Annotated in this window: 39 protein-coding genes and 2 pseudogenes (2 of these 41 running past the window's edge); 29 read left to right on the top strand and 12 right to left on the bottom strand. The window is 70.0% G+C overall.

Features of this window, described 5'->3' with window-relative positions:
- Positions 1–671: the 3' end of a M1 family metallopeptidase gene (locus tag NMN56_RS02825; protein ID WP_274043493.1), read on the top strand. Its footprint begins 784 nt before the window's first position; the window shows 671 of its 1,455 coding nt (coding positions 785–1,455); its start codon lies off the left edge, out of view; it ends in the stop codon at positions 669–671.
- A 212-nt stretch (positions 672–883) separates the two neighbouring features.
- The gene (gene hflX / locus NMN56_RS02820; protein ID WP_274043494.1) at positions 884–2,386 is read left to right on the top strand and encodes a GTPase HflX; all 1,503 of its coding nucleotides are present in this window, start codon (positions 884–886) and stop codon (positions 2,384–2,386) included.
- A gap of 114 nt (positions 2,387–2,500) precedes the next feature.
- Here hflX and NMN56_RS02815 read toward each other — a convergent pair whose 3' ends face one another.
- Positions 2,501–3,736: a trypsin-like serine peptidase gene (locus tag NMN56_RS02815; RefSeq protein ID WP_274043495.1), complete on the bottom strand. Its 1,236-nt coding sequence runs from the start codon at positions 3,734–3,736 to the stop codon at positions 2,501–2,503.
- Positions 3,737–3,850: 114 nt separating this feature from the next.
- On the bottom strand, positions 3,851–5,077 hold the full coding sequence (locus NMN56_RS02810; protein ID WP_274043496.1) for a trypsin-like serine peptidase: 1,227 nt from the start codon (positions 5,075–5,077) through the stop codon (positions 3,851–3,853).
- Between the two features lie 737 nt (positions 5,078–5,814).
- Between NMN56_RS02810 and NMN56_RS02805 the strand changes: the two genes are divergently transcribed.
- The 4 genes from NMN56_RS02805 (at position 5,815) to NMN56_RS02790 (ending at position 12,697) form a co-directional block, all read left to right on the top strand.
- Positions 5,815–7,803 (top strand): IucA/IucC family protein, encoded by a 1,989-nt coding sequence (locus NMN56_RS02805; protein ID WP_430542451.1) that lies wholly within the window; start codon positions 5,815–5,817, stop codon positions 7,801–7,803.
- A gap of 60 nt (positions 7,804–7,863) precedes the next feature.
- Positions 7,864–8,622, top strand: a complete 759-nt coding sequence (locus NMN56_RS02800; RefSeq protein WP_274043497.1) for a GNAT family N-acetyltransferase — start codon at positions 7,864–7,866, stop codon at positions 8,620–8,622.
- Between the two features lie 195 nt (positions 8,623–8,817).
- Entirely contained in the window at positions 8,818–10,617 is a 1,800-nt protein-coding gene (locus tag NMN56_RS02795; protein ID WP_430542448.1) for an IucA/IucC family protein, read from the top strand.
- Between the two features lie 103 nt (positions 10,618–10,720).
- Positions 10,721–12,697, top strand: a complete 1,977-nt coding sequence (locus NMN56_RS02790) for an ATP-dependent DNA helicase (protein ID WP_274043498.1) — start codon at positions 10,721–10,723, stop codon at positions 12,695–12,697.
- Between the two features lie 191 nt (positions 12,698–12,888).
- On the opposite strand, the gene lexA is transcribed toward NMN56_RS02790, so the two are convergent.
- Positions 12,889–13,686, bottom strand: a complete 798-nt coding sequence (gene lexA, locus NMN56_RS02785) for a transcriptional repressor LexA (RefSeq protein WP_274043499.1) — start codon at positions 13,684–13,686, stop codon at positions 12,889–12,891.
- Between the two features lie 462 nt (positions 13,687–14,148).
- Here lexA and nrdR point away from each other — a divergent pair, with 462 nt between their 5' ends.
- Both nrdR and NMN56_RS02775 read left to right on the top strand, forming a co-directional pair.
- Positions 14,149–14,733 (top strand): transcriptional regulator NrdR, encoded by a 585-nt coding sequence (nrdR, locus tag NMN56_RS02780; protein ID WP_274043500.1) that lies wholly within the window; start codon positions 14,149–14,151, stop codon positions 14,731–14,733.
- Positions 14,734–14,900: 167 nt separating this feature from the next.
- On the top strand, positions 14,901–17,795 hold the full coding sequence (locus NMN56_RS02775; RefSeq protein ID WP_274043501.1) for a vitamin B12-dependent ribonucleotide reductase: 2,895 nt from the start codon (positions 14,901–14,903) through the stop codon (positions 17,793–17,795).
- 190 nt (positions 17,796–17,985) lie between these two features.
- Here the strand turns inward: NMN56_RS02775 and NMN56_RS02770 are convergent, their stop codons facing one another.
- From NMN56_RS02770 to NMN56_RS02760, 3 genes are all read right to left on the bottom strand, one after another.
- Complete coding sequence (locus NMN56_RS02770; RefSeq protein WP_274043502.1) at positions 17,986–19,908, bottom strand: DUF2264 domain-containing protein; 1,923 nt, start codon at positions 19,906–19,908, stop codon at positions 17,986–17,988.
- A gap of 9 nt (positions 19,909–19,917) precedes the next feature.
- Entirely contained in the window at positions 19,918–21,027 is a 1,110-nt protein-coding gene (locus NMN56_RS02765; RefSeq protein WP_274043503.1) for a LacI family DNA-binding transcriptional regulator, read from the bottom strand.
- Positions 21,028–21,226: 199 nt separating this feature from the next.
- Positions 21,227–22,207: a hydroxyacid dehydrogenase gene (locus NMN56_RS02760; RefSeq protein ID WP_274043699.1), complete on the bottom strand. Its 981-nt coding sequence runs from the start codon at positions 22,205–22,207 to the stop codon at positions 21,227–21,229.
- 314 nt (positions 22,208–22,521) lie between these two features.
- Between NMN56_RS02760 and NMN56_RS02755 the strand changes: the two genes are divergently transcribed.
- From NMN56_RS02755 to NMN56_RS02710, 10 genes are all read left to right on the top strand, one after another.
- Entirely contained in the window at positions 22,522–23,601 is a 1,080-nt protein-coding gene (locus tag NMN56_RS02755) for an ABC transporter permease (RefSeq protein WP_274043504.1), read from the top strand.
- An 88-nt stretch (positions 23,602–23,689) separates the two neighbouring features.
- Positions 23,690–24,550, top strand: coding sequence for a carbohydrate ABC transporter permease (locus NMN56_RS02750; protein WP_274043700.1), 861 nt, complete (start codon positions 23,690–23,692; stop codon positions 24,548–24,550).
- A gap of 99 nt (positions 24,551–24,649) precedes the next feature.
- Complete coding sequence (locus NMN56_RS02745; protein ID WP_274043505.1) at positions 24,650–26,332, top strand: extracellular solute-binding protein; 1,683 nt, start codon at positions 24,650–24,652, stop codon at positions 26,330–26,332.
- Positions 26,329–27,837 (top strand): M1 family metallopeptidase, encoded by a 1,509-nt coding sequence (locus tag NMN56_RS02740; RefSeq protein WP_274043506.1) that lies wholly within the window; start codon positions 26,329–26,331, stop codon positions 27,835–27,837. The genes NMN56_RS02745 and NMN56_RS02740 overlap by 4 nt, the downstream gene beginning before the upstream one ends.
- A gap of 5 nt (positions 27,838–27,842) precedes the next feature.
- Complete coding sequence (locus tag NMN56_RS02735) at positions 27,843–30,110, top strand: right-handed parallel beta-helix repeat-containing protein (RefSeq protein WP_274043507.1); 2,268 nt, start codon at positions 27,843–27,845, stop codon at positions 30,108–30,110.
- Between the two features lie 278 nt (positions 30,111–30,388).
- On the top strand, positions 30,389–30,997 hold the full coding sequence (locus NMN56_RS02730; protein WP_274043508.1) for a YdbC family protein: 609 nt from the start codon (positions 30,389–30,391) through the stop codon (positions 30,995–30,997).
- Positions 30,998–31,012: 15 nt separating this feature from the next.
- Entirely contained in the window at positions 31,013–31,672 is a 660-nt protein-coding gene (locus NMN56_RS02725) for a histidine phosphatase family protein (RefSeq protein ID WP_274043509.1), read from the top strand.
- A gap of 11 nt (positions 31,673–31,683) precedes the next feature.
- Positions 31,684–32,832, top strand: a complete 1,149-nt coding sequence (locus NMN56_RS02720) for an ADP-ribosylglycohydrolase family protein (protein ID WP_274043510.1) — start codon at positions 31,684–31,686, stop codon at positions 32,830–32,832.
- 276 nt (positions 32,833–33,108) lie between these two features.
- Positions 33,109–33,786: a ribonuclease HII gene (gene rnhB / locus NMN56_RS02715; RefSeq protein ID WP_274043511.1), complete on the top strand. Its 678-nt coding sequence runs from the start codon at positions 33,109–33,111 to the stop codon at positions 33,784–33,786.
- Positions 33,787–33,900: 114 nt separating this feature from the next.
- Entirely contained in the window at positions 33,901–34,518 is a 618-nt protein-coding gene (locus NMN56_RS02710) for a hypothetical protein (protein ID WP_274043512.1), read from the top strand.
- A 492-nt stretch (positions 34,519–35,010) separates the two neighbouring features.
- Here the strand turns inward: NMN56_RS02710 and NMN56_RS02705 are convergent.
- Positions 35,011–35,607, bottom strand: a pseudogene (locus tag NMN56_RS02705) (hypothetical protein); the annotation flags it as partial.
- A gap of 173 nt (positions 35,608–35,780) precedes the next feature.
- Positions 35,781–37,970 carry a RecQ family ATP-dependent DNA helicase gene (locus tag NMN56_RS02700; RefSeq protein ID WP_274043513.1) on the bottom strand — a complete coding sequence of 730 codons (2,190 nt, stop codon included), beginning with the start codon at positions 37,968–37,970 and terminating at the stop codon, positions 35,781–35,783.
- Positions 37,971–38,103: 133 nt separating this feature from the next.
- On the opposite strand from NMN56_RS02700, the gene NMN56_RS02695 reads away from it, so the two are divergent.
- The 4 genes and pseudogenes from NMN56_RS02695 to NMN56_RS02685 form a co-directional block, all read left to right on the top strand.
- Positions 38,104–39,381 carry a DUF4192 domain-containing protein gene (locus tag NMN56_RS02695; RefSeq protein ID WP_274043514.1) on the top strand — a complete coding sequence of 426 codons (1,278 nt, stop codon included), beginning with the start codon at positions 38,104–38,106 and terminating at the stop codon, positions 39,379–39,381.
- 108 nt (positions 39,382–39,489) lie between these two features.
- Positions 39,490–40,002, top strand: coding sequence for a glycogen debranching N-terminal domain-containing protein (locus tag NMN56_RS43190; RefSeq protein WP_430542447.1), 513 nt, complete (start codon positions 39,490–39,492; stop codon positions 40,000–40,002).
- Between the two features lie 1,014 nt (positions 40,003–41,016).
- The gene (locus NMN56_RS02690) at positions 41,017–41,772 is read left to right on the top strand and encodes an NUDIX hydrolase (RefSeq protein ID WP_274043515.1); all 756 of its coding nucleotides are present in this window, start codon (positions 41,017–41,019) and stop codon (positions 41,770–41,772) included.
- A gap of 284 nt (positions 41,773–42,056) precedes the next feature.
- A pseudogene (locus tag NMN56_RS02685) lies at positions 42,057–42,957 on the top strand (ATP-binding cassette domain-containing protein); the annotation flags it as partial.
- A gap of 544 nt (positions 42,958–43,501) precedes the next feature.
- Here NMN56_RS02685 and NMN56_RS02680 read toward each other — a convergent pair.
- The gene (locus NMN56_RS02680; protein WP_280842778.1) at positions 43,502–43,819 is read right to left on the bottom strand and encodes a hypothetical protein; all 318 of its coding nucleotides are present in this window, start codon (positions 43,817–43,819) and stop codon (positions 43,502–43,504) included.
- Positions 43,820–44,192: 373 nt separating this feature from the next.
- On the opposite strand from NMN56_RS02680, the gene NMN56_RS02675 reads away from it, so the two are divergent.
- The 4 genes from NMN56_RS02675 to NMN56_RS02660 all read left to right on the top strand — a co-directional run bounded on the left by NMN56_RS02675 (position 44,193) and on the right by NMN56_RS02660 (position 49,897).
- Positions 44,193–45,080 carry a hypothetical protein gene (locus NMN56_RS02675; protein ID WP_280842779.1) on the top strand — a complete coding sequence of 296 codons (888 nt, stop codon included), beginning with the start codon at positions 44,193–44,195 and terminating at the stop codon, positions 45,078–45,080.
- Positions 45,081–45,640: 560 nt separating this feature from the next.
- Positions 45,641–46,675, top strand: a complete 1,035-nt coding sequence (locus NMN56_RS02670) for a FadR/GntR family transcriptional regulator (RefSeq protein WP_274043701.1) — start codon at positions 45,641–45,643, stop codon at positions 46,673–46,675.
- Positions 46,676–47,184: 509 nt separating this feature from the next.
- Entirely contained in the window at positions 47,185–48,792 is a 1,608-nt protein-coding gene (locus tag NMN56_RS02665; protein ID WP_274043516.1) for an RNA polymerase sigma factor, read from the top strand.
- Between the two features lie 274 nt (positions 48,793–49,066).
- Positions 49,067–49,897 carry a serine protease gene (locus NMN56_RS02660; RefSeq protein ID WP_274043703.1) on the top strand — a complete coding sequence of 277 codons (831 nt, stop codon included), beginning with the start codon at positions 49,067–49,069 and terminating at the stop codon, positions 49,895–49,897.
- Positions 49,898–50,090: 193 nt separating this feature from the next.
- Here NMN56_RS02660 and NMN56_RS02655 read toward each other — a convergent pair whose 3' ends face one another.
- Positions 50,091–50,318, bottom strand: a complete 228-nt coding sequence (locus NMN56_RS02655) for a DUF7455 domain-containing protein (RefSeq protein WP_274043517.1) — start codon at positions 50,316–50,318, stop codon at positions 50,091–50,093.
- Positions 50,319–50,819: 501 nt separating this feature from the next.
- Between NMN56_RS02655 and NMN56_RS02650 the strand changes: the two genes are divergently transcribed.
- The 3 genes from NMN56_RS02650 to NMN56_RS02640 all read left to right on the top strand — a co-directional run bounded on the left by NMN56_RS02650 (position 50,820) and on the right by NMN56_RS02640 (position 55,252).
- Positions 50,820–52,943: a DNA gyrase/topoisomerase IV subunit B gene (locus tag NMN56_RS02650; protein WP_274043518.1), complete on the top strand. Its 2,124-nt coding sequence runs from the start codon at positions 50,820–50,822 to the stop codon at positions 52,941–52,943.
- 117 nt (positions 52,944–53,060) lie between these two features.
- Positions 53,061–53,633 (top strand): DUF485 domain-containing protein, encoded by a 573-nt coding sequence (locus tag NMN56_RS02645; protein ID WP_430542446.1) that lies wholly within the window; start codon positions 53,061–53,063, stop codon positions 53,631–53,633.
- Positions 53,630–55,252 (top strand): solute symporter family protein, encoded by a 1,623-nt coding sequence (locus tag NMN56_RS02640; RefSeq protein ID WP_274043519.1) that lies wholly within the window; start codon positions 53,630–53,632, stop codon positions 55,250–55,252. The genes NMN56_RS02645 and NMN56_RS02640 overlap by 4 nt, the downstream gene beginning before the upstream one ends.
- Here NMN56_RS02640 and NMN56_RS02635 read toward each other — a convergent pair.
- Together NMN56_RS02635 and NMN56_RS02630 are read right to left on the bottom strand one after the other, a co-directional pair.
- A complete protein-coding gene (locus NMN56_RS02635) occupies positions 55,230–56,810 on the bottom strand; it encodes an ATP-binding protein (RefSeq protein WP_274043704.1) in 1,581 nt (526 codons plus the stop codon). The two genes, NMN56_RS02640 and NMN56_RS02635, sit on opposite strands and share 23 nt — an antisense overlap.
- A 166-nt stretch (positions 56,811–56,976) precedes the next feature.
- A protein-coding gene (locus tag NMN56_RS02630; RefSeq protein WP_274043520.1) for a ferredoxin family protein crosses the window boundary here: on the bottom strand, positions 56,977–57,671 show its 3' portion. The gene runs 268 nt beyond the window's last position; only the last 695 of its 963 coding nucleotides appear in the window; the start codon falls outside the window, past its right edge; the stop codon is at positions 56,977–56,979.

The raw sequence follows: 57,671 nt of genomic DNA, 5'->3' as shown, positions 1-57,671 counted from the left end.
GGACGAAGGAACAGATCGCATGGATGGAACGGCACGCGGGGCGCTATCCGTTCGAGAACTACGGGATCCTCGCGGCCGACGCGCAGACCGGTTTCGAGCTGGAGACCCAGACGCTGTCGCTCTTCGAACGGGAGCTGCTGACGTCGCGCTCGTACCCGTCCTGGTACAAGCAGTCACTGATGGTGCACGAACTGGCACACCAGTGGTTCGGCAACAGCGTCACTCCGCGCAGGTGGGGCGACCTGTGGCTGAACGAGGGCCATGCCACGTGGTACGAGTGGAGCTACGGCGCCGAACGGGGCGGCCCGGCCGTGGAGCGCAGGGCCCGAGAGGCGTACCGCCAGTCGGACACGCTGCGCAAGCGGTTCGGCCCACCCGCCGCGCTCAAGCCCTCGAAGGAGGGCGGCAAGACGGAGCTGTTCACCAGCATGGTCTACGACGGTTCCGCGATCGTGCTCTACGCGCTGCGCGAGAGGATCGGGGCCGAGGCGTTCGCCCGCCTCCAGCGCGAGTGGATCGCCCGGCACCGCGACGGCAACGCCTCGGCCTCGGACTTCATGGCTCTGGCCGGCGAGGTGTCCGGACAGGACCAGACCGCTTTCCTGAAGAAGTGGCTCTACGGAGAGCGCACTCCGCCCATGCCGGGCCACCCCGACTGGCGCACGCGCTGAACAGCTTCGCCGCCCCGCCTCGTGCCGGTGCTCACACCCGCCCGCTCCCGTGCAAATACGGGTGACGGCGGGGCGCCCCCGTGCGACCATCACTGTGGTCGCGGGGCCTCCACAGGGCCGCGGGGCCGTGGAAGAACGCCGGTGGGGGGAATCTTCCCCGCCGCATGGGCGTTCTCTGAGTACGCAAGCATTCCTCGACCTTAAGGATCCACTTGACCCTCTCCTCTTCCCTTCCACAGAACGGCCAGCGCATCGCCCAGACGAACCGCCGAGCCGACGCCCTGATGGAAGAGGACGTCGCTCTGAGTCACGTCCTCGACGAGGATCGTGATGGTGATCAGCTCGACCGCTCGGAGCGGGCGGCGCTGCGGCGAGTGGCCGGTCTCTCCACCGAGCTGGAGGACGTCACAGAGGTCGAGTACCGGCAGCTGCGCCTGGAGCGCGTGGTGCTGGTCGGCGTCTGGACCTCAGGTACAGCGGTCGACGCCGACAACTCGCTCGCCGAACTCGCCGCACTCGCGGAGACGGCCGGTGCCCAGGTGCTCGACGGTGTCATCCAGCGCCGCGACAAGCCGGACGCCGCGACGTACATCGGTTCGGGCAAGGCCGCCGAGCTGCGGGATCTCGTCATGGAGACCGGCGCTGACACGGTGGTGTGTGACGGCGAGCTGACCCCGGGCCAGCTCATCCACCTCGAAGATGTCGTCAAGGTCAAGGTCGTTGACCGTACGGCGCTGATCCTGGACATCTTCGCGCAGCACGCCAAGTCCCGTGAGGGCAAGGCGCAGGTGGCGCTGGCACAGATGAACTACATGCTGCCCAGGCTGCGTGGCTGGGGTCAGTCGCTCTCCCGTCAGATGGGTGGCGGCGGCTCCGGCGGTGGCTCCGGTTCCGCCGGTGGCGGCATGGCCACGCGTGGCCCCGGTGAGACCAAGATCGAGACCGACCGCCGGCGCATTCGCGAGAAGATGGCGAAGATGCGCCGCGAGATCGCGGAGATGAAGACCGGGCGTGATGTCCAGCGCCAGGACCGCAAGCGTCACAAGGTGCCTTCGGTCGCCATCGCCGGATACACCAACGCGGGCAAGTCCTCGCTCCTCAACCGGCTCACGGGCGCGGGCGTCCTGGTGGAGAACTCGCTGTTCGCCACCCTCGACCCGACCGTGCGCAAGGCGGAGACGCCGAGCGGCAGGGCGTACACGCTGGCGGACACCGTCGGCTTCGTACGCCACCTTCCGCACCACCTCGTGGAGGCGTTCCGCTCCACCATGGAGGAGGTCGGTGACGCCGATCTCATCCTGCACGTGGTGGACGGCGCGCATCCCGCTCCCGAGGAGCAGCTCGCCTCCGTACGCGAGGTGATCAGGGACGTGGGCGCGACCCACGTGCCGGAGATCGTGGTGGTCAACAAGGCGGACGCCGCCGACCCCCTCGTGCTCCAGAGGCTCCTGCGCACCGAGAAGCACGCGCTGCTCGTCTCGGCCCGTACCGGCCAGGGCGTCGACGACCTGCGCGAGCTGATCGACGTCGAACTGCCGCACCCCTCCGTCGAGCTGGAGGTCCTGCTGCCCTACACCGAGGGCAAGCTGGTCTCTCTCGTGTACAACAACGGCGAGGTGGTCTCCGAGGAGCACACCGACCAGGGCACCCTGCTCAAGGTGCGGGTGCACGAGGAACTGGCCTCGGAGCTGCGGAAGTTCCAGCCGGTGGCCTGAGCCCGGCGAGGCCGCGGCCTCGCATGCCGGGCAAGCGAACGCCACGGAGGCCCGCTCCCCTTCCGAGGGGAGCGGGCCTCCGTCTGTGCGCGCCCGCGTGCGGACGGGACCGGTTCAGTCCCTGCCGGCGAACTTCTTGCTGATGGCGTCATAGACACCCTTGGCCGTCGGGCCCAGCCTGGGCCCCGCGAGCCAGGTCGCGGGCTGCGGGCCGATCGAGTTGACCGACACCAGCTCCGCCTTGCCGGACGTGCCGTTGACCAACCAGCCACCACCGGACGACCCGCCGGTCATCGTGCAGCCGATGCGGTACAGCGCGGGTTGTGACGGGTCGATCGTGAGATTCCCCGGCCTGTCGGAGCACCGGAACATCTTCGCGCCGTCGAAAGGCGGAGCCGCGGGGTAACCGAAGGAGCTGACGCCCCGGATACGGGAGGCCGCAGGCGTCTTGAAGTTGACCTTCAGCGCGTTGCCGACCGTCTCCTCCAGCGACTTGGCGTTCTTGTTCACGGACTCGACCCGGAGCACCGCGAAGTCCTGCTGGGAGCCGCCGCCACCGGACTTGGCCCCCTTCTTGATCCAGTAGTCGGTGGTCTGGGCCCACTTGACCCACCACTGTCCGTACGGTGCGAGGTCCTGCGCGCTCGCGTTCTCCAGCGCGGACCGCGAGAGGCCCTTGTCGTTGTAGGACGGGATGAACGAGATGTTCCGGAGCCAGCCGCCGCTCTTGCCCGAGTGCACGCAGTGTCCGGCCGTGGCCACGAGGTTGGACTTGCCTGGATTGCGCGGGTCCTGCACGACGGTGCCGGAGCAGACCATCGGGCCCTCGGGAGTGTCCATGAGGACCTTCCCGACGGGCGCCGCGTTCGTGGAGTAGGGCGTCGGCACGTCCTGGGCCTTGACCGGACGCGGCTCGGACTCGCCGGCCCCGGAGCCGGAGGCGCTCTTGATGTCGGCGGGGACCTGCTTCTCGTTGTCCTCGGCCTTCTTCAGGCGTTCGGGATTCCAGTGGCCCTTGATGTACGGATTGACGAAGTCTGCGGCATCACGCAGCCATTGGTCCTGCTTCCAGTTCTTCCAGGCGCCGCCGCGCCACTTGTCGAGGTCCTCCAGTGAGGTGGGCAGATCCTCCGGAAGCTTGTCCGGAATGCCCAACCGCTCCTTGTCCCGCTCGCCACTCTTCTCGCCGTCGTCCTTCGCCGCTTCCGAGGTCGCGGGCTTGGCGGCGTCACGCTTGCCGTCGTCGTCGCCGTCCGAGCCGCAGGCCGTCGCGGAGACCGTCAGGGCCGCCACGGCGGCGGCCAGCGCGAGAACCGGACGTCTGTGCCCGCGTCCGCGTATGAGAGACATGGATCGAACTCCCCCAGATAATCGGCGCACCCGCGCACGTCCAGCTCGTGCGCGGGTGCTGTTGTGTCATGTGCTGTTCGGTTGCCGCGTGCCGTGTGACGGCCCGCGCGGGGCTCAGCTCTGCTTGCTGACCGCGTCGAAGACGCCCTTGGCTTCCTTGCCGAGGCGTGCCCCGGCCAGCCAGTCGGCCGTGACCGGACCGATGGACGTCACCGAAAGGAGCCGCTTGCCCGAGGAGTCGAGCCAGGGGCCGCCGGACGCGCCGGCCGTCATGGTGCAGCCGATCCGGTACATCGTGGGCTGCTGCGGGTCGAGGGTGAGCCGGCCGGGCTTGTCGGCGCACTGGTACATCTTGGAGCCGTCGAAGGGCGGGGCCGCCGGGTAGCCGTTGGCCGTGAGGCTCGACAGGGACTTGACGCGCGGCGTGTTGAAGCTGACCTGGACGGCGCCGCCGACCTTCTGCTCCAGCGAGGCGCTGCTGCTCTTGTCCTCCGGCTGCACCTGGATCACGGCGAAGTCCTGCTGCGCGCCCTTGCCGCCCTTGTCGGCACCGGTGTTGATCCAGTGGTCGGTGGTACGCGCGTGCTTGGCCCACCAGATGCCGTCCGGGGCCACGTCGGCCTTCGGGGCGCTCTCCAGCTGAGCGTTGGGCAGGCCCTTGGGGTTGTAGTCCGGCACGAAGACCACGTTGCGGAACCAGCCCTTGCCCTTGCCGCCGTGCACGCAGTGTCCTGCGGTGGCCACGAGGTTGGACCTGCCCGGGTTGTTCGGGTCCTTGACGACGGCGCCGGAGCAGACCATCGCGCCCTTCGGGGTGTCCATGAACACCTTGCCGACGGGCAGGTCGTCCTGGTTGTACGGCGTCTTCACCGGGGTCGCCTTGACGGGGTCGGGCTGCGCGTCCGTGACGCCCTCGTCCTCGCCTGTGCCGTTGTCGCCGCCGCTCTCGCTGTCGTCGATGTCGGAGTCGTCGACCTCGCGGTCGTTGCCGTCCGCGTCCTTCATGCGGTCCGGGTCCCACAGGTCCTTGATGATCGGGTTGAAGAACTCCTTGGCCTCACTCAGCCACTTCTCCCGGTCCCAGTTCTTCCACTCGCCGCTCTTCCACTTGTCGAGGTCTTCAAGGGAGGTCGGCAGATCAGAGGGAAGGTCCTTGGGCAGACCCAGGTCCTCCTTGACGTCCTTGCCCGCTTCCTGTCCTTCCGAGACCGAAGTGCTGGGCTTGTCGTCCGCCTCGTCGTCCCCGGGACCGCAGGCGGTCGCGGTCACCGTCAACGCGGCGACGACCGCTGCCGCGGCCAGCACCGAACGGCGCCGCGCGGACCTGGCTATCGATGGCATGGCTGAACTCCCCCTGAAGTGGATCGCCTGTGGATTTGTCATGCACCTCGCCGGGAGGGGCGGCCCCCACTATGCCCGGTGGGGTGGGGGACGGGCACACCCGGGTCTCTGGTTCCCCCGCGCGCGGCGCCGGCGTCTCCCCGGCCCGAAAGTGATCCCCAACAAGCCCGTGATCCGTGGCCGTTCGCTTCGTTGGTACGTACGGGGGACAGTGGCTCGCTACTCAGCGCGCCGAGTCGACACCATCGGAGGAGACCTCAGTGAACGCGCGCTCCGGAGCCGAAGACGTCCCGAAGGGCCCGGTCCGTCAACGCCTCGCCCGGCTGATCGACCCAGCCGTGCCCCGGCAGTCCCGGCGCACGGGGCGCCACGAGGAACTGACCGCGGCGGCGGGGTTCGGACACGGCCCTGGACACCCGTGGGCCGAAGCGCCGTACGTACCTCCTGGGGGTGCCGACCTCGATGCCCCCGACCTCGATGCCCCCGATCCGGACGGCCCCGCCGCGCACCAAGGCACGCGGAATGCGACGTTCCCGCCCGGCGCGTACGGCGACACCGCTCCCGCCTCCCCGGACGCTCTGTCACGGCTTGCACCGCCACCGGCGAGCGGGGAGCCGTACGTACCACCACCGGCGAGCGGGGAGCCCTACGTACCACCACCGGCGAGCGCCGAGCCGTACGCCCCGCCCGCAGGTGGCGCGGAACGCGCCGGCACGGTCGGCACAGGCAGCGGCCACATCGGCACCGACCGTGCTGACCGCGACCCGGGCAGTGACCTCCCGAGCAGCGCTCACACGAGTAACGACCGCCCTGGTAGTGAGCGTTCGGGAAGTGGCGGCCCCAGTGGTGCGCACTCGGGCAGCGGCCACTCACCTGGTGACCGCGCGGAGAGCGCCCCCCGTAGTGAGCCTTCGGATACCGGCCTCGCGCCTACCGACCCCCTGGAGCACCCCGACCCCGTGGTCGCAGCCGACGCGGCGGCGCTGGAGAACCTGTTGCGCTGCTGGGTGCGCGAGACCGGGCTGGGCCGGCCCGTCGACGGTGTCCTGCGCGTGCCGCTCGCGGCGACGGGGGCCACCCTCCACGTTCCCGTGCGCCACTGGTCCGCCGTCGGCTGCCACCGCTTCGACCCGCCCACGCTCGACACCGCACCCGAGGAGGCACCGCCTCTGGAAGCCGTGGCGCTCGCGGCGCTCATCGGACGCGAGGCCGCGCACGGAGCGCGGTCCCCGCGCGCGGGCACGCGCGGAGCCCCGCCCGAGAGCGCCGCGCTCGTCGGCCGGGTCGCCGACTCCCTCCAGCGCACCGCGCACTTCCTCGCGGAGCGCCGTGCCCGGCCCCGGCCGGGCGCCGGAACAGGGCCGTTCCTGGACGGCGAGCAGGCCCTCTTGTTCGGGCACCCGCTGCACCCCACGCCCAAGAGCCGCGAGGGCCTTTCCGAGGCGGAGAACCGCGTCTACGCGCCGGAGCTGCGAGGCTCCTTCCCGGTGCACTGGATGGCGGCCGACGAGAGCGTCTTGGCGGGCGACTCGGCCTGGACCGACCGGGGCAAGCCCGTGGCGGCGGCCGACCTCTCCGCGCGCCTGGCCGGGCGGGACCTGGCAGGACGCGTGCCCCATGGGTGCGTTCCGCTGCCGCTCCACCCATGGCAGGCACGCGAGCTGCGGCACAGCGGCGCCGTACGCGCGCTGATGGAGGCGGGGCTCCTGCACGACCTCGGCCCCGCGGGGGAGCACTGGCACCCCACGTCCTCCGTGCGTACCGTCTACCGGCCCGACAGCGTCGCGATGCTCAAGCTGTCGCTCGGGCTGCGCATCACCAACTCCCGCCGCGAGAACCTCCGCAAGGAGCTGCTGCGCGGCGTCGAGGTGCACCGGCTGCTGCGCGGCGGACTGGGGACCGCCTGGCGCGCGGCGCACCCGAACTTCGACATCGTCCGCGATCCCGCGTGGCTGGGCGTCGACGAGCCCGGAGGCGGACGGCTGCCCGGCTTCGACACAGTGATCCGGCACAACCCCTTCAGGCCGCACGACGACGCGGTCTGTGTCGCGGGCCTCACCGCGCCCGTACCCGGCGCCGAAGCCCCTGCGGGGCCGCTGCGTTCGCGACTGGCCCGAGTGGTCACCGCGCTCGCCGAGCGTACGGGGCGGCCACGGGCAGCCGTGTCGGCCGAGTGGTTCCTGCGGTACCTCCACGCCGTCGTGCTCCCCATCCTCTGGCTCGACGCACGAGGAGGCATCGCCCTGGAGGCGCACCAGCAGAACACGCTCGTACTGCTCGACCGGGACGGCTGGCCACAGGGTGGCCGTTACCGCGACAACCAGGGCTACTACTTCCGCGCCTCCAGGAGGGACGAACTCGACCGTCGCCTGCCAGGCGTCTCCCTCGGTGTCGCCAGTGACAGCTACGTGGACGACGAAGTGACCGACGAGCGCTTCGCGTACTACTTGGGCATCAACAACGTGCTCGGCCTCATCGGAGCCTTCGGTTCCCAGGGGCTCGCCGATGAGCGCCTGTTGCTCGCCGCCTTCCGCCGCTTCCTGGAGCGCGCCGCGCGCGGCGGTGGCGGTGAGCCGGTGTCGCGGCTGCCCGCGCTGCTTCTGGAGTCACCGACGCTGCGCTGCAAGGCGAACCTGCTCACCCGGCTGCACGGGATGGACGAACTGGTCGGGCCCGTCGACACCCAGTCCGTCTACGTCACCCTCGACAACCCCCTGACCCATTAGCCCCCTGCCATGAGCCGGCGCTGCCATCGCGCCGGCCCTGTCACGAGAGGAGACGTCGTCATGTCGCACTCACAGCCCGGCTCCGCACCACCGGCGGACACTCCGGGCAGCTCCGGTACGGCCGCCGCAGCGGAAACCGGGACCAGTGGTGACGACACCCTCAACCTCGAACTTCCCCACGGGTGGACCGAACTGTTCGCCGAGCGCGACGGTTACGAGCCCGGCGGCACTGGAGCCCCGCCGCCGGGCGATCTGCTCGACGCACCCGCCTCCTGGCCCGCCATCGAAACGGACGTGGGCCGTTTCCAGCTCGTGCCGGTCCGTCTCGCGCGCGACCTGCCGCTGGTCTCCGCGTGGATGAACGACCCGGCGGTGGCCGCCTTCTGGGAGCTGGCGGGCCCCGAGAGCGTGACGGCTGCGCACCTCAGACCCCAGATCGAGGGGGACGGCCGCAGCGTTCCCTGCCTCGGGACGCTCGACGGCTCCCCGATGAGCTACTGGGAGATCTACCGCGCGGATCTCGACCCGCTCGCACGCCACTGCCGCACGTATCCGCACGACACCGGCATCCACGTGCTGGTCGGCTGCGTCGCGCACCGGGGGCGCGGTATCGGCACGAGGCTGCTGCGCGCCGTCGCCGACCTGGTGCTCGATCAGCGGCCCCTGTGCACCCGCGTGCTGGCCGAACCCGATGTGCGCAATGTGCCGTCCCTCGCCGCCTTCCTCGGTGCGGGCTTCCGCCTGAGCGCCGAGGTCCAACTCCCCGCCAAGCGCGCGGCCCTGATGGTCCGGGACCGCGCCCTGCGCGCGGTGCTCTGAGTCAGGTCGCGAAGCCGTGCTTCCCATGGTCCCGGCCGCCCCGGGGCCCGCGCCACTGAGCGAGAGCCGCAGCGCCGCCGTGTACCCCGGCGACCGCCCGTCCGTCCGCTTTCCCGCGTACGCGCCGCCGTCCGGTGCTCTGTGCGCGGCCGGACGGCGCTCCATACCCGTCCCCTCCCGCAAGGAGTCAGTCCTGTGCCCCGATCCGCAGCAGATTCCCCGAACGACCCCGCCTGGCTAGCCGTGCCCTCCGGCCTCGACAGGGACCACTGGAGCCAGGCCGGCCGGCGGATGCTCGCCAAGATGATCGCCGAGTTCGCCTACGAGGAGATCCTCAGGCCGCAGCCCGCACCGGCCACGGCATCCGACGCGTACCGACTGCCCGTCGACGAGGAGCTGACGGTCCGCTTCCGCGCCCGGCGCGGCGCCTACGGGCACTGGATCGTCGACCCCGACTCGCTCGGGGACGACCTGGATCCGCTGGCCTTCCTCTCCCGCGCGCACGGCCTGCTCGGTCTCAGTTCCCACACGGCGGGTCACTACATCCGCGAGCTGACCGCCACCCTCACGGCCGACGCACACCTCCTCGCCTCCGGGCTGCCCGCCGCCGAGCTCGCCGAACTCGGGTACGCCGAGTTGGAGGGTCACATGGAGGGGCACCCCTGGCTGGTCGCCAACAAAGGGCGCCTCGGCTTCTCCACGACGGACTCGGCACGGTGGTCGCCCGAGGCCCGCACGCCACGGCAACTCCCGTGGATCGCGGTACGGAAGGGGCTCGCCGCCTACAGCGGCGTCCCCGCGCTGGCCCAGCCCCACCGCCTCTACGCGCGCGAGCTTGCCCCTGCCACACTCCTCGGATTCCACCACGCCCTGCGCTCGCGCGGCCTGTCACCAGAGGGCTATCTCTATCTGCCCGTCCACCCCTGGCAGTGGGACGAAACGATCGCGCCGCTCTTCGCCTCCTCACTCGCGGGGGACGACATCGTTCCCCTGCCGTCCGACGGCGACCTGCGACTGCCCCAGCAGTCGATCCGGACGTTCCTCAACACCAGCCGCCCCGACCGCCATACGGTCAAGCTGCCGCTCGCCATCCTCAACACCCTGGTGTGGCGCGGCCTTCCGACCGAGCGCACCCATGCGGCGCCCGCCGTCACCGCATGGGTGCAGGGGCTGCGGGAGCGTGACCCCTTCCTGGCCGACGAGTGCCGGGTCGTGCTGCTGGGCGAGGTCGCCTCCGTCGCCGTGACACACCCCGTGTACGACGCGCTGTCCGAAGCCCCGTACCAGTACCGGGAGTTGCTCGGCTGCATCTGGCGCGAGCCGCTGGCCCCGTATCTCGGCCCGGACGAGCACGCCCGTACGCTCGCCGCACTGATCCACACCGACGCCGACGGCCGGGCCTTCACCGCCGAACTCGTCGCACGTTCGGGGCTGGAGCCCCGCGTGTGGCTCGGGCGCCTCTTCGCCGCGCTGCTGCCGCCGCTGCTGCACTTCCTCTACCGCTACGGCACCGTCTTCTCGCCGCACGGCGAGAACGCGATCGTCGTCTTCGACGAGCGGGACGTACCCGTGAGGCTGGCGGTCAAGGACTTCGTGGACGACGTCAACGTCAGCGAGCAGCGGCTCCCCGAACTGGACACGATGCCCGCGGACGTGCGCGGCGTGCTGCTGACGGAACCGCCCGCCTTCCTCACGCAGTTCATCCACTCGGCGCTCTTCGTCGGTGTCTTCCGCTATCTCGCTCCGCTGTGCGAGGACCAACTCGGCGTTCCCGAGGACACGTTCTGGTCACTCGTGCGGGCGGAGATCGACCGCTACCATCACCGCTTCCCCGAGCTGAAGGCACGCTTCGAGCTGTTCGACCTGCTCACTCCGCGTATCGAGCGGCTGTGCCTCAACCGCAACCGTCTGCATCTGGACGGCTACCGCGACCGCTCGGAGCGCCCCCATGCCGCCGTTCACGGAACGGTCAGCAACCCCCTGCACGGACCGTAGCCGTACGGGCCGAACGGTCATGGCCGGAAGGAGCCGGGCGGAGCCGGGGGGAGCCGGTCGCGGCGGGCGGAGTGTCAGTGCCGCCGCGTAGGGTGTCGGGTCTATGAGCAAGCCCGCCCTCACCGAACTTCTCCAGGCCGCTGTCACCGCCGTCGGAGGCACGGAGCGCCCTGGCCAGGCAGCCATGGCCGAAGCCGTCGCCGAGGCCGTCGAGGACGGCCGCCACCTCCTCGTGCAGGCGGGAACAGGCACAGGCAAGTCCCTGGGTTACCTGGTCCCCGCCCTCGCGCACGGCGAGCGCGTCGTGGTCGCCACGGCCACGCTCGCGCTCCAGCGCCAGCTCGTCGAGCGTGACCTTCCGCGTACGGTCGACGCGCTGCACCCGCTGCTGCGCCGCCGGCCCGAGTTCGCCATGCTCAAGGGGCGGTCGAACTACTTGTGCCTGCACCGGCTGCACGAGGGCGTGCCGCAGGAAGAGGAGGACGGGCTCTTCGACCCGTTCGAGAACGCGGCGCCGACCTCCCGGCTCGGCAAGGATCTGCTCAGGCTGCGTGACTGGTCGGACGAGACAGAGACGGGCGACCGCGACGACCTCACACCGGGAGTATCGGACCGCGCCTGGTCCCAGGTCTCCGTCTCCTCCCGCGAATGCCTCAGCGCGAGCAAGTGCGCCTACGGCGCCGAGTGCTTCGCCGAGGCGGCACGCGAGCGCGCCAAGCTCGCCGAGGTGATCGTCACCAACCACGCGCTGCTGGCCATCGACGCCATCCAGGGCGCCCCGGTGCTGCCGGGCCACGAGGTTCTGATCGTCGACGAGGCCCATGAACTGGTCTCCCGTGTGACCGGGGTCGCCACGGGCGAGCTGACCCCCGGCGGCGTCAACCGCGCGGTGCGCCGCGCGGCCAAGCTGGTCGACGAGAAGGCGGCCGACCAGCTCCAGACGGCGTCCGAAACCTTCGAACGGCTCATGGAGCTGGCGCTGCCCGGCCGCCTGGAGACGGTCCCCGAGGACCTCGGCTACGCACTGACAGCGCTCCGCGACGCGGCACGCACCTGCCTGAGCGCCCTCGGCAACACGCGGGACAAGTCCGTGCAGGACGAGGACGCGGTACGCAAGCAGGCGTACGCCGCGGTCGAGAACGTGCACGATGTGGCCGAACGCGTCGTGGAGGGCTCGGAGTTCGACGTCGTCTGGTACGAGCGGCACGAACGCTACGGCGCCTCTCTGCGGGTCGCCCCGCTCTCCGTCTCCGGCCTGCTGCGCGAGAAGCTGTTCGCCGACCGTTCGGTGGTCCTCACCTCGGCCACGCTCAAGCTGGGCGGCGACTTCAACGGCGTGGGCGCCTCACTGGGCCTCGCGCCCGAGGGCATGGGGGACGACGGCGAGGCGGCCGAGACCCCGCCATGGAAGGGCCTCGACGTCGGTTCCCCGTTCGACTACGGCAAGCAGGGCATCCTCTACGTCGCCAAGCACCTCTCGCCCCCGGGCCGGGACAGCTCGCGCGCCGACATGATGGACGAGCTGGCTGAGCTGGTGCAGGCAGCCGGTGGGCGGACGCTGGGCCTCTTCTCGTCGATGCGGGGCGCCAGGACGGCGGCTGAGGAGCTGCGCGGCAGGCTGGGCCTCCCCATCCTGCTCCAGGGCGAGGAGACGCTGGGCGAGCTGATCCACCGCTTCGCCGAGGACGCGGAGACCTGCCTGTTCGGCACGCTCTCGCTGTGGCAGGGCGTCGATGTGCCAGGCGCGAACTGTCAGCTGGTGGTCATGGACCGGGTGCCCTTCCCCCGGCCTGACGATCCGCTGATGAGCGCACGGCAGAAGGCGGTCGAGGAGCGCGGCGGCAACGGCTTCATGGCCGTCGCGGCCACGCACGCCGCGCTGCTGATGGCGCAGGGCGCCGGCAGACTGGTGCGTGCCACGGGGGACAGGGGAGTGGTCGCCGTGCTGGACCCGAGGCTGGAGCGCGCGCGGTACGGCAGCTTTCTGCGGGCCTCGATGCCCGACTTCTGGTACACCACGGACCGTAATCAGGTGCGCCGTTCCCTGGCGGCCATCGATGAGGCGGCCAAGCGCGCCTGAGCCCGTGTTCGCCTTCCTGTGCGGGCGCTGCGGTCACTCATGACCGCAGCGTGCGGACATACGGCGGACGGCATCGTACGCACAAGGGCGGGCCGCCGGTTCCGGTGCGGAGGAAACCGACGGCCCGTGTGCCTTGGCCTCTGGGGCTTTCGGCGGTGCCAGGGATATCCGGGATATCGGAGAGGCGCTGCTCATACCCGGCGGAGTACGGCGACGACCTTTCCGAGAATCGTCGCGTCATCACCGGGAATCGGCTGGTACGACGCATTGTGCGGCAGCAGCCACACATGTCCGTCCTCGCGCTTGAAACGCTTGACGGTGGCTTCTCCGTCGAGCATCGCGGCGACGATGTCGCCATTCTCGGCCACGGGCTGGCGCCTGACGGTGACCCAGTCCCCGTCGCAGATCGCTGCCTCGATCATCGAATCGCCGATGACCTTCAGAACGAAGAGTTCGCCGTCGCCGACGAGTTGGCGCGGCAGCGGAAAGACGTCCTCCACGGACTCCTCGGCCAGAATGGGCCCGCCGGCGGCGATACGGCCGACGAGCGGGACATAGGAGGCCGACGGCTTCCCGGCCGTGTCAGCGGCGGTCTGGGCGCTGCTGGGGGTGTCGGAACCGCGCACCTCATAGGCACGGGGCCGGTGCGGGTCACGGCGCAGGAACCCCTTCCGTTCGAGCGCCATGAGCTGGTGCGCGACGGACGAGGTGCTGGAGAGTCCTACGGCTTGGCCGATCTCGCGCATGGACGGCGGATATCCACGCCGCTGTACGGAGTCCCTGATCACCTCGATAACCCGGCGTTGCCGGTCCGTGAGACCGGAACTGTCGGCCCTGATACCAGGAGGTCGGCCGGGCAAGGAGCGCTTCTCCGGTTGCCCCTCCTGGGCTTCTGTGTTCATGGCGTCATTCACCGGCTGGATTTCGTCAATTGACTGCCCCGGGCGGGTCTGGGAGGTGATGGTGGCGCTGTCTGCGGTCGTGGTCACGTCGGCCCCTCTCGAACGGTTCTCCCTAGTTGGACAACGGTAGTTGGTTTCGAAAGGTTGCGCCAAACACACGTTCGAGTGAAAATTCGGAGTTCCACTGACTTCGCCAGCTCGGTGGGTGTATGGATCGCGCCCCGGCCGTTTCGGCCGCCAGGGGAGACCGCTCCCGTCGCCGTCGCGCACAGTCTTGCAGGCGTGCCCCACGAGCCTTCCGCCGCCCCGCTTCGCGTACGCTCTGGAACCGCGCCGTGCGCGACACGCTTACGGACCCTCCTGGCATCTCGGTACCAGATCTAGTGGTTTGATGAGCGCACGCCACCACAAGTTGTGGTCCCCGGTGCTCATCCCCGGAGGACTTCACCTATGCTGGGGGTTGCTTCAGGGGCTCCTGGGACGGGGTTCACGAGGCGTTATCTGTCATGCACGGTGAGGGCTCAGCGGGCCCTGGGAGGGTGGAAAACGATGCACTGCCCCTTCTGCCGGCACCCCGACAGTCGCGTGGTCGACAGCCGTACGGCAGACGACGGCGCCGCGATCAGACGCCGACGCCAGTGCCCGCACTGCTCCCGCCGGTTCACGACCGTGGAGAACGCGTCACTGACAGTCATCAAGCGGAGCGGTGTCACCGAGCCCTTCAGCAGGGACAAGGTGATCGCCGGAGTCCGTAAGGCGTGCCAGGGCCGCCCGGTGACCGAGGACGCGCTGGCCCAGCTCGGGCAGCGGGTGGAAGAGGCGGTCCGGGCCACCGGAAGCGCCGAGCTGTCCACCCATGACGTCGGCCTCGCGATACTCGGTCCGCTCCAGGACCTCGACCTCGTCGCCTACCTGCGCTTCGCCTCGGTCTACAAGGCGTTCGAATCGCTGGACGACTTCGAGACGGCCATAGCGGAGCTGCGTCAGGCCCATCCCCCCGCGGGAGCGGGCCAGGGGGACGGAACGGGGGCCGCGGAGAGCGGCGACAGCGGGGAGAGCGCCGCCGGTGGCGGCGAGGGCGGCAAACGGGGAGGCCCGGCCGCCGGGGCCCCCGCACCCCTCGCGGCCGACTGAGCGGTCCCGGCGCCCGCCGTGTGCGGGGCCGGAGCGCCGGGCGGACAGGCCCGGCAACACAAGAGAGACCTGGCCTGGGCACGTGTGTGCCCGGGTCATCAGACAGGCACAGTTCTCCGGGAAGAACCGGGGCACGTTGGGGCGTTATGCCCCCACAGGGAGGCGGAATGACAGAGACGACGAGCGGCCCGGCACGCGGCTCCCGCGCGAAGGGCAGCAGCAAGGCGAACAAGGGGCTGCGCATCGAGCGCATCCACACCACACCCGGTGTTCACCCGTACGACGAGGTGAACTGGGAGCGCCGAGACGTCGTCATGACCAATTGGCGCGACGGCTCGATCAACTTTGAGCAGCGTGGTGTCGAGTTCCCCGACTTCTGGTCGGTGAACGCGGTCAATATCGTCACGAGCAAGTATTTCCGTGGGGCGGTCGGCACTCCGCAGCGCGAGAGCAGCCTCAAGGACCTCATCGACCGTGTGGTGAAGACGTACCGTGCCTCGGGGGAGGAGCACGGCTACTTCGACTCGCCCGCCGACGCCGAGATCTTCGAGCACGAACTGGCCTACGCGGTTCTCCACCAGATCTTCGCCTTCAACTCCCCGGTGTGGTTCAACGTCGGCACGAAGCAGCCGCAGCAGGTCAGCGCCTGTTTCATTCTGTCGGTCGATGACTCCATGGAGTCGATCCTCGACTGGTACAAGGAAGAGGGGATGATCTTCAAGGGCGGCTCGGGCGCCGGCCTGAACCTCTCCCGTATCCGCTCCTCCAAGGAACTTCTCTCCTCCGGCGGCAACGCCTCGGGTCCCGTCTCCTTCATGCGCGGTGCCGACGCCTCCGCTGGAACGATCAAGTCGGGTGGCGCCACACGTCGCGCGGCGAAGATGGTCGTTCTCGATGTCGACCACCCGGACGTCGAGGCGTTCATCGAGACGAAGGTCAAGGAGGAGGAGAAGATCCGCGCCCTGCGCGACGCGGGCTTCGACATGGACCTGGGCGGCGACGACATCGCGTCCGTCCAGTACCAGAACGCGAACAACTCGGTCCGTGTGAACGACGAGTTCATGAAGGCCGTCGAGGCGGGCTCGAAGTTCGGGCTGCGTTCGCGGATGACAGGTGAGGTGCTGGAGGAGGTCGACGCCAAGGCGCTCTTCCGCAAGATGGCTGTGGCCGCGCACGTCTGCGCCGACCCCGGCATCCAGTACGACGACATCATCAACCACTGGCACACCTCGCCGGAGACGGGCCGGATCACCGCCTCGAACCCGTGCAGCGAGTACATGCACCTGGACAACTCCTCGTGCAACCTCGCCTCGCTGAACCTCATGAAGTTCCTCCGCGACGACGACAACGGCAACCAGTCGTTCGACGCCGAGCGCTTCGCGAAGGTCACCGAGCTGGTCATCACGGCGATGGACATCTCCATCTGCTTCGCCGACTTCCCGACCGAGAAGATCGGCGACACCACCCGCGCCTTCCGTCAGCTGGGCATCGGCTACGCCAACCTCGGCGCCCTGCTGATGGCGACCGGCCACGCGTACGACAGCGACGGCGGCCGTGCGCTCGCCGGGTCCATCACCTCGCTGATGACGGGCACCTCCTACCGGCGCTCCGCCGAACTGGCCGCCGTCGTGGGCCCGTACGAGGGCTACGCCCGCAACGCAGAGGCGCACAAGCGCGTCATGAAGCAGCACGCCGACGCCAACGGCACAGCGCCGCGCGCCGACGACCTGGACACCCCGGTCTGGGCAGCGGCCACCGAGGCATGGCAGGACGTGCTGCGGCTCGGCAAGAAGAACGGTTTCCGTAACGCGCAGGCGTCCGTGCTGGCGCCGACCGGAACCATCGGCCTGATGATGGACTGCGACACCACCGGCGTCGAGCCCGACCTGGCCCTGGTGAAGTTCAAGAAGCTCGTCGGCGGCGGCTCGATGCAGATCGTCAACAACACGGTGCCCAAGGCCCTGAAGCGGATGGGTTACCAGCCGGAGCAGGTCGAGGCGATCGTCGAGCACATCGCCGAGCACGGCAACGTCGTGGACGCGCCTGGCCTGAAGCCCGAGCACTACTCGGTCTTCGACTGCGCCATGGGCGAGCGCTCCATCTCCCCGATGGGGCACGTGCGGATGATGGCGGCGGCCCAGCCGTTCCTGTCGGGCGCCATCTCCAAGACCGTGAACATGCCCGCGAGCAGCACGGTCGAGGACGTCGAGGAGATCTACCTCCAGGGCTGGAAGCTCGGTACCAAGGCGCTCGCCGTCTACGTCGAGAACAGCAAGGTCGGCCAGCCGCTGTCGGCGAAGGCCAAGGAGAAGAAGGAGGAGACCGCGCCCGAGCCGGAGAAGGTCGTCGAGTACCGTCCGGTCCGCCGCCGTCTTCCCAAGGGCCGTCCCGGCATCACCACCTCCTTCACGGTGGGCGGCGCCGAGGGCTACATCACGGCCAACTCCTACCCGGACGACGGGCTGGGTGAGGTCTTCCTGAAGATGTCCAAGCAGGGCTCGACCCTGGCGGGCATGATGGACGCCTTCTCGATCGCGGTCTCCGTCGGCCTCCAGTACGGCGTTCCGCTGGAGACCTACGTCTCGAAGTTCACCAATATGCGCTTCGAGCCCGCGGGGATGACGGACGACTCGGACGTGCGGATGGCACAGTCGATCGTCGACTACATCTTCCGCCGCCTGGCGCTGGACTTCCTGCCGTTCGAGACCCGTTCGGCACTCGGTATCCACTCGGCCGCCGAACGCCAGCGGCACCTGGAGACGGGTTCCTACGAGCCGTCCGAGGAGGAGACGGACATCCAGGGTCTGGCACAGTCCGCTCCCATGCCGGGGCAGACGGCACCCGTCGCGAAGGACGCCGCCGACGCGCCGCGCAGTGCGACGACGGAGCCCGAGGCGGCTCATCCGGCGCCCAAGGAAGCGCACAACTCCACGGAGCTGATGGAGATGCAGCTCGGCCTCAACGCCGACGCACCTCTGTGCTTCTCCTGCGGCACCAAGATGCGCCGCGCCGGAAGCTGCTACCTCTGCGAGGGTTGCGGCTCCACCAGCGGGTGCAGCTGACCGTGCGACCGGGCTTCCCGCGATGACGGGTAGTCCCTGAACGGAGGGGGTCGGCCACTGGCCGGCCCCCTCCGTCCGTCATGGTCGTTCGTCCATGGGCCTTCGCTTACGGGTGTTCATCTACGGGTGTTCGCTTACGGGCGTTCATCCACGGGCGTTCGCTTACAGCTCTCATATCGCAGGCCCTCGTTCACGGACCGGTTGGCGGTACGCGCAGTCCGGTGCCGTCGGGCATGTGGACCGTGACCGTCCCGTCGGCCTCGGCGGTTGCCGACGCGGCCTCGTGCAGGGCCCGGGCGGGGATCGGGTCCCCGGAGAGTGCGACCAGGGTCACCAGCGTGTGGGTGCGGCCGGGGTCGGGTGCGCGGGCGGTCAGGCAGGGTACGGCGGAGTGCGGGCCGAACGCGTTCGCCGCCGCGTTCCTGAGCACGGAAGGCGTGCCGTCGTCCCATCCGTACAGGCCGACGACGGCGCTGCTGAGCCCGTCGGCGCCGCTGACGGTGGCCCAGCCCGCGCCGCGGGCCCCCTCCGGCCGTGTCTCTCCCGCGACCGCGTGGCCGCCTTCGCGCAACCGGGCCGCCGTCGCCCCGGGGGAGAGGACCAGGCGGTGGACACGGACCTCCCACGGCCCGTGCGCGAGCGTGGTGGTCTCGATCCTGGAGTCGGCTTCGTCGCCGGGGACGCGTGCCGCGTGCCAGGAGGCGGCGGACCCGGCGGGGGAGTGCAGGGGGCGGATGACGGTGCGCCGTGAGGCGGTGCCGTCGCTGGAGAGCAGCGCCAGGTGGTTGTCGGCGCACAACTCCCAGGCGTGCGAGGCACTCTCGGGCGCCGTGCGGGTGGAGTAGGCGAGCTTCGCGTAGTGCGGGTCGTCCTCGGCGCCGGGATCGTCCGGGTGGTTGTGGTCGCTGCCGTGGTTGTAGAGCCGGACGATGCCGTCGTGCCGGGTGCCGTGCAGCAGCCAGCCGGGTGCGGGCAGTGCGACCGCGGTGTCGGCGCGTTCCACGGGCAGCGGCTGCTCGGTTGCCGTCCACACAGGGTGGTCCTCCGGCAGCAGCAGTCCCAGAAAGCCTTTGGCCGCCCAATAGGGAGACGCGGGGCCCGAGTAGGGCTGTACGGATGGCAGGAACGGGCCGTACCAGCCCAGCGGCAGCAGCCCGCGGGCATCCGGAACTCCGCGTTCCGTGAAGTGCCGGAGCACTCCGGAGGCCAGCCTGCGGGTGAGGCCGGGTTCCAGTGGCGTGGCCTCAGCCAGCGCGCCCGCCCAGACGGGGGCCAGCGTGGCGAACCGGTAGCTGAGCGATCTGCCCTGGTGTACGGGCGCACCGTCGGCGCCGAAGAAGTGCTGGTAGCTCTCCAGAAAGAGGGCGAGCCGCTCGCGGTGCACTGCCGCGCGCTCGCCGCCGCCGTCGGGCGCCATCCGGGACCAGAACAGCGGGTACAGGTGCAGGGCCCAGCCGTTGTAGTAGTCGAAGTTGCGGCCTTCGCCGTCCGAGTACCAGCCGTCGGACAGGTACCAGTCCTCGATCCTGTCCAGCCCGTTGTCGATGTCCCGCTGCTCGTAAGGGGCTCCGACGGAGGCGAGGAACTGCTCGGTGACGACCTGGAAGAGCAGCCAGTTGTTGTCCCAGACGCGGGCGCCGAGGAAACCGGAGAGCCAGTCGACCGTTCTTTCCCGTACGGACGGATCGAGCTTGTCCCACAGCCAGGCGCGGCTCTCATGGAGGGCGACGGCGATCGCGGCGGCCTCGACCATCTGCTGCGAGCAGTCGGTGATCCGGGGCCACGCCTCCGTACCGGCGGGGTCGGTACCGGCGGCGAGCCCAGCGGCGTAACGCTCCGTGAGCGCGGGGTCGAGGGCGCCGCGCGCGCCCGCGATACGGAAGGCGGCGAGCAGGAACGAGCGGGCGTATCCCTCAAGGCCGTCGAGCACCACCCCCGACCAGCTTCCGCGCCCGGGCAGCCGGTACTGCGCGAAGCCCGGGGTGGCGTACGGGACGAGCCCGTCCAGGAGGCGGTCGGCGACGGTCTCCCAGTGGGCACGCGTCCAGCCGGTACGCGGTGCCCGCACCCTGTCGGTCGGCGGGAGAGGCAGATGGGGCGCGGGCGCAGACATACCGGGCGGTTACCTCCGGGAGGGCGGGGCGACGGAGTCGCGGACGACGACATGGGTACCGAGCCGGACGGTGCGGCCGGGAGCAGGGGAGTTGCTGTCCTCGTCCGGGTCGCGCAGCACGCGGCGCACCGCCTCGGCGCCCATTTCCTCCAGCGGTATGTGGACCGTCGTCAGCTGCGGGCGCAGGTCACGGGTGAGCGGCACGTTGTCGTAGCCGGCGACCGACAGGTCCCCCGGGATACGCAGTCCCGCCTCCTCGATGGCCTGCACGGCCCCGGCGGCGACGTGGTCGTTGGCGCCGAAGACGGCGGTGAACGACGGGCGTCCGGCCTTGAGGAGATCGCGTGTGCGCTCGTAGCCGAAGCGGCGGTTGAAGGCGCCGGTCTGCTGAAGGAGCGGGTCCGGCTCGATGCCCCGCAGCCGCAGTGCCCTGTGGTGCCCGGCGATCCGGCCGCGGGTGGTGGACAGGCCGGGCGGGCCTCCCAGGAAGAGGATCCTGCGGTGCTCCTGGCTCAGCAGGTGATCGGTGAGGGCGAAGCCGCCGCCCTCGTTGTCGTACTCCACGACGGCTGTGGGCACGTCGGGGCCGAGGCTGGGGCGTCCGCACAGCACCAGCGTCGGCCCGTCCTGGTGGGCCATCGCGCGTGCGCGCGCGGCGAGTTCGGTGGCGTACCCCTTGTTGTCGTAGGAGCCGCCCACCAGGATGACCGCGTCGGCACGGCGTTCGTGCAGCATGTCGACGAAGGCGAGCTCCCTGGCGGGTTCGCCCTGGGTCGAGCACACCAGGCACAGCCGTCCGGCGCGGGTGGCCTGGCGTTCGACTCCCCGCGCGATGTACGCGTAGAAGGGGTCGGTGACATCGTTGACGATGATGCCGACCGTCCGTCCCGTCGCCCCGGCGAGGGCACGTGCGTGTGCGTTGACCACGTAACCGAGCTCGTCCATGGCCTTCTGGACGCGGGTCCGAGTGGCCTCGGCGACCGGGTAGTTGGCGTTCAGGACGCGCGAGACCGTCGCCGAGGAGACCCCCGCGGCCTTCGCCACATCGAGGACCGTGGCCCTGCGTGGCCGCCCGCTCTCGCCCATTCCCACACCCTCATCCGTCCGGTCTGTCGCCATGTCGTCATTGTCCCCGCCGTCCCCGCCGTCCCCGCCGTCCCGGCCGTCCCCACGGTCGGCGGTCCCGGCTCTCCCCGCAGCCGTGCCGCGCGCAGAGGGCGCGCTACTTGCGCTGTGCTCAGGCGGTGTACTACTGGTGCGCCACTTACGCGGTGCACTACTGGTGATGCGTTCACGCGATGTACTACTGGTGCGGCGTTCAAGCGGTGTACTCCCACTGTCGTGCCGTGACCGGGAACGCCAAGGGCTCTCCCCGGCCGAGCCTGGCGATCTCCTGGACGGCCGAACTGCCCAGCCTCGGCAGCTCGTTGCCCAGTGCGCCCGCCAGGTGGGGCGTCAGGAAGACGTTGGGCAGGTCGTAGAGCGGGGAGCCGGGTGGCAGCGGTTCCGGGTCGGTCACGTCCAGTACCGCGTCGATGCGTCCGCTGACCAGTTCCTCGGTGAGCGCGTCCGCGTCGACAAGGCGGCCCCGCGCGGTGTTCACCAGGAGGGCGCCGTCACGCAGCAGGGCAAGGCGTTCCCGGTCGAGCAGCCGGCGGGTGCCGGGGAGTTCGGGGGCGTGGACGGTGACGACGTCACTCAGTACGAGCAGGTCGTCGAGCCCGGTGGAGACGGCGCCGAGGGCGAGGGTCTCCTCCTCGGTGAGGTAGGGGTCGTGCACCAGCAGCCGTACGTCGAGGCAGGCGAGCAGGCGCAGCACGCGGCGCCCCACGCGGGAGGCGCCGATGACACCGACCGTGATGCCATTGGTGCCCATCGCGGGGAGCTTGCCGAGGCCCGCGCGCCCCGTGCGTTCGGCGCTCATCCTGCGTGAGAGCGGGAACGCGCGTTTGGCGCCCAGGATGACGGCGGCGAGCGTGAACTCCGCGACAGGGACGGCGTTCGCGTCGGCGGCCGTGGACACGGCGATGCCGCGCGCGTGAACCTCCTCGGTGACGAACGGTTTGACGGTGCCCGCCGCATGCACGACGGCGCGCAGCAGGGGAGCCCGGTCGAGCACCTCCGCGTCGACGGAGGGGCACCCCCAGCAGGTGAGCAGCACCTCGGTACCTGCGAGCGCGGCGTGTGCTTCAGGGCTGTCGAACTCGTCGAGCACACCGCCGGCGTTCACCTCGGCGACCTCGTGCAGCCGGGCGCGTACGGGGGGCGGGAAGACCTGGTCCACGACCTGCGGGCTCATCGCCAACGTGGTGCGGGGGCGGTCGCTCGCGGGATCAGTCTTCTCCACTGTGCCTCCGGGCAGTGCGGCGGATAGTAACCGTGTACTACGGCGTTGCACGCTAGATACCCCGAGTATGGCCCGTCAAGCGGGGAGTGCCAGGACGAATGGCGGTGCACGCGGAGCAACTTGCCGCAGTTTCCTGATGATTGGTCACCCTATGGGCGAACTACCACTCCACAAAGGTCGGATGCCTCTGGTCAGAGGTATTGACGCTTGGGTTAAGCGGTTACTACGTTCCCCGCCATCTGGCCGCAGTGGAACGGGACATGTGCATGAGCGAGAGATCGAGTTCGCGTGGAACGGTCACGGCGGAACGGCGTGCGGAAACGGACGGGCGCCGCCGACGCGCCCGGATGCGCGGCAATCAACGCGTCACATCACGCCGCAATGAACGCGCCTCCGTACGTCGCAGTCAACGTGCCTCCGACCGCGGCAAGTTGTCGCTCCGGCAGCGGATCAAGCGGGACAGAGTCATGCTGCTGCTGGTCCTGCCCGGCTTCCTCTACTTCGTGGTCTTCCACTACGTGCCACTGACCGGCTACGTGATCGCCTTCAAGGACTACCAGCCGTACCTCGGCTACGCGGACAGCCCCTGGGCCGGGATCGCCAACTTCCAGGCGGCCTTCGCCGAGCCCGCCTTCTGGTCGGCCCTGGTCAACACCCTGGAGATCGCGGGCATCCAGCTGGTCTTCTTCTTCCCCGTCCCCATCGGCCTCGCGCTGCTGCTCAACAGCGTGCTCAGCAGCAAACTTCGCAGGTTCGTGCAGAGCGTCGTCTACCTGCCGCACTTCATCGGCTGGGTCGTCATCGTCTCGATCTTCCAGCAGATCCTGGGTGGCGCCGGAGTGCTGCCCAACCTCATGGACGACGCCGGAATGCCCTCGTACGACATGATGACCGACCCCGGCGCCTTCCCCTGGCTGCTCGCGCTCCAGCTGATCTGGAAGGACGCGGGCTGGGGGACGATCATCTTCCTCGCGGCGCTGCTCACGATCGACAAGCAGCAGTACGAGGCCGCAGCCATCGACGGTGCCGGCAGCTGGCGGCGGCTGTGGCACGTCACGCTGCCCGGCATCGTCCCCGTCGTCATCCTGCTGCTGATCCTCAACCTCGGCCAGATCCTCACCGTCGGCTTCGAGCAGATCGTGCTCCAACGCGACGCCGTGGGCCCTGACTCCGGCGAGGTGCTGGACACGTACGTGTACTACCACGGCATCAAGGGCGGCGACTGGGGCGTCTCCGCCGCCGTCGGACTCGTCAAGGCGGTCATCGGCACCGCACTCGTCCTGGGCGCGAACAAGGTCGCCCACTTCTTCGGACAGGATGGGATCTACCGTGGCGCTGACCGCTGAGACCGGCGGGGCCACCCGCACCCCCGCACCAGACCCCGCCCCGGCGCCCCGGAGCAGGCCGCCGAAGCGGAACCTGCGTCCGCCCTGGATGGAGGCCCCGACCAGAAGCGGAACGGCACTCAAGGCGCTGGCACTCATCCTGGTCGTCGCCGCGGTCGGCTACCCGTTCCTGGGCGTGATCGGCACCAGCTTCGCCTCGCAGGAGGACATCGTCCGCAGCAACGGGCTGGTCCTCGTCCCCGACCACCCCTCGCTGGAGGCGTACCGCACCATCTTCACCGGCGGCGTCGTGCTGCGCGGCCTGCTGGTCAGCGTCGCCGTCACCACCCTGGGCACCGTATGCAGCCTCCTGGCGACCATCGGCATGGCGTTCGGGCTCTCGCGGCCCGGGGTGACAGGGTCCCGCTTCCTGCTGATGACCGCGCTGTTCACCATGCTCTTCAACCCGGGCATCATCCCCAACTTCCTTCTGGTGAACGGCCTCGGGCTGTACGACACATACGCCTCGCTCGTGCTGCCGACCATGGTCAGCGCCTTCAACCTCGTCGTCCTGCGCTCGTTCTTCATGGGCCTGCCGCAGGAACTCTTCGACTCGGCGCGCGTCGACGGCGCGGGAGACTTCCGCATCCTCGTCCGTATCGTGCTGCCGCTGTCCAAGGCGGTACTCGCGGTCATCAGCCTCTTCTACGCGGTGACCTACTGGAACGCCTTCTTCAACGCGATGCTCTACCTCGACGACGCCGACAAGTGGCCGCTTCCCATGGTTCTGCGCACCTTTGTGCTCCAGGGGCGCGGCATGGAATCCGTGGCCTCGGGCGAGAGCCCGGCGCCGCTCCAGGCCGCGCAGATGGCGGTCCTCGTGGTCGCGGTGATCCCGATCCTGCTCGTCTACCCCTTCCTCCAGCGCTACTTCACCAAGGGCGTGCTCACCGGCGCCGTCAAGGGCTGAGCGCCCGCCGGGCGTCCCGTTCGGGGCCTCGCCCTGCCCGGAAGCCCAGCGGGACGCGTACACCGTGCGTTCCCATCCATCCGTTCCGAGGAGACCAGCGTGCCGAGTCCACCGACGATCAACCGCAGACACCTCATCCGTATCGGCGCCGGCACCCTGCTCGGTGCCGTGGCGGCTCCGCTGCTCACCGCGTGCGGCAGCGGGGCGACCGCGGGGAAGGCGGGAGCCAAGAGTGCCAAGCTGCTGCCCGCGCACACCCCGCTCAACAGCGCCGTCGAGCCCGATTTCAAGGGGACGGCGGCGGGGGTGCCCCAGGGCTTCTACACCTACCCGGACAAGCCCGTACGTTCCGTGCGGCGCAAGCCGCTCAAGGGCGCCTCCGCCGTCACGTTCGGCACCACGACCTTTCTGCCACCGGCGCCCTCACGCGGCAGGAACGCCGCATGGCGGGCCATCGAACGGAGGCTCGGCGGCCGGGTCGACATCACGGCGGTGCCGACCGACGACCACGCGACGAAGTTCAACACGCAGGTGGCCAGCGACAACCTCCCCGACCTCTTCACCTATCCGGAGACGGGTGGCGTCAAGAACATCCAGGGGTTCCTGCGCGCCAAGTGCGCCGACCTGACTCCGCACCTCTCGGGCGAGGCCATCAAGGACTATCCGAACCTGGCCGCCATACCCAGGACCGCCTGGCAGAAGATGATCTACGACGGGAAGCTCTACGGCATCCCCATCGCCCGCTCGGGCACCGGCGGCCTCGGCTACTACCGGCACGACCTGTTCGAGGAGGCCGGGGTCTCCTCTCTCGACGAGATCACCGACATGGACCGTCTCTTCGAACTGTTCAAGGAACTCACCAGACCGGCCAAGAAGCAGTACGCCGTGGTCGCCGGCATGACCAACACGCTCGCCCAGCTCCATGGTGCGCCCTATTTCTGGCAGGCGAACCCGGAGACCGGGAAGTTCACCTTCGACCTGGAGACCGACGCCTACAAGGCAGCCGTGGAGATGGCACGCAAGCTCTACAAGGCGGGCTGCTTCTACCCCGGCACCCTGGGCATGACCGGAGCCCAGAAGTCGCAGTACACCAACCTCTTCAAGAGCGGCAAGGGCGCCTACGTGTACGACGGGCTGCCCGACTACCTCACGCCGACCGGCTACCGGCACTCCATGGAGCGCACCGACAAGAGCTTCGACGTGCGCCCCTTCACCCCGGTCGGCAAGGACGCCGTCGTCTGGGCCGATGCCGTCGTCCTGAGCCGGAACTTCGTCAAGAAGGCGCCGGAGAAGCGGGTCAAGGAGATCCTCCGGCTCGCCGACTGGGCGGCTGCGCCCTTCGGTACGGAGGAGTACACGCTCATCAACTACGGCGTCGAGGGCACCGACCACCGCCGCGACAGCAAGGGCAACCCGGTGCTCACCAAGCAGGGCATCCAGGACATCGCCGTCCCGTTCAAGTTCCTGGCCTCGGGCGTCCCCGCCGTCTACGACCCCGAGTCCAAAGAAGCGGTCCGCCATCTCCACGGCGCCTACGCGGACATGATCCCGAAGATGCTCAAGGACCCCACGCTCTCCCTCACCTCGCCGACCTGGGACGCGGACGGTCTCGGCTCCCTGCTCACGCTGCGGCAGGACGGGCTCAAGGACATCATCAGCGGCCGGAAGCCCATGGCGTACTACGGCGAACTCGTCAAGGAGATCCTCAGCAAGGGCGCTGAGAAGGCCCGCGGAGAGTTCGAGGACGCCTACGCGCAAGGAAAGAAAGGGAACAAGAAGTGACTCGTACGCTCCAGGAACGTTCCCCCCGGCGCCGTACCCGGCTGCGAGGCGCCGTCGCACTCGGCGCCTGCGCCGCCTGCCTGGCCCTCGCCCTCCCCACTCCCGCGGCTGCCGGGGACCCCTCGCCCGGTGCTCCCTCGCCCGGTGCGCCGGGCGCCGGAGACCCGCTCTTCCCCAGGGCAGGCAACGGCGGTTACGACGTGCGCAACTACGACCTCTCCTTCGACTTCACCCCCGGAAGCTACGACTTCACCGGCACGATGAAGATCTCCGCCGTCACCACCCAGGCGCTCTCGTCCTTCCACCTGGACACCGACGGCCACACCATCGACCGGGTCACCGTCGACGGTCGCCGCGCCGCTTTCAAGCTGGAGACGGGCGACGGTGGCGAGAAAGCGGGCACCGGCCAGGAGCTGGTCGTCACACCGGCCCAACCGCTGCGTTCCGGGCGCCACTTCGAGGTCACCGTCGCCTACCACGGCAACGGCAAGGACCCTCGCACGGGCGCCCAGGGTTGGAGCTTCATCAGTGACGGCGGGTTCGTCTCCACGGTCCAGGCGACCCGTGCCGACACCTTCGCACCCGTGAATGACACGCCCTCGGACAAGGCCACATGGGACTTCCACCTCACGGCGCCCAAGGGCTGGACCGCAGCGGCCAACGGCAAGCGGACCGGCAAGCGCCGCGCAGGAGACACCAGGACCACCTGGGACTTCGCGCTCGACTCCCCGATGGCGCCCGAACTGATGGGCATATCCGTCGCGAAGCAGACCGAGCTGCGCGGCAAGGGACCGCACGGTCTGCCGCTGCGCCACTACGTTCCCTCGGGCCAAGTTGAACGCTACAAGCCGGTCGTTGAGCGTACCGGCGGGCAGATCGCCTGGCTGGAGAAGCAACTCGGCGCCAAGTACCCCTTCGACACGTACGGCGTACAGATCGTCAAGGACGGCTACGACGCGGCACTGGAGAACCAGACGCTCTCCGTCTTCAGCCCCAACTGGTTCAAGGACGCGGAGAAGAACGACAAGTACACGACCACGATGGTGCATGAACTGACCCACCAGTGGTTCGGCGATTCCGTCACCCCCTCCGACTGGCAGCAGGCATGGCTCAACGAGGGCCCCGCCGTCTACTACGCGGCGCGCTGGGCCGACGACAAGGGCTTCCAGCCGATCGAGGAGAAGATGAAGGAGGCGTACGGCAAGCTCGACGCGGTCCGCAAGACCGACGGGCCGCCCGGACTCCCCACCGAACTGGGCGGGTTCAACATCTACGACGGCGCCGCCGTCGTCCTCTACGCGCTCAGCCAGGAGACCGGAGAGAAGACCTTCGACCGGATCATGCGCTCCTGGGTCACCCGCCACGCCCACTCCAACGCGAGCAGCCGTGACTTCATCCGGAACGCCGTCGAGGTGTCCGGCGACCCCTCCCTCACCACGTTCCTGAAGCACTGGCTCTACGACAAGGACAACCCGCCCATGCCCGGCCACCCGGATTGGAGCTGAGCGCCATGCGTGCCCCTTCCCTCTTGTCCGCCGCCGTCGCCGCAGCCGGACTCACCGCACTTGTGGCCACTGCCCTGCCCGCCTCCACCGCACAGGCGGCGCCTTCACCCCGCACCCTGCACGCCTCCCCGGAAGGAACAGGCGCACGGTGCACCGCCGGGCGCCCCTGCTCCCTCGAAGGCGCCCGCGACAGGGCCCGTAAGGACATCGCGGACGGCATGGACCGTGACCTGCGCATCCAACTGGCGGGCGGCGTCTACGAGAGAACCGAACCGCTGCGCCTGGACGCCAGGGACTCGGGCCGCGACGGGCACACCGTGCGCTGGACGGCGGCGCCCGGAGCGAAGCCCGTACTGTCCGGCGGCCGGCGGATCACCGGCTGGCAGGCCGGAGAGGGCGGCACCTGGCAGGCCAGTGTTCCCGAAGGCGTCACTCCGCGTCAGCTCTTCGTCGACGGCCAACGCGCCACCCGCGCACGCGGCGCCGCCTGCGCTGCGGACGTCTGCGACGCAGGCAAGGACGGCATGACCGGAGCCCGGGCCTCCGGCGTCGCCGACTGGAAGCGCCCGACCGAAGCAGAGGCTGTCATCCGGGTCCGGTGGCGCAACTACCACTGCCGTATCACCGGCGTCGAGGGCGACACCCTCACCTTCGCGCGGCCCTGCTGGACGAACTCGGCCTCCGGTACCGGACGTACGGGCCCTGCCTGGGACACCACCACGGTCGACAGCGCGAAGTACCAGGGCGTGTCCTGGTTCGAGAACGCGCCGGAACTCCTGGACAAACCGGGCGAGTTCACCTGGGACGCACAGGACCGCACCGTCACCTATCTGCCCCGCAAGGGCGAACGCATGGACGAGGCCGAGACCGTCACGCCCCGTACCGAACAGCTCGCCGTTCTCGACGGAACGCACCATGTGGCGCTGACCGGCATCGGATTCCAGTACGCCGCCTACCACCAGCCGAACACCGACGAGGGCTACGCCGGAACCCAGGCGGGGCTCACCCTCACCGGCGCCGAAGGCCCCCAGGACCAGGCGGGCCGTCACTACACCAAGCCCTCCGCTGCCCTGACCGTACGCGGCGGACGGCACCTCACCGTCGACCGCGCCGACTTCACCCACCTCGGCGGCGCCGGCATCGTCCTCGAACGCGGAACCAAGGACTCCACCGTCACCCGCTCCTCCCTCACCGACCTCTCCTCCGGCGCCCTCTACATCGGCGACACGGAGCCACGCCCCGAGCCCGGACTGCGGGGTGAGCGCAACACGGTCGCGTACAACACCATCCGCGAGACAGGGCGCGAGTACACCGACGCCGTCGGCATCTGGGCCGGGTACGAGGCCGGACTCACCGTCGACCACAACACTCTCGACCGGCTGCCCTACTCCGGCATCTCCGTCGGCTGGGGCTGGAACCAGCCCGAGGTCCGGAAGTCCGTGCTCCGCGACAACCGGATCACCCACAACCGCATCACCGACGTGATGCGGGTCAAGGACGGCCAGCACGACGGCGGCGCCATCTACACCCAGGGCGCCCAGCACGGCTCCACGATCTCCGGCAACTACATCAACCGTTCCGCCTACGGGAACACCGAGCGCGACGGCAACGGCATCTACCTGGACGAACAGAGCTCCCATCTGAAGGTCGAGAAGAACGTCCTCACCCGGCTCGGCTACAAGTGGGTCTCCAACTGGGCCGGCTACGGCATCGACAACCACGCCACCGGCAACTGGACCGACACACCCGCACCGGCCCTCGGCGGTGAGGGCTCCACCATGACCGGCAACCACACGGGGCTCGACCGGCTGCCGGCCGCCGCACTCAAGGTCGCGGCCCGCGCGGGCGCCGCACCCGGGGGAGAGGTCGAACAACTGCGGCCCGACCTCGCCAGGGGCGCCACAGCCACCCAGTCCTCCACCGAGGGCGAGGCCGGCGCGGCCAGGGCGCTCGACGGCGACACCAACACCGACACGGCGACCCTTGAGGAGAAGGGCGCCTGGTGGCAGGCCGACCTCGGCGCCAGGCGGCGTCTCGGCCAGATCGAGGTGTGGAACGGCGCGTCCACGGCCACGGCCGACTTCGACGTGCTGCTCTCCGACAACCCCGCCTTCACCGGGGCCACCCGTATCCCGGTCACCGGCGCGGCACTGCGCCCGACCCTCCTGGAAACGGAAGGCGCCACCGCCCGCTACATACGGATCGAACTGCGCGGCAGCGGAAAGGTCGCCCTCTCCTCCGTACTCGCGCACCCCGACAAACGGAACGGCTGACCGGCTCGCGATCCTTCGCCCCCTGGAAGCAGCACCCACGGTTCGGCCGCGGGGACCGCCGGATGACGGCCGGGCGCCGCCGTCCGCCGCCATCCGGCGTCTCTGCGCTCCTCCGCAGTCCTCTGCGGTCCACGGCCGTCCGTCGTCCTCCGCGGTCGTCCGCCGCGGAGAACGGCGGCCGAACCGGGGGCGCACGCCAGGGCACGAAGGCGGAGCAAGAGCGCGTAGTGCCCTGCGCACGAGCGAACGGGGCGCTGGGATGGCCGTACGATAGCGCGGTGCTGGTCAAGTGGATGCGCTGCACCGTCATCGACCGTCCTGGCTTCGAACGGGCGCAGCGAAAGTGGGCTGGGCTGCTCGGAGAGCCGGGGTTCCGCGGCCAGGGCGGCGGCTGGAGCCGTGGGCGTACCGGGGTCGCGCACCTCTTCGGCTTCTGGGAGAGCCGCGCCTTCTACGACTCCTTCATGGCGCGCTCCTACGACAGGCTGCACGCGTCGCAGGTCGGCACGTACAAGGAGCTTCAGGTACGGCTCTTCGAATACCGCTTCGACGTGAAGACCGGCTTCCGCCCCGTCTTCACCGACGCCGACCTGCTGCGCGTCGCCCACTGCCGGGTGCGCCCCGACCGGGTGGAGCACTACACCCTGATGCAGGAGAAGGTGTGGAACCCCGCGATGGCCGGTTCACCCGGCATGCTGCGCGGGGTCTTCGCACAGGCACACACGGAGGACGAGTTCCTGGTCCTGTCGATGTGGGACTCGGCGGCCGAGCACGGCAAGTACCGCACCGAACGTGTGGAACGCCTGGCCCTCCGCGCCCAGACGGGAGCGGATGTGACCGGTGTGGGCGGAGATGTGATCGATCTGGAGCCGTCCTGGACCGTCTGACCTACTGTGGGGCGTATGGCACGCCCCCGTCGTATCGTCCTCCTGCGGCACGGAGAGTCGGAAGGCAACTCCGACGACACCATCTACGAGAGGGTGCCTGACCACGCACTCGCGCTCACCGACCGCGGTCTGCGGCAGGCTGAGGAAGCGGGCAAGCGCCTCCGCGAGGTGTTCGGCAACGAGGCCGTCTCGGCCTATGTGTCCCCCTACCGGCGCACCCGCGAGACCCTGGTCGCGCTCGGACTCGACCCCTCTTTGCTGCGCGTACGCGAAGAGCCCCGGCTGCGCGAGCAGGACTGGGGCAACTGGCAGGACCGTGAGGACGTGCGCCAGCAGAAGAAGTACCGCGACGCTTATGGCCACTTCTTCTACCGTTTCGCGCAGGGCGAGTCGGGCGCCGATGTCTACGACCGCGTGGGCGCCTTCCTGGAGAGCCTCTGGCGCAGCTTCGAGGCGGAAGACAACCCGCCGAACGTCCTGCTGATCACCCACGGCCTCACGATGCGGCTCTTCTGCATGCGCTGGCTGCACTGGACCGTCGAGGAGTTCGAATCGCTCTCGAACCCCGGCAACGGTGAGTCCCGCACCCTTCTCCTCGGTCCCGACGGCCGCTACCACCTCGACCGGCCCTTCGAACGCTGGCACACACCCCGCTCTTACGGGCTCTCCCGTTAGAGTCGCGGATCATGAGTGCCGAACCCCATGACCTTGCACGCAGTGAGCGGGTATCCGGCGCCCTCGCCAGCCTGCGCGGGCTGGCCGTGGGCGATGCCCTGGGCTCACAGTTCTTCGTTCCCGACAACCACGTGCTGCTGCGCAGGCGTGAACTGCCGTCCGGGCCGTGGCAGTGGACCGACGACACCGAGATGGCCTGCTCCCTGTTCGCCGTACTGTCCGCGCACGGCCACGCCGACCAGGAAGCGCTGGCTGCCTCCTTCGCGGAGCACCACGATTCCGACCGCGGCTACGGGCCCGCCGTGAACCGGATGCTGCGTCGGATCCGCCAGGAGGGCGCGGACTGGCGCGAGTTGGCCGCCTCCCTCTTCGAGGGCCAGGGCTCCTGGGGCAACGGCGCCGCGATGCGCGTGGCACCCCTCGGCGCCTGGTTCGCCGACGACGCCGAGCACGCCGCCGAGCAGGCGGAACGCTCGGCCCGGGTCACCCACACGCACCCCGAGGCCGTCGCGGGCACCCGCGCCGTAGCAGCCGCAACGGCGCTGACGGCCGCGAGCAGCGTTGCCTCCGTCCGGAACCCCGTAAACAGCTCCGCCGCGAACTCCGAGCGCGGCTCCGACCCGCTCTCCGGGAACGACACCCGTCCGTCGCCAGCGCATGACACCGGTCGGCTCTCCGGGGGCCGCACCGGTCCGCTCTCCGCTGGCCACACCGGCCAGGGCCCGCGAGTCGGCTCCGGCTCGGTCTCCGGCCCCGCCTCCGGAACCGTCCAGGCCGGGGGCAGTTCGCTCACGGGATCCGAACTCCTCGGCCGTGTCCAGGAACTCGTCCCCCGCAGCGCGGTACGCGCGGGCGTGCGCCGCGCCGCCGACATGCTGGACTACGCCGACGTCGCCACCGTCGCCGCGGTGCTCGGTTGCGGTCGGCGCACAAGTGCGCACGACACCGTGCCCTTCGCCCTGTGGGCCGCTGCCCGGCACGCCGGCGACTTCCGGGAGGCCGTATGGGCGACCGCGCAGGCGGGCGGTGACATCGACACCACCTGCGCCATCGTCGGCGGCATCGTGGCCGCCGGTGGTCCTGGTGGCTCCGCGCCGCCCCAGGAGTGGACGGAACGCACCGAAGAACTCCCTCCCTGGCTTCGCGACTCCCTGACCTGAACCGGCCCACGCCGCGCGCCGTACGCCGCCGTCACCTGCCCATACCGTTCGCCCTGTCCGCACACCGCCCAGGCGGCTGGGGCCGGCACCGCTCGGCTCTCCACGCGGGGTGCCGCGCGCCTCCGCAGCGTCGGAACCGTCCACGCCGTCAGGCCGCGCCCGACCCCAACTCTCCGTCACCACCGCACGCCCGTAAGCGACCTCTCCTACTCTTTCCTCCGCTTGAGGGGACGCGGCTGAACTCGCCGTCGCCACAGCGGATACGCTGGTACAGCCATGCCGTACGAGCCCCCAACCCACCGCGTCGAGCGATCGCTCCGCGCCACCACCGGAGCGAAGATCGTCGCCGGGGTGGACGAGGTCGGCCGCGGAGCGTGGGCCGGGCCCGTGACGGTCTGCGCCGCGGTCACTGGACTGCGCCGCCCGCCGCCCGGCCTCACCGACTCCAAGCTCATCCCGGAGCCACGCCGCACCGAACTCGCCGAAGAGCTGAGCGGCTGGGTCACCGCATACTCCCTCGGCCACTCCTCCCCGGACGAGATCGATGAACTCGGCATGACCGCCGCCCTGCGCATCGCCGCCGTCCGCGCCCTGGAGACACTGCCCGTACGGCCCGACGCCGTGATCCTGGACGGCAAGCACGACTACCTCGGCCTTCCCTGGAAGGTCCGCACCGTCATCAAGGGCGACGAGTCCTGCGTCGCCGTGGCCGCCGCCTCGGTCATCGCCAAGGTGCGCCGCGACGCCATGATGACCGAACTCGCCGCCGAACACACCGAGTTCGCCTTCCAGGACAACGCCGGATACCCCTCACCCGTCCACAAGGCAGCTTTGGAGGAGTGGGGGCCCACCCCGCACCACCGGCTGTCCTGGTCCTTCATGGACGCATTGACCCACTGGAAGCACCTCAAGCGCACCAGGAGTGAGCCCACGGAGCAGATCGGCCTCTTCTGACCCGGCACGGCCGGGCGACGCCGTCACGAAGTACCGGACTCCTTCACGGGCACCTCCCCATGGATCCCGTACCCGCTGACACGTCCCATTCCGCCATTTGATAGACATCACCTCATGCCTCTCACCCCCGAGGAGCCACAGATTTACGAGAGCGTCCCGGGCCCCCGCAATGCAGCGGGAGCAGCCCGAACTCCGCAGGCACCCCGAACCGCCGCGCCCGTCCCCGGCCCCCGGCCCTCTCCGCGCCCCGCACAGCCGCGCGCGGACACCAAGGGCCCCAGTACCCCGGGCCGCCCCGGCGGCTCGGGCAAGGGCAACAAGCCGGCCTCGAACGCGCCTGCCTCACCTGCCCCCACCGCGCAGATCCAACTGGTCGGCGCGACCGAAGCGACCGCTGTGGAGGTCGCCGACGAGACCGTCGACAAGCTCCTCGACGAAGGTCGCGCCCCCAACGAGATCCTGCTGATCACCACGGGCGAGCAGCATCCGTGGGCCCAGCACGAACTCTCCTTCGGTGAGGACGCCTACTGGCGCCAACTCGCCGACGGCGAGGACCTCTTCTGCGCCCACTCCTCCGTCGTCGCCCGCACGACCCAGCGAGCCATCGTGCTGCTCGCCGTCAACGGCGGGACCGACCCCGAGGCCGCTGCCGCACTGCCCGCGGCCCTGGAGAAGGCCACGGAGCAGCTCATCGTCTGCGGCGATCCCGAGCGCATTCGCGGCCTGCTCTGACCTTCAGCTCTGTCCCCAGGTCAGCGGCGCCATGCCACGGCACCGGCACCGCTGACCGGAGCGGCCCAGCCGTTCAGCTCCGACCGGAGCCGCTCAGTTCAGCTGGAGCCCTGAGCTTCGTGGGGAAGGTTCCCGCTCAGCTTGAGCTGCTGGTTGAGCTCAGTGGGCACCGGCAGGACTCTGGCGGTGGGCGCCGGAAGGGCTCTGGGGCTGCCTGGCGCCGACGCCATTGGCCCGCGTTGTCGGCTGCGGCGCGGCTTTGGCCGGCAGAGCGGCTCCTGAGATGAGAGGGGCCGTCGTGCTGCGGGCCGGGTGACCGGGCGCTGTGGACGGGTGCCCGGTACCGGCGACCGCTTCCTGCCCCGGCAGGGACGGTGCCCCCGTGGGGAACGAGTCGACGGACGCAGCGGCAGCCGCGATCGTGCTGTCACCCCCGCTCTCGTCTCCGGTGATGGTCTCGGGCCCCGTACCGGTGCCCGAACCCGTGGTGGTGCCGATCGTCGTGGACGGTGATCTATTGGTTGCGGTTGCGGTTGCGGTTGCGGTTGCGGTTGCGGTTGCGGTTGCGGTTGCGGCCGGGGGCGGGGCCGAGGGACGGCGCCCGCTTCGTCCTTCGCCCAGCACCTGCCATCCGGCGGCTGTCAGGGTGATGTAGGCCCCGCAACGGAGACCGTGCAAGGTGCAGGCGTCCCGCAGGCCCCACATCCACGCGCCGTCCACCGTCGTCCAGCCCTGCTCTCCCAGTCGGCAGCAGAGCAGCACCGCGGTGCGGACGGGAACTCTGCGACGAAGGTCGTGCGGGACGACCCGTCGCAGTTGGCCGAGCAGCGCGTTGCGGAACTCCCACCCGTCGGGATGGGCTGTGTGCTGCGTGAACGACGCGCTGGCGACGAGCCGTTCGTCGGGTCCGAGCACCGCGACGACCGTGGTGGCAGGGCGCGGTCGGTGGCGCTCGTAGAGTCCGGTGACTGTTTCGCGGGGGTCCCGCAGCAGGGGTATCCCGGCCGCCGCCCACTCGGCGGGCTCAAGCATGCGGCCAAGTCGGGACACGGGGTCGGTCGCGGGGGGTGGAGCAAAGCCGAAGGTCACATTCCTCCCTTCGTCCTGGAACCGCTCCAATTCTCGCGGCCACGCGAAGAGGCGGCAATGAACTATCGGCGCATCACGCGGCCGTTTGCGGCTGTCTCCTCTCGTTCTTCCCGCCAGGTCGCCCATTTCCCCTTTCCCACCCCGTCTTCCTTCGGGGGATCTGCGCCTGCCTGTCAGTTCTGCACGGCCAGGACCAGCGGCAACACCTCCTTCGCGCCCGCCTGCCGGAGCATCCGGGCCGCTACGGCGAGGGTCCATCCCGTCTCGGTGAAGTCGTCCACCAGCAACACCGGTCCCGCCACGGCAGCCACGGATTCCGCCAGCTCCGGCGGCATCGTCAGCGCCTCGTGCACAGCCCGCAGCCGCTGGGCACCGTTACTGCGCGGTCCCGCCGCGACCCCGTACTCGTCCACGCAGGTCACAGCCCCCAGCAGCGGCATCCTGCCGATGTCGGCGATACGTTCCGCGAAGGAGCGCACCAACTGCGGCCGTGTCAGGGACTCGATCGCGACGATTCCCACCGGCCGCTCCATCGCGTCCGCGGCACCAGAAGCCCACCCGCCAGGTCCCTTGGCCCACTCCGTGAGGACGGTCACCGCCCCCTGGAGCACATCGTCCGGCAGGGGCCCGTCGCCGGCTTGCGGGGAGAGGAGGGGCCGCAGACGGTTGCCCCAGCCAATGTCCGAGAGCCTGCCGAGCGCCCGGCCGGCGGACGCCTGCTGCTGTACCGGGATGCGGCCTTTGAGGTCCAGGCCGACAGACTGCATGCCCGTGGGCCACATCTTGCGGGGCTCGACCCTGATGCCCGGCCTGCGCAACTCACCCCGGGCTGCCGCTACTTGTACTTCCTCCACCTCCACCGTGAACCGTGCTCCCGCGCAGTTGTCGCACCGACCGCACGGCGCGGCGTCCTCGTCGTCCAACTCCCGCCGCAGGAACTCCATCCGGCAATCCGACGTCTCGGCGTACCCGCGCATCGCACGCTGTTCGGCCTGCCGTTGCTGCTCCACCCAGGCGTACCGGTCGGCGTCGTACTTCCACGGCTTGTTCGTCGCGGTCCATCCGCCCTTGACCCGGTGCACCGCCCCGTCGACATCGAGGACCTTGAGCATCATCTCCAGCCGGGATCTGCGCAGCTCCACCCTCGGTTCGAGGGCGGGCAGCGACAGCGGCCGGTCCGATGCGGCGAGCACATCCAGGGTGCGACGGACCTGGTCTTCGGGCGGGAAGGCCAGCGAGGCGAAATAGCGCCAGATCGCCTCGTCCTCCTGGCCGGGAAGAAGCAGCACCTCGGCATGGTCCACGCCTCGCCCGGCACGCCCCACCTGCTGGTAGTACGCGATGGGAGAAGAGGGAGACCCCAAGTGGACGACGAAACCGAGGTCCGGCTTGTCGAAGCCCATACCCAGAGCCGATGTGGCCACCAGCGCCTTGACGCGGTTGGCGAGCAGATCCGCCTCCGCCGCCTCACGGTCCGCGTTCTCTGTCTTACCGGTGTAGGAGGCGACCTTGTGACCGCACTGCCGAAGGAAGGCGGAGACCTCCTCGGCGGCGGCCACCGTGAGGGTGTAGATGATGCCGGAGCCCGGAAGCGCCGTGAGGTGCTGTCCCAGCCACGCCAGCCGGTGCGAGGCGTCCGGCAGACGCAGCACGTTCAGACTCAGGCTTTCCCTGTCCAGCGAACCGCGCAGCACCAGCGCCGCAGCTGCCCCAGGTTCCTGCTGTCCGTCCGTTCCGCCTCCGGTGCCGAGCTGTTCGGCGACATCCGCCGTCACCCGGGCGTTGGCCGTCGCCGTGGTCGCCAGCACGGGCACACCGTGGGGCAGCTCCGCGAGCATGGTGCGGAGCCTGCGGTAGTCCGGCCGGAAGTCGTGTCCCCAGTCGGAGATGCAGTGTGCCTCGTCCACCACGAGAAGGCCGGTGGAGGCGGTCAGCTTGGGGAGCACCTGGTCGCGGAAGTCCGGATTGTTCAACCGCTCCGGGCTCACCAGCAGGACGTCCACCTCTCCCGCCGCGACCTCGGCCTCGATCGTGCCCCAGTCCTCCTGGTTGGCGGAGTTGATGGTGCGGGCGTGGATGCCGGCGCGTGCTGCCGCCTCCACCTGGTTCCGCATCAGCGCAAGCAGCGGAGAGACGATCACGGTTGGCCCCGAGCCGCGCCTGCGCAGCAGCGCGGTGGCCACGAAATACACCGCCGACTTGCCCCAGCCCGTGCGCTGGACCACCAGTGCCCGCCGCTTGTCGGCGACGAGCGCCTCGATGGCCCGCCACTGGTCCGTGCGCAGCCGTGCGGTTCCTTCGTGGTCGCCGACGAGACCGGCCAGCACGGCGTCGGCCTCTTGGCGCAGCTCTGTGTCACTCATGCGCCCATGCAACCCGATGACACCGACAGCCGACGAATGGGCTCATGTGGATAACCCCATATTTGTATGACTAATCACAAGGTCTGTGGATATCTTTCAGCGCCGGTCCTTCACCGGCGGGCACGGTCGAGTCATGACAGACCACGACCGCGAATCAAGCGGAAACGAGTCCCCGGACGCAGGGGACGACCACCGACCGGAGCGCGTCACGGACTCCGGCGGTAGCGGCGGCGCGGGGGCCGTCCCTACCGTTGGCCAGAGGACGGACGTCTCCTTGCGGGGGCCGGCGGAGCTGGCTGACTCCCTGCCGTACCTTCTCGGCTTCTATCCCGACGACTCCATCGTCGTGGTGGCTCTGCACGGCGAGCGTGGCCGCTTCGGCGCGCGCATCAGGATGGGCATCCCCGACACGGACGAGGGCTGGCAAGCTCTGGCCCCTCAGCTCGCCGAGTGCCTCGACGCCACCGCGCAGGCCCGCGGCCCGAGGCCGGACGGTGCCATCGTCTTCCTCTGCCAGGAACCCGCCGAAGGGGAGAGCGCGGGGAAGGAGGTGATGGAGCGGTTCAGGCCGCTCATCCAGCGGCTCCGGGTGGCATGCGGCGAACTGGAGATGCCCGTGTACGAGGCGCTGTGCCTCTCGGACGGGTGCTATTTCAGCTACTGCTGCCCTGATCCGAACTGCTGCCATCCCGACGGAATGCCCCTGGCGGCGCCCGGCACCTCGGCCATGGCCGCCGCTGCCACTTACGCGGGAGTGCGGGTGCACGGTTCGCTCCGCGAGATGGAGAAGAGGTTCACCGCCCTGGGGCCTCCTTTCGCGGACCAACAGGAACGGATCCTGGACGCCGTCGGCGCTGCCCTCGTACAGCGGATGCTGACCGCTGAGGGCCGTCGGCAACTATGTGACGACACCATGGCCCTCGCGGGAAATCTCCTCGGCCGCTTCCACCGCTCCATTTCCGCGGCGGCAACGCAAACGGCAGCCGACGCACATGACGACGGACTCCTTGGCCACGACGAAGCAGCTGCCATGATCCTCGGTCTCCAGGACCGCAGGACCCGTGACCGCGCGGCGGAGTGGATGGAAGGGGTGGATGTCAGTCCTGCCCTCCGTCTCTGGCGGGCGCTGGCACGCCGTTGTGTCGGCCGCTACGACGGTCACGCGGCGGCCCTGCTCGCCCTCGCCGGATGGGTGGCCTGGTCCGGCGGCGATGTGGCGACCGCCCGGGTCGCTCTCGGCAAGGCTCTGCGTGCGGATCCCGACTACCTCTTCGCGCAACTGCTCCACCAGGCGTGCAACGAGGGACTTGACCCCGAGCTGCTGCGCCGTTGCATGCGGGAGGAACGGCGGCTGCGCGAGGCGGCCGACAGCGACGACGAGCCCGACCCCAGTTGGGACACGGCCCCATGACCCCTCAGCCCGCGCGCCGTCCACCTGAGTGGGAGATGACGCGGACCCCACCCCCTGCCACACCCGGCTGCGGCCGGTCCAAGGAGAAGAGGAAGCGGAGGATCGCGTATGTCCATGGTCGCGGAGAAGACGGCGGCCCGGTGTCCGGCGCCGGAGCCAGCGACCGGTGCCGCCCCAAGCCGCCCTTCGCGTGAGGGAGTTCCTCTCTGGCCCACGGGCGAGCACCGGCCCGCGCATCTGCCCCTCATCTGCGCCGCGGCACCGGCGCCGGCCATCTCAGCGGAGGACGGACAACTGCGGGGCGAGGGCCTGGAGGGGCTCCACGGCGCGGGTGACCGAGTGCTCTCACGCTGTCAGCTCCGGGTGGCGGGTCAGGAACCGGTTCCTGACCAGGGACGCACGGTGAGCGTCCGGCAGGCAAGCTTCGTGGCCCGAGCCCGTACTTCAGCGGACAACGGACACGACCCACAGGTCACGCTGGATCGGGTGCGTTCGGTCGACAGCAGCGAACGGATCTGTCTTCGAAGCGCCTCTGGCCGGACTCTGCGGCTTCCCATGGAACTGCACCTCGGGACCGATTTGGCCGAGGTGAAAGCCATCCCCATCGGCAGGCCGGGTTAGGACCGGCAGCCGCGGTGCACGGCATCGGGCTTCGGGCCAGTCACGTGGAGCACGCCACCACCGTCAGCACCCACTCAGCTTCTGGCACCTCCCTGGCCACTACGGGCCTTCCTCAGCGGGACTGCGAGCTGTCGGCAGGTGAGAGCCGCGGCATCGTACTCGGTATCGAGCTGGGCGAACCGACTGCCGCCGCGTGTCCCCGGCCGGGTAACGGAAGCAGGGGGAGGGGGCCCAGGGGCTCTGGCCCGGAGTCAGCTCACCGGCCAAGGACAGGACCACGAGAGGATGCCGGGCCCGCTGCGCCGTGTCGGGCCCCGCGTCGGGCCGAGCTGCAAGGCAGTTGCGGCGCCGTCTTCCTGAGGACTACTGGCCGGACGACCGCGCCGGTGGCAGGCCGCTCGCGCTGCGGCTGCGCGACGGACGGCGGCAGAGCCAACTCCGGTGCACGGCAGTCGAATTGCTGGGCACCCGGAGCTGCTGACCCCGGTGCGTACCCAACAGCTCGCCCGGCTGCTGGGCAGCCCTGTGCGGGACTCGGGTTGGGGGTTGCGTCGCGTCCCTGGCGGCGGCCGGCGACGAGAAGGAGGCGGACGCGCTGCTGCGGAGGGCCGTCGGGCAGCGGCTCCCCGAGATGTTCGCCGCTGAACAGCGCGCCGAGGGAGCGTGCCCCTGCCACATCCAGCACCCTGTCGGCCGGCATCTGGGCACGAGGGTGGTCGAGGAAAGGCGGACAGCCCGCACCTCTGCGGTTGAACGACGCGCGGCGGTATCCCGAAGGCGCCGCACGTGGCATGAGCCATCGCCCGGGGCAGCGAAACGGACAGGTCCCGCACGGTAATGCCGGGAGCGGATGGAAGCGGGAGAAGGGGGGAGGGGCCGAGAGAGGGATCGGGATAAGAGGACGGACAGTGTCCGGTGACGGCACGGACCGGGCGCGCGATACATGGCGAAGGAGGTGCGAAAGGTGCAGGAGAACGGACTGTTTATCGTCAGGGAGACGACTATGATCGCGCCATGCCCTACGACCCGTCGGCCTTCCCGCCCTTTGCCGTCACTGTCGACCTGGTGGTGCTCACAGTGCGTCGGCATGCGCTCTGCGCACTGGTCGTACGCCGCGGGGAATCGCCGTATCAGGGGCGATGGGCCCTGCCCGGCGGCTTCGTACGAGGCGACGAGGACCTTGAGGCGGCTGCGGCCCGCGAGCTCACGGAGGAGACGGGGCTGCTCACCCACACCCCGGAGGGCCACGACGCGGGGGCACATCTCGAACAACTGGCCACCTATGGGGATCCGCAGCGGGACCCCAGGATGCGGGTCGTCAGCGTCGCGCATCTCGTACTCGCGCCTGACCTCCCCTCTCCGACGGCCGGCGGGGACGTGCGGAGTGCGCGCTGGGCACCGGTCGACACGCTCTCCTGTCCCGGGGACGGCCTGGCGTGGGAGGGGGAGCAGCAGGTGCCGCTCGCCTTCGATCACGACCGGATCCTCCTGGACGGGGTGGAGCGCGCGCGTTCGAAGATCGAATACTCCTCGCTCGCCACCGCCTTCTGCCCGCCCGAGTTCACCGTCGGAGAATTGCGCAGGGTTTACGAAGCGGTGTGGGGGGTGGTGCTCGATCCACGGAACTTCCACCGGAAGGTGACCGGGACACCCGGGTTCCTGGTGCCCACCGGTGGGACGACGACCCGTCAGGGCGGGCGCCCGGCACAGCTGTTCCGGGCCGGAGGAGCCACGTTGCTCAACCCGCCGATGCTCCGCCCCGAGGTGTGACGAGCGCACTCACCGGAGGCGACCGGCCCGGCTGACGCATCCCGCTCGGAGGTGACCGGCGACTTGGCGGCGTTCTGGCCGAAGTTCAGTGGCCGGACAGCTGTTCCCAGGAGTCGGCACCCGGGGAGGTGCGACAACGGCCGGGGAGCGACTCGCGGCGAGGCCCGTTGTGCCAGGGTCCGGTGCGGATAGCGGGGGACCGGTGGCGCGGGGTTGCCCGGAAAGTCGGAAATGTCGCGTTATCTTGCAGGAGTGCGTCCGCCACGCGTTCTGCGGGAGAAGCGATGATCCAGGCCATCGGACTCACCAGCACGTCCCGGCGCAAGCGACTGCCGCGTGTCGACGACCTCACCTTCGAGGCGTGCCCCGGCGAGGTCACTGTGCTGCTGGGGCCGACTGGTTCGGGTAAGAGCGAGGCGTTGCGGCTGATGCTGCAACTTCTCCCGGGGCGTGGCGTCGCGCTCTTCCGGGGGCGGTCGGTGCACCGTATCGCGCACCCCGCCCGTGAGATCGGGGTGCTGCTCGGGGACGTGCCCGGGCACCCGGCCCGTACGGCACGGGGGCATCTGCGCATGCTCACAGCGGTGGCGGGTGTACCGCTGGAACGGGCGGACGACGTGCTCGATGTGGTCGGGCTCAGCGGGCTCGCAGGCCAGCGGCTCGGTGACTTCTCGCTGGGGATGGACCGACGTCTCGGTATTGCCACGGCGCTGCTCGGCGACCCGCACACGCTGGTGCTGGATGAGCCGGCGAGCGGACTGTCGCCGCGCGAGGCGAGTTGGCTCTACGGGCTGTTGAGGGGGTATGCGGAGCAGGGTGGGCTGGTGCTGGCCAGTTCGCGGGACCCGAGGGAGGCGGCGCGGCTTGCGGACCGGGTCGTGACGATCGACGGGGGCAGGCTGGTCGCGGACCAGGACGCGGCCGACTTCTCCCGGACACGGCTGAGGCCACGGGTCGCGGTGCGGACACCCCACGCAGAGAGGTTCGCGGCCGTGCTCACCCGGGAGGCACGCAGCGCGGAGCGGAGCAGTCGGGGTAGGGGAGTGGTCGAGGTGGTGTGTGACGGAGGCAGCCGGGTCTCCGTGTACGGCAGCAACTGTGCGGCCGTGGGGGAGTCGGCGTACCGGCACGGGATTCTCGTACACCAGCTCGCCGAGGAAATCGGGGACGCCGGCGACAAAGCACACCCCGGACCCCTCGTCCGAGCGGACGGTCGTGCGCCGAGCGCGAGCGAGGCAGCGGCGCGGCCCTCGGCCGCACCGTCTCTCGCGCAGCCGACATCGGCCTCTGCTCCCGCCCCGACGCCGGGCCTCGCTTCTGCCTCGACATCGGCCTCTGCTCCCGCCCCGACGCCGGGCCTCGCTTCTGCCTCGACATCGGCCTCTGCTCCCGCCCCGACGCCGGGTTCCACTTCTGCCCCGACGTGGGCCTCGGCTTCAGATGCGGCACCGGATGCGACCTTGATGCCGGAAACGGCCGCGGCGCCGGATACGACCACGGCGCCAGGTGCGGCACCAGCCCCGACGGGGGCGCTCACTACGGGGGTTGACGAGGCCGAGCGTACTCGGGGAGGCGGCGGCGGTTCCGGGCTGGAGCCCGAGTCCGTGGTCAAGGCGACGGTGATGGGCAACGCGGAGAGCGGTTCAGCGGGGGAATCGGCTCCGGTTCGGGAGGGGCACGCTTCCGTTCCGGGTCCCACGGTGCACGCAGCCGGGGACGACGCGGCCGATCAGGGAGAGGGGGCCGCTGCGGGGCGAGGCGACGAGTTCGTCCTGGCCTCGCCGTCGACGCCCACCAGTTCCACCGTGTCGCCGACCGCCTCGGCGACACAACCTGTGGTCTCAGCAGCGGCGTTGTCCGGCTCGGCTCTCCCCGCCGACTCCCCGACCACTACCTCCACCGCCCCTGCCTCCGCCTTCGTCACATCACCTACCTCCGTTACCTCCAGCGCTCCCAGCGCTCCTAGTGCTTCCAGCACCTCTGCGAAGACCTCCTCCACTTCTGCTGCCGCCGCAGCTTCTGGTGCGCCGTCCCCTCCCTTTCCCACGTCAACTTCCCCGACCCTCCCTGCCGCTTCACTCAGCGCAGACGCACCGACCGCCCCAGCCCCCGCCCCCACCTCAACCGGCACCCCCTCCCCGACTCCGACTTCGACACCGACTCCGCACCTGGCCCCGGCCTCGGCACCGACCTCGGCCTCGGGCCCGAATCCGACCCTCATCGCGAGCGACGCCTCTGCCACCACTCAGACCTCACCGAGCACATTTGTCTCGTCCACCGCTCAAGCTGCCGCCGCCGTCACTTCCTCCCACTCCCAAGCGACCCGGGCGCGGTCCGGGGCTTCGGCGGCGGGTGGTCACCATGGCTCAGCGCAGGGGGTGCTGCCGCCCTCCCTTCCGGCGGTGCGGAGGCCGGGGCCCGTGGCGCCGGTGCGTTACGAGATGCGCAGGTTGTTCGGGGTGCGGACGCCATGGGTCGTGATGGTTGTGGCTCTGCTCGCGGCTCTCGTCGTGGCCGCGATGCAGGCCCGCACTGGTGCGGGAACAACGGGGGACGAGGGGGCGGGTCTCGCGCCTGTGTTGCGGTTGTTGGTCGCCTGGCCGACGAGCGTGCCGTTCCTGCTGCCCCCGGTCGCGATGGCGGCGGGGCTGCTGGGGGCCTTGGCGTTCGGCCAGGAGTTCCGGTATCCGGCGCTCGCACCCGCGCAGGCCCCCGTGCCCCGTCGACTGGGGCTGCTGCTCGCCAAGTTGCTGGTCACCGGGGGAGTGGCGATTGCGCTGTGCCTGTTCTCGGCGGTGCTGAACGCCGGTGCGCTCGCTCTGCTCTACGGCCCGGGCAGCGGTGTCCTCACCTTCCCCGCTCACGCCTTTGAACTCGCCAACCTCACCAGCCTTTCCGTTCCCGTCGGAAGTGGGACAGCGGGAGACGGTGCGGAAGCGCAGGGGCTCTCGTTCGGGATGCAGGTGCTGGCGGTTCTCGCGATCTGCGTCGGATGCGGGTGGGCGGGCCTGCTGGCGGCGGGCGTGTTCCGGTCAACAGTGGCGGGAGTGACTGCTGTTGCGACTGTTCCGTTGCTGGTCGTCCCGGTCATGAGGAGGTTGCTGGCCGGTCCGGCGATGCATTCCCTCGACGGCCTGCCCGAGCGGCTGCGGTCGGCGCTGCTCTTCCCCTGGCCCTCCGGCGCCGATCAGTGGGTCGCCGTCGTCCTGCGGATCGCCACCCAACCCGTAGGCCGCGCACTGGCGTTGTCGCTGATCGTGCTGTTGGGCGCGTACGTCCTGACGTCGCTGCGCAGCAGGCCGCGCTAGCCAAGCGGACGGTGCCAGGCGACGACCGCAGGGCGCCCGCCCAAGTCGGTTACGCGGCTCCCCCGGACCCTCGCCAACACTCCCTGGCCAACAACCGTCGAGCAACAGTTCCCGGCCAACAACTCCCGACCAACACCCCTCGACCCGCAGCCCCGAACCCGCGACCCCGAACTGTCATCTCCCAACCGTCAGCTGTCCGGCATCAACCCCAGTCGGGCCGGCCTCCGTTCAACGGCCAGTCGGCAGCAGCCGCCCGGGAGGCGCGGGGCTCCGACGAGCCCGTGAACGGGGCCCGTTGGCGTTCTGGGACGAACCCTGTCGGCGGCCCGACGGGTACAGGCGCTCGTGAATCAGCAAGACGTTCAACGGGGATCCGTCGTCAACGGGCCTCACAGGGGCCTGAGATGGCGCTGACCCCCTCTGACGAGGCCCTTTCTTTCCGATAAGGCGTCAATTGTGCGGAAGTCAGCGATCACCCTTTCGTGTGCTTTTCACCAAAGCCCTCAAGGCCGTCGTGAGCCCCGCCGACACAAGTGGTCGTGACTACCCTTGCGCACTCCATGATGACCGCGGCCCGCCCCGTCGACTCTGGCCTCGTCGGCCCGGGCGAGCTGGACCGCTATGCGTACGCCGAGTCCACCGGTACGGCGCGCACCACTACCAACGCACCGGCGTGGGAAGGTTCCGAGGCCGACATGAACCGAGTGGGAAGGCGTGCCACCGGTAGCCGAGGCCGTGGCCTCCACGGTCAACTCGTCCAGCAGTTGGGCCAGATGATCGTCTCGGGGGACCTGGGCGCTGACCGCCCGCTCGTCCCCGAGGAGATCGGCCAGCGCTTCGAAGTGTCGCGTACAGTCGTGCGCGAATCCCTGCGCGTCCTTGAGGCCAAGGGACTTGTCAGCGCGCGCCCGAACGTGGGCACCCGGGTCCGGCCCGTCAGCGACTGGAACCTGCTGGACCCCGACATCATCGAGTGGCGGGCCTTCGGGCCGCAGCGCGAAGGTCAGCGGCGCGAGCTGTGCGAACTGCGCTGGACGATCGAGCCGCTGGCCGCGCGCCTCGCGGCGGGCCAGAGCCGCGACGACGTACAGCAGCGCCTCGGCGACATGGTCGAGATCATGAGTCACGCCCTCGCGCAGGGCGACACCCTCACCTTCTCGCGCGCCGACGCGGAGTTCCACGGCCTGGTACTTCAGGCGGCCGGCAACAGGATGCTGGAGCACCTCTCCGGCATCGTCTCCTCCGCGCTCCAGGTCTCGGGCGGCCCCGCCAGCGGCTGCGAACGGCCTACGGAGACGGCGGTCGGCCATCACCGCCGGGTCGTCGAGGCGCTGATCTCCGGCGAGGCGGCCGTGGCCGAGGCCGCGATGCGCCAGATCCTCGGAGGCCACGCCGAGCCGGTCGCCGCCACGCAGTCCGCACCCGCGCAGGGACAGGGGCAGCCCGGACCGCAGGGCCAGCCGGTACAGGCGGCGCAGCCGGCGCAGTCAGGACAGCCGGTCCAGCCGGCACACGGCGCCGGGCAGGGGACACAGGCCGGAGCCTCCGGCGGTGCCGGTGCCGACCACGTGGTGCCGCCCCCGCGCGAGCACTGAGGCGGTCGGCCGAGCTGAGCCGGGCACGGAACCCGGCGGCGGCCCCGGCGGTACCGGCGGCCCCGGCTTCCCTGTCCTGGCCCCGTCCTGACCCCCGTGCTGAGCCCTCTGACGCGCTCCACCGCCTTGCTCCCTGACCGCCCCACGCGCTGATTCGCGTCACCCGCGAATCCCGCGTCCCCCGCGCGGTCTCGGCCCTCCCCAGGCCCTTCGCGACACGTACGGCCGTGCCTCCGGCTCCCGGCGGCGCGGCCGTACGTTCGGAGATGGGGGTAATTCGTCCGGATCTCCACGCATACAACCAGGTACATGGTGTGACCCGGACCACGTGGAATGGGCGTAACGCTTCCCGCCCCAGCGCGATGACTCAAGAGGTGACAGCCGAGGAGGGAATACGGGCGCCCCGTTCGGGGCTTTTCCCTACGCCGTGTTTCTCCACAGCTTCCGCCCGCGCCGTCGGTTCATTCCCCCCGACGGTCCGCCGTTTCCATCGTTCCGAGAGGTTGTTCGTGTCGGCCAGCACATCCCGTACGCTCCCTGCGGAGATCGCCGAGTCCGAGTCCGTGATGGCGCTCATCGAGCGGGGAAAGGCTGAGGGGCAGATCGCCGGCGATGACGTACGTCGGGCCTTCGAGGCTGACCAGATTCCGCCAACCCAGTGGAAGAACGTTCTGCGCAGCCTCAATCAGATCCTCGACGAGGAGGGTGTGACGCTGATGGTGAGTGCCGCGGAGGCGCCCAAGCGCACCCGTAAGAGCGTCGCAGCGAAGACCCCGGCAAAGCGCACCGCCACCAAGACGGTCGCCGCCAAGACCACAACTGCCAAGAAGGCCACTTCCGCGAGCACGACCACGACATCCACTGTCACCGCGGGGACCGATGTCCCCGTGGGGATCCCGGATGACGGGTCGGCGGCAGATGCCGTGAAGCCCGCAGCAAAGAAGGCCGCAGCGAAGAAGACCACCGCGAAGAAGGCGGCGGCCAAGAAGACGGCCGCACCCAAGAAGACCGCCTCCAAGAAGTCGGTCGTGGACGAACTCCTCGACGGCGACGACGAGATGGTCGAGGAGGTCCCCGCCAAGCCGACGGGCAAGCCCGGCGCCGAGGACGGCCCTCCCGCGACCGAGGTCAAGAACGAGAACGAGGGCTTCGTCCTCTCCGACGACGACGAGGACGACGCGCCGGCTCAGCAGGTTGCCGCCGCCGGCGCCACGGCCGACCCGGTCAAGGACTACCTCAAGCAGATCGGCAAGGTTCCGCTGCTCAACGCCGAGCAGGAGGTGGAGCTGGCGAAGCGGATCGAGGCAGGTCTCTTCGCCGAGGACAAACTGGCTGCCGCCGACAAGCTCGCGCCGAAGCTGGAGCGTGAGCTGGAGATCATCGCCGAGGACGGCCGCCGGGCCAAGAACCACCTGTTGGAGGCCAACCTCCGCCTCGTGGTTTCCCTGGCCAAGCGCTACACAGGGCGCGGCATGCTGTTCCTGGACCTGATCCAGGAGGGCAACCTCGGTCTGATCCGTGCGGTCGAGAAGTTCGACTACACCAAGGGCTACAAGTTCTCGACGTACGCGACGTGGTGGATTCGCCAGGCGATCACCCGCGCGATGGCCGACCAGGCCCGCACCATCCGTATCCCGGTGCACATGGTCGAGGTCATCAACAAGCTCGCGCGTGTGCAGCGTCAGATGCTCCAGGACCTGGGCCGCGAGCCCACCCCGGAGGAGCTGGCCAAGGAGCTGGACATGACGCCCGAGAAGGTCGTCGAGGTCCAGAAGTACGGCCGTGAGCCGATCTCCCTGCACACACCGCTCGGCGAGGACGGCGACAGCGAGTTCGGCGACCTGATCGAGGACTCCGAGGCGGTTGTCCCGGCGGACGCGGTCAGCTTCACGCTCCTCCAGGAGCAGCTGCACTCCGTGCTGGACACGCTCAGCGAGCGTGAGGCGGGCGTCGTCTCGATGCGTTTCGGCCTGACCGACGGTCAGCCCAAGACGCTCGACGAGATCGGCAAGGTCTACGGGGTGACGCGTGAGCGCATCCGGCAGATCGAGTCGAAGACGATGTCGAAGCTGCGTCACCCGTCCCGTTCCCAGGTCCTCAGGGACTACCTCGACTGACGGTCCGGTCCCCGTGATCGCGGGGACCGACAGGACCGGGACCGCGAAGGCCGGTGCTCCCCTCGGGGGGCGCCGGCCTTCGCGTCGTTGTGCGGATGATCGGCGAGCGCCCCGGCGCGCTTCAGCTGCTCGGGATGCGCTGTTCCTGTGCGTGGAACACCCTGGGTAGTCACGTAAGTCCGTACGGTCAGGAGGTCGTTTCATGCGCTTGCTGCGCTGTGAGCGAACACGCGACGTCGGGACCCGGGTCGCGCCGGGAACTCTTCTCTCCACGCTGGTGGCGGCGCTCATAGCCGCGCTGCTCGGCCCGCTGGCGCCCCAGGCCGCCGCGCTGGCCCCGCAGGCCCAGGCGCACGATCAGGACCCGGACCGGGCCGTCATCGGCGGCTACCCGGTGCGTGCCGCGAGCCATCCGTGGGTGGTGGCGCTCTCCAGCCGTGACCGGTTCGGCAGCTCGCGCTCGGGCCAGTTCTGCGGGGGAGCGCTGGTCGGTCCCCGTACGGCGGTCACGGCGGCGCACTGCCTCAGCCGCAATGTGCTGGGTGTCGAGCCCAGCCAGGTCCGTGACCTGCGAGTCATCACGGGGCGGGGCGACCTCTCCGGCACCTCGGGCAAGGAGATCCCGGTGGCGTCCGTGCGCGTGAACCCCGAATACGACAGCGGCACGAACAAGGGCGACATCGCCGTGCTGCGGCTCTCGTCGGCGGTGCCGCAGAAGTCCGTCATCCGGATGGCCGAGAAGAACGATCCGGCTTACAGGGCAGGCACCCCGGCCGACGTGTTCGGCTGGGGGGACACCACGGGCAGCGGCTCGTACGCGACGACGCTGCGGGCCGCACGCGTGAAGGTGATGGAGGATGCCGTCTGCGCGCGGGCCTATCCGGGGAGCGACAAAGGCACGTTCGACGCCGCCACCATGCTCTGCGCCGGAGTGGAGAGCGGAGGGCGGGACGCCTGTCAGGGAGACAGCGGTGGACCGCTGATCGCCAGCGGCAAGCTGGTCGGCCTCGTCTCGTGGGGCGTCGGCTGCGGCGAGAGGGGCCGTCCCGGGGTCTATACGCGCGTCTCAGCCGTCGCGCACGTGGTGCGGGCCCAGGGGGGCTGAGCGGGGCGGCCGAGCGCTGAGAGCCGTGGTCAGCGCCGCGCGGGTCCGAGTGTTCCGTTGTTGGCCGCACGAACAAGGGCGGGCGGGCCTTCCGGCATTACCGGGAGGCCCGCCCGCCCTTTCCGGCCTGCGCCGGACCGAGCTCGTCGGATGCGTGTGGGGATGCGGACGCGATCGCTTTAGAACAAACGAGTCAGTGCTCGTCTTCCGGGGTCGCTGGAGTCGCGGTGAGCTTCTCCGTCTCGTCCTGTATCTCCGCGGCGATCTTCTTGAGCTCCGGCTCGAACTTACGGCCGTGGTGGGCGCAGAACAGCAGCTCTCCGCCACTGAGCAGCACAACGCGCAGGTAAGCCTGGGCATTGCAGCGGTCACAGCGGTCGGCGGCCGTCAGCGGGGTCGCGGGGGTCAGAACTGTAGTCACGTCGCCTCTTCTCTAGCTCGACGAGCTGTCGTACCAGGGTCAACATCCAACCAGGCCGAAAACGTTCCCGCTCCGGTCTTCATTCCCGGAGCTTTTTCGCCGGGAGGCCGGGATGCTGCCGGGGTGGCGGCGAATGGGCCGTATTGCAGGGGATGGATCTTCTTCAGTCTGTCGTTGAGTTCTTGACGGTGTGGTGGTGGCTGGTGGCCGCCAGTGGCGCTGGCAGCCGTTTGGTGGCTGTGCGTTGTCGTCCGGCTCCGGGCTGCTTCGGGCCCTTCGTTCTGGAGGACGTGCCCGGAGCCTAAATGGTTCATGCCCGGAAGGGAACGTGATGTGTGTGTCACCCGGATGTGTTATCGAACGCACAATCGAAAATGGGCTAGCATGGCGGTTCTCCTGGTCCCTCGCCTGGGTCGCGCGACACGGGCTGTCCTGGGCCTCGGTACCCTCTGACGCGGCAACCCAGCCGTCTCAAGCAGAATTCAGCGAGGAGCGAACCGCGTGACCGCCGATATGTCCGCACCGTCCACCGCACTGCTGACCGGGGCAGACCGCGAGGGCGGTTCCAATTACACCGCGCGGCATCTGCTCGTCCTGGAGGGACTGGAAGCGGTCCGTAAGCGGCCGGGTATGTACATCGGCTCGACGGACAGTCGTGGCCTGATGCACTGCCTCTGGGAGATCATCGACAACTCCGTCGACGAGGCACTGGGCGGCCACTGCGACCACATCGAGGTCGTCCTCCATGAGGACGGCTCCGTCGAGGTCACGGACAACGGCCGTGGCATCCCGGTCGACATCGAGCCCAAGACCGGTCTCTCCGGCGTCGAGGTCGTGCTGACCAAGCTGCACGCCGGTGGCAAGTTCGGCGGAGGCTCCTACGCGGCCTCCGGCGGCCTGCACGGTGTGGGCGCCTCCGTGGTCAACGCGCTCTCCGCGCGCCTGGACGTCGAGGTGGACCTCAACGGCCGTACCCACACCATCAGTTTCCGGCGAGGTGTTCCCGGGATCTTCACGGAGTCGGGCCCTGACGCGCCGTTCGACCCGGCGACCGGACTGCTCAAGGGGAAGAAGGTCCCCAAGACCCGCACCGGCACCCGGGTGCGGTACTGGGCGGACCGGCAGATCTTCCTCAAGGACGCCAAGCTCTCCCTGGAGAACCTGTACGCGCGTGCCCGGCAGACCGCGTTCCTGGTGCCGGGGCTGACGCTGGTCGTGCGCGACGAGCGGGGGATCGACGGCGCGGAGGCCAGTGAGGAGACCTTCCGCTACGACGGCGGGATCAGCGAGTTCTGCGAGTACCTCGCGCAGGACAAGCCGGTCTGCGACGTCGTACGCCTGCAGGGGCAGGGCAGCTTCAAGGAGACCGTCCCTGTCCTGGACGACCGCGGGCACATGATCCCCACCGAGGTGCAGCGTGAGCTGGGCGTCGACATCGCGTTGCGCTGGGGCACCGGGTACGACTCCGCGGTCAAGTCCTTCGTGAACATCATCGCCACCCCCAAGGGCGGCACCCACGTCTCCGGCTTCGAGCGCTCGATCACCAAGACCGTCAACGAGGCGCTCCGTACCAGCAAGTTGCTGCGGGTCGCCGAGGACGACGTGGTCAAGGACGACGCGATGGAGGGCATGACCGCCGTTGTCACCGTGCGGCTGGCGGAGCCGCAGTTCGAGGGGCAGACCAAGGAGGTGCTGGGCACCTCGGCCGCCTCGCGAATCGTGGCGCAGGTCGTCGCCAGTGAGCTGAAGTCGTTCCTGCTGTCCAACAAACGGGACGCCAAGGCGCAGGCGAGGTCGGTCCTGGAGAAGGTCGTCGCCGCGGCCCGTACGCGTATCGCGGCGCGGCAGCACAAGGAGGCGCAGCGCAGGAAGACCGCGCTGGAGTCGTCTTCGTTGCCGGCGAAGCTGGCGGACTGCCGCAGTGACGAGGTCGACCGCACCGAACTCTTCATCGTCGAGGGCGACTCGGCGCTGGGCACGGCGAAGGTCGCGCGGAATTCGGAGTTCCAGGCGCTGCTGCCCATCCGTGGCAAGATCCTGAACGTTCAGAAGTCGTCGGTCTCCGACATGCTCAAGAACGCCGAGTGCGGCTCGATCATCCAGGTCATAGGAGCCGGTTCGGGGCGGACCTTCGACATCGACCAGGCGCGCTACGGGAAGGTCATCTTCCTCGCCGACGCCGATGTGGACGGGGCGCACATCCGCTGCCTCCTGCTCACGCTCTTCCAGCGCTACATGCGGCCGATGGTCGAGCAGGGCCGGGTCTTCTCCGCGGTTCCCCCGCTGCACAGGATCGAGCTGGTGAGCCCCAAGAAGGGGCAGGACAAGTACGTGTACACGTACTCCGACAGCGAGCTGCGGCAGACCCTGCTGGAGCTGGAGCGGACAAAGGTGCGCTACAAGGACTCGATCCAGCGCTACAAGGGCCTCGGAGAGATGGACGCCGACCAGCTGGCCGAGACCACGATGGATCCCCGCCACCGCACCCTGCGCAGGATCAACATCAGCGACCTGGAGGCAGCGGAGCAGGCGTTCGCCCTGCTCATGGGCAGCGAGGTCGCGCCGCGCAGGGAGTTCATCAGCTCCTCGGCCGCCACACTGGACCGCTCGCGGCTCGACGTCTGATCCCACCGCGGGCCCCATAAGTCCCGCCCCTTCACTCCTTCTTCACGGTTTCACCTGAAGGGGTGAAGGGGGCGAATTGGGCTGAAGGTGATCTCGCGCCTCTGCCCATGCTGGGGCATGCGCCTCGACGACCCCTGGTACGACGCCCTGGCCTCAGGCCGGGGCGAGCACCGTGAAGCAGCCCGCACGACCGCCGCCGACGTGCCTCCACAGGAGCGGCACGTACGGCGGCGACCGGCATCGCGCGATGCCCGCGGCGATGTCTACCTCACCGTTCAGCGCAGTGCGGCCTTCCAGCAAGTGCGGCGCCGTTACCGGCACTTCGCGCTCCCGGCGAGCGCCGCGTTCCTCACCTGGTACCTCGCCTACGTGGTCCTCGCGACCAGCGCGCCCGGCCTCATGGCCCGCCCCGTCGCGGGGGTCCTCAATGTCGCGATGGCCGCGTGCCTCGCGCAGTTCGCCACCACCTTTCTGCTCACCTGGGCCTACGTCCGTCACGCACGGCTGCGCAGGGACAGGCTCGCGCTCGAACTGCGCTGGGAGACACAGGACATGACCAGGGCGGCCGGTGCGGCCCGGCGGAACGTCCCGGCGGACGCCCTGGGAGGCAGCGTGGCAAACGGGACAGGAGGCGGGGCCGTGGGCGGAGCTGTCGCGGGTCAGGCCGCCGGTGAGGAGGCGGCGCTGTGACCGGCAGCCACCAGACCCTCACGCTGCTGCTGTTCGGCGCCGTGGTCGCCGCCACGCTCGCGATCACGAGCCGGGCGGGCAGAAGACGCCAGGGGTCACCGGAGGAGTTCTACACGGGCGGCCGGCTCTTCTCCCCGATGGAGAATGGATTCGCCATCGCGGGTGACTACATGTCGGCCGCTTCCTTCCTCGGTATCTCCGGACTCATCGCGCTCTACGGGTACGACGGAATGCTGTACTCCGTCGGCTTTCTCGTCGCGTGGCTCGTCGTCCTGCTGCTCGTCGCCGAACTCGTCCGCAACTGCGGCAGGTTCACCCTCGCCGACGTCGTGGCGGCGCGCGTGCGGGAGCGGCCGGTACGGATCGCGCTGGGCGCTTCCTCCGTCACCGTTTCCGTCCTCTACCTTGTCGCGCAGATGGTCGGCGCCGGCAGCCTGGTGGCGCTGCTGCTGGGCAGCGAGAGCGGTATGGCGCACACATGGACCGTTCTGGGAGTCGGCGCACTCATGGTGGTCTACGTGTGCTGCGGGGGCATGCGTGCCACTACGTGGATCCAGATCGTGAAGGCCGTGCTGCTCATGGGCGGCGCCCTCGCCCTCACCGTGCTGGTGCTGGTCCGCTTCGGTGGAGACCTCGGGGCGCTGCTCACCAGCGCGGCCGAACGCAGCGGTCATGGGAGGGACTTCCTCGCGCCCGGCCTCAAGTACGGGGGAGAGGGCGGCTGGGCCTCCCGTTTCGACTTCATCAGCCTCGGCCTGGCGCTCGTCCTCGGCACGGCGGGACTGCCGCACATCCTCTCGCGCTTCTACACCGTTCCGACGGCGCCTGCAGCCCGGCGCTCGGTGGTGTGGTCGATCGGGCTCATCGGCGGCTTCTACCTGATGACCATCGTGCTCGGCACCGGCGCCGCCGCACTCGTAGGCACCGCCTCCGTACGGCAGTCGAGCCCGGCGGGCAACACCGCGATCCCGCTGCTGTCCATGGAGTTGGGCGGAGGCGCAGGTTCCACGGGCGGTGCCGCGCTGTCCGCGCTGGCGGCGGCCGTCGCCTTCGCCACCATCCTGGCCGTCGTCGCCGGTATCACCCTGGCGGCGTCGGCTGCCGTCGCACACGACCTGTACGCCTCGCTGAAGAGGCGCCGCACGCCGGGCGAGGGCGGGCACACCGAGGGCGGGCGTACCGAGGTGGGCGTGGCGCGGATCGCCGCAGCCGTCGTGGGCGGGGTGGCGATCGGACTGAGCCTGCTCGCACAGGAGTTGAACGTGGCGTTCCTGGTCGGTCTGGCCTTCGCCGTCGCGGCCTCCGCGAACCTTCCCGTGCTGCTCTACGCGCTCTTCTGGCACCGCTTCACCACCAGGGGTGCCATCTGGTCGGTCTACGGTGGGCTCGTCCCGGCCGTGGCACTGGTGGTGCTCTCGCCCGTCGTCTCCGGTGCTCCGGGCGCGCTGTTTCCCGGTGCCGACTTCGCGCTCTTCCCGCTGGAGAACCCCGGGCTGGTCTCCGTCCCGCTCGGCTTCCTGGCCGGCTGGCTGGGCACCGTCACCTCGCGTGAGCGCGCCGATGAGGCCCGGCACGCGGAGACGGAGGTGCGCGCGCTCACGGGAGCCGGGGCCGCGTGATCTCCGGGGACCCGTGGTGCGGATGCACCGCTTCCGGGAGGGTGACGGTGAACCGGGCGCCCCCGTCGGGCCCCTCGTCCACTTCGGCGCTGCCGCCGTGCCGCTCCGCGAGGCGCCGTACGAGCGCGAGCCCCAGGCCCCGGCGCCCGTGCGCCGGGGGCTCCTTGGTCGACCAGCCCTCGGCGAAGACCGTCTCGCGGCGCTCGGCCGGTATGCCGGGGCCGTTGTCGCTCACCTGGAGCCTGATCCCCGTCCCGTGCACGGTCAGCGCCGTCTCCACCCGGCCGCCCGGCGAACCGGCCGTCGCATCGAGGGCGTTGTCCACGAGGTTGCCGAGTACGGTCGCCAGTTCGGGCGGGTCGACGAGCCGGTCGGGAAGGAGGGTTCCGGGCGCGATGTGGAGGGCCACGCCCCGTTCGGCGGCGACGGTCGCCTTGCCCACGAGCAGTGCGGCGAGAAGCGGGTCGCGCACCTTCTCGGATATCTCCTCCGCCGTCGCGCGGTGCACCCCGACGGCGTCGCTCAAGTAGTCCACCGCTTCCTCGTACAGACCGAGCTGGAGCAGGCCGAGCAGGATGTGCATACGGTTGGCGTGCTCGTGGTCCTGTGCGCGCAGTGCGTCGATCAGGCCCTGGGAACCGTCGAGTTCACGCCCCAGAAGCTCCAGTTCGGTGCGGTCCCTGAGGGTGGCGACGGCGCCGCCGTCCTTGGTGGGCATCCTGTTGGCGACCAGCACCCGGCCGCCGCTGACGGTCAGGAGATCGGCTCCTGGCACGTCGCCCGCCAGCACACGCGCCGTGCGGCCAGGGCCCATGGCCTCTTCCGGGTCCATGCCCACGTGATGCGGGCGCAGCTCCAGAAGGCGCTGGGCCTCGTCGTTGACCAGCCGGATCCTGCCCCGCGGGTCCAGCGCGACGACGCCCTCGCGGATGCCGTGCAGGATCGCCTCGCGTTCGGCCAGAAGCGAGGCGATGTCGGAGAACGCCAGGTCGTGCGTGCGTTTGTGGAATCTCCTGAAGATCAGCAGCGCCGCCAGGGCGCCCACGCCCAGTGCCCCGCCCGCATATGCCAGCAGGCCGGGAACGGCGCGTACGAAGCGGTCGCGCACGCTGTCGTAGGCGATCCCGACGGAGACCGCTCCGACCACGTCGCCATGGCCGTTCCGCAGGGGGACCTTGCCTCTGGCGGCACGCCCCAGTGTGCCCTCGTCGAGGTGCAGCACCTCGCGTCCCGCCAGGACGCGTGAGGGGTCGGTGGAGACGTGCTCGCCGATTCTGGCGGGTTCGGAGTGCGACCAGCGCACGCCGCGTGTGTCCATCACCACCACGTAACTGGCGCCCGTGGCACGGCGGATGCGCTCGGCGACCTTCTGGACGGGGCCGTCGCGTGCCGGGCCCGCGCCCTCGGTGAGCAGGTTGTCCAGGCCCGGTTCCGCCGCCGTCGACTGCGCGATGGCCAGCGCGCGCCGGGTGGCCTGCTCGTCCAGTTGCTCGCTGAAGGGCGCGAGGAACAGCCCTGTCGCCACAGCCGTCACACCGGTGACGACCGCGAGTTGCATCAGCAGCACCTGTGAGGAGAGCCTTCGCGGCCAGCCGAGGCGGGCCCAGGACAGCGGGGTCCGCCTGCGGACGGCTTGGGGGCGGCCTATGAGAGGCAACGGGGGACCTCGTGGCGGTGCGGGGACGAACGGGAGCAGGCCGGGACGGCGGAGGGCCGGAGCGGGATCAGGCGGCTCCGGCCCTGGCGACCTCGTCGATGCCGGCGATCTCCATCCGTGCGGGCCCCGCGGGGATTCCGCCGCAGCTCGCGGGGACGGGCGGCCCGTCCGTGCGTTCCACGACGCGGACCCGCCAGTGGCGGCCGTCCGCGTGCGCGACGGTCACCGCCCAGTGCGGAACACCGGGTTCCGCGCTCACGTGCCGCACGCTCACCGCGTCGGCGCCGCTCTCGCCCGTACGCTCGCGCACGGCCAGGTCGGCGGCCTGGCCGGGGCGGCCCCAGGCGGAGCGGCCCCGGCAGCCCTCCGTCAGTACGCGCTTGTCCCGTACGGCGTCCAGCACGGCCTTGGCGGCGGTCGCGTCCAGCCGCCCGTACGCGTACCCATAGGGCAGCACGAGCAGCGTGGGTGCGAAGCGGTGGCCGCCGATGTGGGTGATCTCCCAGATGTCACCGGCGCCGGAAGCGGCCAGTTCCCCGGCGAGGGGCCTGCCGAGGAGGGCGCAGCAGCGGTCGCGCTTGCCATTGGTGCAGACGAACGCCAGCGGCTCGCCCTCGTACGGAAGCCAGCCGGGACCCAGCGCAGCGCCCTCCGTACCTGTGGCGGCGTCGAGTGCGGCGAAGTCCAGCTCGCGGAGTGCCTCCAGGGAGTCGCCGGGCAGGAGCGCCGTGCGTACCCATGAGTCGCCCGGGACGGTGCGCG

This window comes from Streptomyces iconiensis (assembly GCF_028657195.3).
GTDB lineage: Bacteria > Actinomycetota > Actinomycetes > Streptomycetales > Streptomycetaceae > Streptomyces > Streptomyces iconiensis.
The sequence above is the reverse complement of the archived record's forward strand: the minus strand, read 5'-3'. Positions and strand labels throughout refer to the sequence as shown.

Excerpts from the sequence above, each read along its gene's own strand:
- NMN56_RS02815 (WP_274043495.1), bottom strand. The coding sequence starts at position 3,736 with ATGTCTCTCATACGCGGACGCGGGCACAGACGTCCGGTTCTCGCGCTG.
- NMN56_RS02810 (WP_274043496.1), bottom strand. The coding sequence starts at position 5,077 with ATGCCATCGATAGCCAGGTCCGCGCGGCGCCGTTCGGTGCTGGCCGCG.
- NMN56_RS02800 (WP_274043497.1), top strand. The coding sequence starts at position 7,864 with ATGTCGCACTCACAGCCCGGCTCCGCACCACCGGCGGACACTCCGGGC.
- NMN56_RS02790 (WP_274043498.1), top strand. The coding sequence starts at position 10,721 with ATGAGCAAGCCCGCCCTCACCGAACTTCTCCAGGCCGCTGTCACCGCC.
- nrdR (WP_274043500.1), top strand. The coding sequence starts at position 14,149 with ATGCACTGCCCCTTCTGCCGGCACCCCGACAGTCGCGTGGTCGACAGC.
- NMN56_RS02775 (WP_274043501.1), top strand. The coding sequence starts at position 14,901 with ATGACAGAGACGACGAGCGGCCCGGCACGCGGCTCCCGCGCGAAGGGC.
- NMN56_RS02770 (WP_274043502.1), bottom strand. The coding sequence starts at position 19,908 with ATGTCTGCGCCCGCGCCCCATCTGCCTCTCCCGCCGACCGACAGGGTG.
- NMN56_RS02765 (WP_274043503.1), bottom strand. The coding sequence starts at position 21,027 with ATGGCGACAGACCGGACGGATGAGGGTGTGGGAATGGGCGAGAGCGGG.
- NMN56_RS02760 (WP_274043699.1), bottom strand. The coding sequence starts at position 22,207 with ATGAGCCCGCAGGTCGTGGACCAGGTCTTCCCGCCCCCCGTACGCGCC.
- NMN56_RS02755 (WP_274043504.1), top strand. The coding sequence starts at position 22,522 with ATGAGCGAGAGATCGAGTTCGCGTGGAACGGTCACGGCGGAACGGCGT.
- NMN56_RS02750 (WP_274043700.1), top strand. The coding sequence starts at position 23,690 with ATGGAGGCCCCGACCAGAAGCGGAACGGCACTCAAGGCGCTGGCACTC.
- NMN56_RS02735 (WP_274043507.1), top strand. The coding sequence starts at position 27,843 with ATGCGTGCCCCTTCCCTCTTGTCCGCCGCCGTCGCCGCAGCCGGACTC.
- NMN56_RS02725 (WP_274043509.1), top strand. The coding sequence starts at position 31,013 with ATGGCACGCCCCCGTCGTATCGTCCTCCTGCGGCACGGAGAGTCGGAA.
- NMN56_RS02720 (WP_274043510.1), top strand. The coding sequence starts at position 31,684 with ATGAGTGCCGAACCCCATGACCTTGCACGCAGTGAGCGGGTATCCGGC.
- rnhB (WP_274043511.1), top strand. The coding sequence starts at position 33,109 with ATGCCGTACGAGCCCCCAACCCACCGCGTCGAGCGATCGCTCCGCGCC.
- NMN56_RS02710 (WP_274043512.1), top strand. The coding sequence starts at position 33,901 with ATGCCTCTCACCCCCGAGGAGCCACAGATTTACGAGAGCGTCCCGGGC.
- NMN56_RS02700 (WP_274043513.1), bottom strand. The coding sequence starts at position 37,970 with ATGAGTGACACAGAGCTGCGCCAAGAGGCCGACGCCGTGCTGGCCGGT.
- NMN56_RS02695 (WP_274043514.1), top strand. The coding sequence starts at position 38,104 with ATGACAGACCACGACCGCGAATCAAGCGGAAACGAGTCCCCGGACGCA.
- NMN56_RS43190 (WP_430542447.1), top strand. The coding sequence starts at position 39,490 with ATGTCCATGGTCGCGGAGAAGACGGCGGCCCGGTGTCCGGCGCCGGAG.
- NMN56_RS02690 (WP_274043515.1), top strand. The coding sequence starts at position 41,017 with ATGCCCTACGACCCGTCGGCCTTCCCGCCCTTTGCCGTCACTGTCGAC.
- NMN56_RS02670 (WP_274043701.1), top strand. The coding sequence starts at position 45,641 with ATGATGACCGCGGCCCGCCCCGTCGACTCTGGCCTCGTCGGCCCGGGC.
- NMN56_RS02645 (WP_430542446.1), top strand. The coding sequence starts at position 53,061 with ATGCGCCTCGACGACCCCTGGTACGACGCCCTGGCCTCAGGCCGGGGC.
- NMN56_RS02635 (WP_274043704.1), bottom strand. The coding sequence starts at position 56,810 with ATGCAACTCGCGGTCGTCACCGGTGTGACGGCTGTGGCGACAGGGCTG.